Origin of the sequence: Collinsella sp. HCP28S3_E9, assembly GCF_052065455.1 — a bacterium.
Lineage (GTDB): Bacteria > Actinomycetota > Coriobacteriia > Coriobacteriales > Coriobacteriaceae > Collinsella.
The window spans coordinates 1-53,047 of sequence record NZ_JBQHTZ010000015.1 but is presented as its reverse complement, the minus strand read 5'-3'; the positions used below and the strand labels follow the sequence as shown (position 1 = coordinate 53,047).

At 59.1% G+C, this 53,047-nt stretch carries 41 protein-coding genes, 1 tRNA gene and 1 pseudogene; 18 read left to right on the top strand and 25 right to left on the bottom strand.

The genetic code is table 11. The annotated features are described in order from the left end of the window. The 3 genes from ACTNA2_RS07925 to ptcA form a co-directional block, all read right to left on the bottom strand. A partial coding sequence (locus tag ACTNA2_RS07925; RefSeq protein ID WP_441049121.1) for an agmatine deiminase family protein occupies nt 1-283 on the bottom strand: 283 nt, incomplete at its 3' end. A 306-nt stretch (nt 284-589) separates the two neighbouring features. Then, a complete protein-coding gene (locus ACTNA2_RS07920; protein WP_441049119.1) occupies nt 590-2,020 on the bottom strand; it encodes an APC family permease in 1,431 nt (476 codons plus the stop codon). A 266-nt stretch (nt 2,021-2,286) separates the two neighbouring features. Continuing rightward, nucleotides 2,287-3,357, bottom strand: a complete 1,071-nt coding sequence (gene ptcA / locus ACTNA2_RS07915; RefSeq protein WP_441049117.1) for a putrescine carbamoyltransferase — start codon at nt 3,355-3,357, stop codon at nt 2,287-2,289. 398 nt (nt 3,358-3,755) lie between these two features. Between ptcA and ACTNA2_RS07910 the strand changes: the two genes are divergently transcribed. After that, nucleotides 3,756-3,899 carry a LuxR C-terminal-related transcriptional regulator gene (locus ACTNA2_RS07910; protein WP_441049123.1) on the top strand — a complete coding sequence of 48 codons (144 nt, stop codon included), beginning with the start codon at nt 3,756-3,758 and terminating at the stop codon, nt 3,897-3,899. An 893-nt stretch (nt 3,900-4,792) separates the two neighbouring features. On the opposite strand, the pseudogene ACTNA2_RS07905 reads toward ACTNA2_RS07910, so the two are convergent. From ACTNA2_RS07905 to ACTNA2_RS07895, 3 genes and pseudogenes are all read right to left on the bottom strand, one after another. Next, nucleotides 4,793-5,028 (bottom strand): annotated as a pseudogene (locus ACTNA2_RS07905) (hypothetical protein); the annotation flags it as partial. Nucleotides 5,029-5,501: 473 nt separating this feature from the next. Further along, nucleotides 5,502-6,575, bottom strand: coding sequence for an SDR family NAD(P)-dependent oxidoreductase (locus ACTNA2_RS07900; protein WP_441049115.1), 1,074 nt, complete (start codon nt 6,573-6,575; stop codon nt 5,502-5,504). A gap of 103 nt (nt 6,576-6,678) precedes the next feature. After that, a complete protein-coding gene (locus ACTNA2_RS07895; protein WP_441049113.1) occupies nt 6,679-8,022 on the bottom strand; it encodes an LPXTG cell wall anchor domain-containing protein in 1,344 nt (447 codons plus the stop codon). Between the two features lie 337 nt (nt 8,023-8,359). Here ACTNA2_RS07895 and ACTNA2_RS07890 point away from each other — a divergent pair, with 337 nt between their 5' ends. Then, a complete protein-coding gene (locus tag ACTNA2_RS07890) occupies nt 8,360-9,577 on the top strand; it encodes an InlB B-repeat-containing protein (protein WP_441049111.1) in 1,218 nt (405 codons plus the stop codon). 436 nt (nt 9,578-10,013) lie between these two features. Here the strand turns inward: ACTNA2_RS07890 and ACTNA2_RS07885 are convergent, their stop codons facing one another. Further along, nucleotides 10,014-10,805 (bottom strand): MerR family transcriptional regulator, encoded by a 792-nt coding sequence (locus ACTNA2_RS07885; RefSeq protein WP_441049109.1) that lies wholly within the window; start codon nt 10,803-10,805, stop codon nt 10,014-10,016. 66 nt (nt 10,806-10,871) lie between these two features. Next, on the bottom strand, nt 10,872-11,177 hold the full coding sequence (locus ACTNA2_RS07880) for a TfoX/Sxy family protein (protein ID WP_441049107.1): 306 nt from the start codon (nt 11,175-11,177) through the stop codon (nt 10,872-10,874). Between the two features lie 771 nt (nt 11,178-11,948). Between ACTNA2_RS07880 and ACTNA2_RS07875 the strand changes: the two genes are divergently transcribed. Both ACTNA2_RS07875 and ACTNA2_RS07870 read left to right on the top strand, forming a co-directional pair. After that, nucleotides 11,949-12,512 carry a DUF6323 family protein gene (locus ACTNA2_RS07875; RefSeq protein ID WP_441049105.1) on the top strand — a complete coding sequence of 188 codons (564 nt, stop codon included), beginning with the start codon at nt 11,949-11,951 and terminating at the stop codon, nt 12,510-12,512. Next, nucleotides 12,496-13,143, top strand: a complete 648-nt coding sequence (locus ACTNA2_RS07870) for a DUF6179 domain-containing protein (RefSeq protein ID WP_441049103.1) — start codon at nt 12,496-12,498, stop codon at nt 13,141-13,143. The genes ACTNA2_RS07875 and ACTNA2_RS07870 overlap by 17 nt, the downstream gene beginning before the upstream one ends. Before the next feature lie 215 nt (nt 13,144-13,358). On the opposite strand, the gene guaA is transcribed toward ACTNA2_RS07870, so the two are convergent. After that, on the bottom strand, nt 13,359-14,957 hold the full coding sequence (gene guaA / locus ACTNA2_RS07865; protein WP_441049101.1) for a glutamine-hydrolyzing GMP synthase: 1,599 nt from the start codon (nt 14,955-14,957) through the stop codon (nt 13,359-13,361). Between the two features lie 268 nt (nt 14,958-15,225). On the opposite strand from guaA, the gene ACTNA2_RS07860 reads away from it, so the two are divergent. After that, on the top strand, nt 15,226-16,239 hold the full coding sequence (locus ACTNA2_RS07860; protein ID WP_441049100.1) for an asparaginase: 1,014 nt from the start codon (nt 15,226-15,228) through the stop codon (nt 16,237-16,239). 317 nt (nt 16,240-16,556) lie between these two features. Here the strand turns inward: ACTNA2_RS07860 and ACTNA2_RS07855 are convergent, their stop codons facing one another. Next, nucleotides 16,557-16,775, bottom strand: a complete 219-nt coding sequence (locus ACTNA2_RS07855) for a helix-turn-helix domain-containing protein (RefSeq protein ID WP_427719445.1) — start codon at nt 16,773-16,775, stop codon at nt 16,557-16,559. 76 nt (nt 16,776-16,851) lie between these two features. Between ACTNA2_RS07855 and ACTNA2_RS07850 the strand changes: the two genes are divergently transcribed. Continuing rightward, complete coding sequence (locus ACTNA2_RS07850; protein ID WP_441042349.1) at nt 16,852-17,241, top strand: hypothetical protein; 390 nt, start codon at nt 16,852-16,854, stop codon at nt 17,239-17,241. A gap of 9 nt (nt 17,242-17,250) precedes the next feature. Here ACTNA2_RS07850 and ACTNA2_RS07845 read toward each other — a convergent pair whose 3' ends face one another. The 4 genes from ACTNA2_RS07845 to ACTNA2_RS07830 all read right to left on the bottom strand — a co-directional run bounded on the left by ACTNA2_RS07845 (nt 17,251) and on the right by ACTNA2_RS07830 (nt 21,940). Continuing rightward, a complete protein-coding gene (locus ACTNA2_RS07845; protein WP_427719441.1) occupies nt 17,251-17,634 on the bottom strand; it encodes a DUF1648 domain-containing protein in 384 nt (127 codons plus the stop codon). A gap of 11 nt (nt 17,635-17,645) precedes the next feature. After that, nucleotides 17,646-18,722 carry a redox-regulated ATPase YchF gene (ychF, locus tag ACTNA2_RS07840; protein WP_089572784.1) on the bottom strand — a complete coding sequence of 359 codons (1,077 nt, stop codon included), beginning with the start codon at nt 18,720-18,722 and terminating at the stop codon, nt 17,646-17,648. A 127-nt stretch (nt 18,723-18,849) separates the two neighbouring features. Next, entirely contained in the window at nt 18,850-20,193 is a 1,344-nt protein-coding gene (locus ACTNA2_RS07835) for a 6-phospho-alpha-glucosidase (protein WP_441049098.1), read from the bottom strand. A gap of 154 nt (nt 20,194-20,347) precedes the next feature. Continuing rightward, a complete protein-coding gene (locus tag ACTNA2_RS07830) occupies nt 20,348-21,940 on the bottom strand; it encodes an alpha-glucoside-specific PTS transporter subunit IIBC (RefSeq protein ID WP_441049097.1) in 1,593 nt (530 codons plus the stop codon). A gap of 368 nt (nt 21,941-22,308) precedes the next feature. On the opposite strand from ACTNA2_RS07830, the gene ACTNA2_RS07825 reads away from it, so the two are divergent. Together ACTNA2_RS07825 and ACTNA2_RS07820 are read left to right on the top strand one after the other, a co-directional pair. Next, nucleotides 22,309-23,334 (top strand): zinc-dependent alcohol dehydrogenase family protein, encoded by a 1,026-nt coding sequence (locus ACTNA2_RS07825; RefSeq protein ID WP_441049095.1) that lies wholly within the window; start codon nt 22,309-22,311, stop codon nt 23,332-23,334. Between the two features lie 65 nt (nt 23,335-23,399). Further along, the gene (locus tag ACTNA2_RS07820; RefSeq protein ID WP_441049093.1) at nt 23,400-24,155 is read left to right on the top strand and encodes a GntR family transcriptional regulator; all 756 of its coding nucleotides are present in this window, start codon (nt 23,400-23,402) and stop codon (nt 24,153-24,155) included. A 131-nt stretch (nt 24,156-24,286) separates the two neighbouring features. On the opposite strand, the gene ACTNA2_RS07815 is transcribed toward ACTNA2_RS07820, so the two are convergent. The 3 genes from ACTNA2_RS07815 to ACTNA2_RS07805 all read right to left on the bottom strand — a co-directional run bounded on the left by ACTNA2_RS07815 (nt 24,287) and on the right by ACTNA2_RS07805 (nt 28,125). Further along, nucleotides 24,287-25,540 carry a 4Fe-4S binding protein gene (locus ACTNA2_RS07815; protein WP_154517950.1) on the bottom strand — a complete coding sequence of 418 codons (1,254 nt, stop codon included), beginning with the start codon at nt 25,538-25,540 and terminating at the stop codon, nt 24,287-24,289. Between the two features lie 151 nt (nt 25,541-25,691). Beyond that, on the bottom strand, nt 25,692-26,759 hold the full coding sequence (locus tag ACTNA2_RS07810) for a glycerol dehydrogenase (RefSeq protein ID WP_441049091.1): 1,068 nt from the start codon (nt 26,757-26,759) through the stop codon (nt 25,692-25,694). A 151-nt stretch (nt 26,760-26,910) separates the two neighbouring features. Then, nucleotides 26,911-28,125, bottom strand: a complete 1,215-nt coding sequence (locus tag ACTNA2_RS07805) for an iron-containing alcohol dehydrogenase (RefSeq protein ID WP_117794788.1) — start codon at nt 28,123-28,125, stop codon at nt 26,911-26,913. 499 nt (nt 28,126-28,624) lie between these two features. Between ACTNA2_RS07805 and ACTNA2_RS07800 the strand changes: the two genes are divergently transcribed. The 4 genes from ACTNA2_RS07800 to ACTNA2_RS07785 all read left to right on the top strand — a co-directional run bounded on the left by ACTNA2_RS07800 (nt 28,625) and on the right by ACTNA2_RS07785 (nt 33,343). Beyond that, nucleotides 28,625-29,701, top strand: coding sequence for a hypothetical protein (locus ACTNA2_RS07800; RefSeq protein ID WP_154517956.1), 1,077 nt, complete (start codon nt 28,625-28,627; stop codon nt 29,699-29,701). After that, on the top strand, nt 29,701-30,744 hold the full coding sequence (locus ACTNA2_RS07795) for a hypothetical protein (protein WP_441016443.1): 1,044 nt from the start codon (nt 29,701-29,703) through the stop codon (nt 30,742-30,744). Before ACTNA2_RS07800 ends, ACTNA2_RS07795 begins: the two co-directional genes overlap by 1 nt. Nucleotides 30,745-30,789: 45 nt before the next feature. Further along, nucleotides 30,790-32,967 (top strand): MurT ligase domain-containing protein, encoded by a 2,178-nt coding sequence (locus tag ACTNA2_RS07790; protein ID WP_441049089.1) that lies wholly within the window; start codon nt 30,790-30,792, stop codon nt 32,965-32,967. Between the two features lie 299 nt (nt 32,968-33,266). Continuing rightward, a tRNA-Glu gene (locus tag ACTNA2_RS07785) sits at nt 33,267-33,343 on the top strand. A 573-nt stretch (nt 33,344-33,916) separates the two neighbouring features. Here ACTNA2_RS07785 and ACTNA2_RS07780 read toward each other — a convergent pair. Then, nucleotides 33,917-36,004: a glutamine synthetase III family protein gene (locus tag ACTNA2_RS07780; protein ID WP_154517961.1), complete on the bottom strand. Its 2,088-nt coding sequence runs from the start codon at nt 36,002-36,004 to the stop codon at nt 33,917-33,919. Between the two features lie 494 nt (nt 36,005-36,498). On the opposite strand from ACTNA2_RS07780, the gene ACTNA2_RS07775 reads away from it, so the two are divergent. The 6 genes from ACTNA2_RS07775 (at nt 36,499) to ACTNA2_RS07750 (ending at nt 43,864) form a co-directional block, all read left to right on the top strand. Next, nucleotides 36,499-37,371, top strand: coding sequence for a methylenetetrahydrofolate reductase (locus ACTNA2_RS07775; RefSeq protein WP_441049087.1), 873 nt, complete (start codon nt 36,499-36,501; stop codon nt 37,369-37,371). After that, nucleotides 37,371-38,159, top strand: a complete 789-nt coding sequence (locus ACTNA2_RS07770) for a hypothetical protein (RefSeq protein WP_441049085.1) — start codon at nt 37,371-37,373, stop codon at nt 38,157-38,159. The genes ACTNA2_RS07775 and ACTNA2_RS07770 overlap by 1 nt, the downstream gene beginning before the upstream one ends. A gap of 9 nt (nt 38,160-38,168) precedes the next feature. Then, a complete protein-coding gene (locus ACTNA2_RS07765) occupies nt 38,169-40,727 on the top strand; it encodes a homocysteine S-methyltransferase family protein (protein ID WP_441049084.1) in 2,559 nt (852 codons plus the stop codon). 108 nt (nt 40,728-40,835) lie between these two features. Beyond that, a complete protein-coding gene (locus tag ACTNA2_RS07760; protein ID WP_441049082.1) occupies nt 40,836-42,200 on the top strand; it encodes a PFL family protein in 1,365 nt (454 codons plus the stop codon). A 481-nt stretch (nt 42,201-42,681) separates the two neighbouring features. Beyond that, nucleotides 42,682-43,407 (top strand): methyltransferase domain-containing protein, encoded by a 726-nt coding sequence (locus ACTNA2_RS07755; RefSeq protein WP_441049081.1) that lies wholly within the window; start codon nt 42,682-42,684, stop codon nt 43,405-43,407. A 157-nt stretch (nt 43,408-43,564) separates the two neighbouring features. Then, on the top strand, nt 43,565-43,864 hold the full coding sequence (locus tag ACTNA2_RS07750) for a YhbY family RNA-binding protein (protein WP_427795027.1): 300 nt from the start codon (nt 43,565-43,567) through the stop codon (nt 43,862-43,864). A 61-nt stretch (nt 43,865-43,925) separates the two neighbouring features. Here the strand turns inward: ACTNA2_RS07750 and ACTNA2_RS07745 are convergent, their stop codons facing one another. From ACTNA2_RS07745 to ACTNA2_RS07715, 7 genes are all read right to left on the bottom strand, one after another. Further along, on the bottom strand, nt 43,926-46,844 hold the full coding sequence (locus tag ACTNA2_RS07745; RefSeq protein WP_441049079.1) for an AfsR/SARP family transcriptional regulator: 2,919 nt from the start codon (nt 46,842-46,844) through the stop codon (nt 43,926-43,928). A gap of 617 nt (nt 46,845-47,461) precedes the next feature. Next, nucleotides 47,462-48,190 (bottom strand): glucosamine-6-phosphate deaminase, encoded by a 729-nt coding sequence (gene nagB, locus ACTNA2_RS07740; RefSeq protein WP_441016422.1) that lies wholly within the window; start codon nt 48,188-48,190, stop codon nt 47,462-47,464. A 272-nt stretch (nt 48,191-48,462) separates the two neighbouring features. Next, entirely contained in the window at nt 48,463-48,930 is a 468-nt protein-coding gene (locus ACTNA2_RS07735) for a PTS sugar transporter subunit IIA (protein WP_427719420.1), read from the bottom strand. Nucleotides 48,931-49,031: 101 nt separating this feature from the next. Then, nucleotides 49,032-50,369, bottom strand: a complete 1,338-nt coding sequence (gene glmM, locus ACTNA2_RS07730; RefSeq protein WP_441042375.1) for a phosphoglucosamine mutase — start codon at nt 50,367-50,369, stop codon at nt 49,032-49,034. Nucleotides 50,370-50,492: 123 nt separating this feature from the next. After that, nucleotides 50,493-50,888: a 30S ribosomal protein S9 gene (gene rpsI, locus ACTNA2_RS07725; RefSeq protein WP_022094634.1), complete on the bottom strand. Its 396-nt coding sequence runs from the start codon at nt 50,886-50,888 to the stop codon at nt 50,493-50,495. Between the two features lie 2 nt (nt 50,889-50,890). Further along, nucleotides 50,891-51,334: a 50S ribosomal protein L13 gene (rplM, locus tag ACTNA2_RS07720; protein WP_370450665.1), complete on the bottom strand. Its 444-nt coding sequence runs from the start codon at nt 51,332-51,334 to the stop codon at nt 50,891-50,893. Nucleotides 51,335-51,491: 157 nt separating this feature from the next. After that, nucleotides 51,492-52,370: a patatin-like phospholipase family protein gene (locus ACTNA2_RS07715; protein WP_441049077.1), complete on the bottom strand. Its 879-nt coding sequence runs from the start codon at nt 52,368-52,370 to the stop codon at nt 51,492-51,494. Nucleotides 52,371-53,047 lie beyond the last annotated feature (677 nt).

Here is a 53,047-nt window from a genome sequence, read left to right as displayed (position 1 = left end):
CGTCGTCGGTGGTCATCTCGACGACGGTGACGTTCTCGTCGTTCTCGAAGACGGCCTTGCAGTTGGCGTAGTCGACCTGGTTGGCGCACATGTAGACCGGGGTGAACTCGGAGATGGCGCGGGCGATGGCGGCATACTGCTTCTGGGCGGGCTTGGCGCCGTGGGCCCAGGTGTCGGTGCGGTGGGGCCAGCCTATCCAGACGCGGTCCTGGGGGGCGAACTCGGCGGGCATGAAGAAGCCGTCGGCCCTCGGGGTGGACTCGGACTCGGTGATCGTACGCATAAGATTTCCTCCAAACCGGACGATCGTCTGCCGCGGGCGGGCTGCCCGCGGCCTAGGACCAAGAGATGGCGGGCGCCCGTCCCCCGGCAGAGGTCGGGGCGCCCGGCGCCGGTTTTCACGGGGTCGCACCGGCGGGCGACGACGTAGCCAGGTGCGCGGAGACGGGACGCACGAGGGATACGGGAGAGGGGTCGGGGCGGTCGGCGGCTGCCGGAGCTATCGCCTGCACCCGCCCCGGGGAATGGTTGGCGGACCCGTCGCCCGGGCACGCCTCCGAGGAGGCCGGGGTGCCCGGAACCGGGTGCCCTAGTTCTCCTCGGCCTCCTCGGCGAGGCGCTGGGCGGCCAGCTCGGGGGTGAGGCCCTTGTACTCGGTCTCGCGGCCCTTGGCGCTGACGACGCGGACGACCTCGCCGATGAGCATGAGCACGATGAAGATGATGATCATCGGGACCTTCTCGCCGATCTCGGCGGCGGAGAACGGCGCCAGCGTCGCGACGATGGCCAGGATCAGCTCGATGCAGGGGATGGCCAGCATGACCTTCATCATCGCGCCCTTGAACGGGAACGTGAAGATGCGCTCGCGGTTGGGGTCGTTCTTGCGGAGGTTGAGGAACGCCGGGAACATCGGGATGTAGGTGAGCAGCAGGAAGACGACGGAGGTGCCGAAGAGCATCCAGAAGACGCCGTTGGAGATGGCGTCGACGGGAACGAGCTGCAGGCAGAGGACCAGGGAGGCGACGACGGCGTTGACCAGGTTGGCGCCGTTGGGCATGTCGTCCTCGGAGATCATCGAGGCGAAGACCTTGGGCATGTTGCCGTGCTCGGCGGCGTAGCGGGCGACGGAGTTGACGCCGAAGGACCAGGCGGCCATGTTGGCGAACAGGGTGATCAGGAAGGCGATGCAGATGACCTTGAAGAGCACGGAATCGCCCACCATGGTCTGGACTGCGACGATCATGCCGTAGTCGGGGTCGATGGAGTCGGCCGGGATGGCGGCGCCGATGCCGAAGCCAGCGAACAGGTAGATGGCGCCAATGGTCAGGCCGCCCAGGATGATGGACTTCGGAATATCGTGGGTCGGGTTCTCCATGTCCTTGGCGAAGGTGCAGATGACCTCGAAGCCCGTGAAGTTGAAGATGATGATGGACAGGTAGCCCAGGGCGTTGGTGTTGGTGAGCTCGGGCAGGAAGGTGGCGGCGGACATGTCGCTCGCGAAACCGTTCTCCATGGCATACCAGATGCCCAGGGCGCCGACGATGACGGCAACGGCGACCTTGATCAGGGCGCCACCGTTGAGGACCCACTCGGAGTCGGCCGCCTTGGAGCGGCCCATGAGGTAGACGATCCACACGAAGGCGAGCTCGATGCCCATCTTGGCGATCAGGTTGAACTCGACGCCAAAGACCATGCCCAGGATGTCGGGGAACATGGTCGCCAGCGAGGCGATCCACAGCGGGTAGTTGACCCAGTAGTAGTACGAAATGCGGGCGCCCCACTTGTCGCCCAGGCCATCGCGTACCCAGTCGTAAATGCCGCCCTCGCCGTCATAGGTGGTGCCGAGCTCGGCGACGACCATGCCGTAAGGGAGCAGGAAGGTCAGGATCAGGAAGATCCACCAGAAGAACTGCTGGTTGCCAATGGCAGCAGCAGGAGCGGCGGCCTCGCAAACGAAGACGACGCAGATGATGGTCGAAATGACCGTCAGGAAGGAAAGCTTTTTCTTTCCGTCACTCATATTTAATCCTTTGCTCAGTCGTTTTCAGACAGGGCGCCAGTGCTTACGCGCAGTGGCGCAGATGATGGGCAGCAAGAGACAAGCATCTGCTGCCGCCCATCAGAAAGCATCGTACAGGCCATACCACACGTCGGTGTAGATGAAGTCGGCGCCCTTGATGCACTCGGCTGTCGTCGGAGACTTTGCAGTTCTCCTCGCCGATGGCCATGAGGTCGCCCATCTCCTGCGAAGGCGGGCGAGCCGTAGCTCGCCCGACCTGGTACGTCTTACAGACCGTGCTTACCGAAAGCGGCCATGCGCTCATTGATGGTGGCGCGGTATGCCGCAGCCTTCTCCTCGTCGGGCTCGCTCTGGGGGCACAGAGTGGCCAGGATGGCGCGAATGGAGTGCTTGCGGTTCTCGGCCTCGACCCAGCACAGGGAGCGCTCGGGATCGTCCATGACCTCGTCGACGACTTCCTCGCCACGGTTGGCGGGCAGGCAGTGCATGAACATGCTGTTCGGACCGGCAACGTTCATCATATCCCAGGTCACCTGGTACTTCGGATAGAACACATCCATGTAGCTGGAGCTGGAGACTTCACTGTCGTAGAGGCCGTACCACACATCGGTGTACACGAAGTCGGCGCCCTCGATGCAGGAAATGTCGTCGGAAATGGTGATGGTGCCGCCGGAGACCTTGCAGTTCTCCTCGCCGATAGCCATGAGATGCTTGCCGAACTCGGCGCGCTCCTCATCGGTGCCAATATGCAGGCAGCCGTCGGGAATCTGATGCCCCTTCGGTCCGAACTGCACGAAGTCCATGCCCATCTTCGTGCAGATGAACATGAGCGACGCGCAGGTCTGGGTGGCATCGCCGATCCAGGCAAACTTGCAGTCCTCGATCTTCTTACCGGCGGGCAAGTTCTCGATCATGGTCATGAGGTCGCCGAGCTCCTGGGTGGGATGGTTGTACTCGCTCATGCCGTTGATGACGGGGGCCGCGGAGTACTTCGCCAAGCTCACTACATCCTTATGACGATCGACGCGTGCCATGAGGATGTCGACGAGGCTTCCCATAACGCGGCCGGAGTCCTCGATGGACTCATGGCCACCCAGCTGGATGGAGCCGGGGCCGAAGAACTGGGCGTGACCGCCGAGGTCGCTCATGGCCGTCTCGAAGGAGATGCGGGTACGGGTGGACACCTGCTGGAAGATCATGCCGAGGGTCTTGTCCTTCAGCAGGTGCGGGTACTCGCCGCCCTCCTTGATGAGCCCCTTCATGGCGATGGCCAGATCTACCATGCCGAGCAGCTCTTCTTTTGTGAAGTCGTTGGTGTCGATGTAATCCTTGACCATTGAAATCTCCTTCAAAATTCGTTGGCCGGACCGCCCCTTGCGGACCGCGCTCCCATGAAGCGCCCCGAAATGAGCGAGACGCTCCCTTGCGCCACACAGCATGGGACGCACCCGTAGTTTTGAGAAGAAATAACCAGGATTATTTTCAGATTACATTAGCTCACCGCACACCTTACCCTGGCTAATCCTAGCTAATCCTAACTAATCCTAACTAGTCCTAACGCCTAGACGGATTGATATTGAACTGGTTTCTTCGCCCTGTGCGCCGCTGTCAACACCTTGCGCCTCCGTTCTAAGGAACCGACGCGCCCGACGCCCAAGAATACGTAGACGAGCTGCTCCTCGCCCTCTGCGAGCACTGTCACCTGACCGCGCGCGAGCGCGTCATCTTGAAAGAGGTGCTGCAGGGCAAGGACAACCAGAACATCGCCAGTTCGCCGCAACTGGCCCTGGGCACCGTGCAGGCCCATGTGCACAACATTCTGAAGAAAACCGGCACCACCACCCGCCAAGAACTCAGCCAGCTGTTCTGGAAGGGATGAAGAACGGCCGAAGACGGCTGATCCCGTAGGGGGCGGCCGCAGCCGGTGTGAGGGAGATTGGATGCAGACTTATCGGAGTCGACCCCGACGATGGTCAGCTTGGCATCGTCGATGTTCACGGTGAACTGGTCGGTCACGTCGTTGCCGTCGGAATCGATGACGACGGCTTGGCCGGAAACCTTGACAGGGTACTCGCCTGTATCGGTGCCCGTTGCAGAAGCCTCAACGCCGGAAACGTAGAAGGTCTGACCATTGATCTGGAACTCCAGGGTCTCGAAACCGGATACGGACTTCTCGGTGCCGTCGTAGATCACGGACTTGGAATTGGGAGTGAGGGTGATCTGGTACTTCTCGCTACGGTCGGTAACGGTCAGGGTTCCGTACGTCTTGTTGATCTGATAGTTGTCCAGATTGGTTCCCTCGTTGGGGATGCATTCGAATGCATTCTCGGAGGAGCCGACGATCTTCTGCGAGCCGGTGAAAGAATAGGTGGCACCTTGGCCATCGACCCAACCAGTATCCCGGGCAGCCTCCCCAACGGTGACCTTGTGATTGGTCAGGGGCTTGCCGTCGTACTCCTTCGAACCACTCGCGGAGGTCAGGGTGACCGGACGCTTTTCGACCGTCAATTTACCTTCGTTCTTCACGATGTTGTAGTATTCGGCAATAGACGGGTCGAGCGTTACACGAATCGCATTTTTCGATGTGCCACAATCGGTCTGAGAACCTACAAACTCTATTTCCATATGGTGAATAATAACCGAGTCTTTGTTGGCTATGCGTCGTTTGAATGTAATTACCTCTCTAATAAATCAAATATGTTACTTTTCAGCACCATCAAACCAGATTCTGCCTCCTTCGAATTAGGCACCCACCCCATCAAGACCACGAAGCATCCCCGCCCTCAGCCTCGGCCTGTTAGTCGTGTGCCTGTTCACCTGGGAGAAAGCATGCCAAAGGCAGCGCTGGACCATGGTTTGCGGCCACACCTCCGCAACCGCGCGATGAGGACGACGAGGTCCCTGGCGAGGTATATGCCGTCGACGAAGACGACCCTGTGGACCTCGTCGACGCACTCGGGCATGGGCCAGACCTCCCGGAACTCGGCCGTCCTGCGCCTGAAGGCCCGACCGCCGCAGTAGGGGCAATAGACGGCCTTCATGGGCACCTCTTCCGAAAGGGTTTTTGACGGTTCCGGAAAAGGGTTATCTACCTGCGGGAACGATAGGCAACCGGACACACATTCTGTCCGAGCGGTTAAAAGCGGGCACGGAATTTAAACGGCTGAAAAAGGGGCATCGACCTGCGCCGATGCCCCGAACGTGGACACACATTTTGTCCTATAAGCCCCCAACGTGGACACACATTTTGTCCTATAAGTCTTAGCCAACAGATTGCCTGCACAAAAAACATGGCCACCCGCAAAGGGTGGCCATGTAGATTCTATCTGCAAGAAATCTTTTGCGTGCGTGGTGTGCTTTCGCGCATTCAGTCATGCGCACCTTCGCGCTTTCACACTCTAGCACGTTCATGCGTTCATGCGTTCACGCTTTCCGCATTCTCGCGTTCGCGCTTTCGTACTGGTCTATTCGCCTGTGCGAATTACCACGTGCGGGAATTCATCTGGCGGAACTGAGCAACGGTTGGAGCGTGCGAATTCATGCCGCCGTCAACGTTGATGATCTGTCCCGTGGTGTAGGTGCTTTCATCGGAGCCAAAATATACGGCTGCATGAGCAATGTCTTCTGGGCAACCGTAGCGGTTAACCATGATGCTACCCAAGAAGATATCTTTGAGCATCTGAGGAACCTTCGCCTCGTTTTCTGGCGTAACAATCAAGCCTGGACGGATGCAATTGCAGCGGATGTTGTCTTTGCCGTATTGCAAGGCAACGTATTGCGTGAAGATGTCTACGCCCGCCTTGGCGCATGCATAAGCGGTAGAACCTAAGTCGCCTGCACATGATGCCATAGAGCCAATGTTTACGATTGCGCCGCCACCAATTTCTTTCATGTAGGGGATAGCGCACTTCGTTGCATAGAAGGTGCCGCGCAGGTCGCTTTCCAAAATAGCGTCCCACATTTCAAGGGTGAGCTCGTCAACACGACCGTCCTTGAGGGCAACGTTTGCTGCATTGTTTACCAAAATATCGAGCTTGCCGTATTGCTCTACAGTGTCTGCAATAAGCGCTTCGATGCTTGCTGGTTCGGTAATGTCGAAATAGTGGAAGCTTGCCTTGCCGCCTGCTTCAACAATTTGATCAACTACAACTTGGCCTTTTTCGGCACGACGACCACTAATAACAACCGTTGCGCCCTCGGCTGCGTATACCTTTGCGATACCGATGCCAATGCCGCTGGTGGAACCCGTTACGATAGCAACTTTGCCTTCGAGTCTACCCATTGTGTTCCCTTTCTCGTTCAAATAATCGATAAGGTATTTGTATTCCTTTTTTGCGTGTTTGTGAATATTTGCATAGAAAAAGCGGATGGCAGGCGTGTGGATTTCGGCAGGAAGGGAAGGGGCCGGCCGCGTAGCGTGCACTGCCGTATTCTTTTCTGCAGGAAAATATGTTGAGCTGCTCGTTTTTCTGTTTGAATAGTAGACAGATTTAGCATGGTCAGAGGCTGCTAGCAAACAATTTACCCCCTCAACAAATCGCTTGCTCTCTGACATGCCATGCTCGCGCACAAAGTTGGGGCCTTCCCAGACGGGAAGGCCCCTTTGCTGATTATCTTAGCGCTTCATTTCAATGGAGCTGCACCAATGGTATCCGTGCTTATTTATAGTTGTTGCGCTTTCTGAACGTGAAGAGCGCCCCAGCACCGGCAGCGATCGCCACGCCGCAGATGCCCATTGCATAGAGGGCGGCGCTATCGCCGGTGTGAGGGAGATTGGATGCAGACTTATCGGAGTCGACCCCGACGATGGTCAGCTTGGCATCGTCGATGTTCACGGTGAACTGGTCGGTCACATTGTTGCCGTCGGAATCGATGACGACAGCTTGGCCGGAAACCTTGACAGGGTACTCGCCTGCGTCGGTGCCTCTGGCCTCGGCGGTCAGACCCTCGACGGTGTAGGTGGAGCCGTTGACTTCGAACTCCAGGGTCTCGAAACCGGATACGGACTTCTCGGTGCCGTCGTAGGTCACGGACTTGGAATTGGGAGTGAGGGTGATCCGGTACTTCTCGCTACGGTCGGCAACGGTCAGGGTTCCGTACGTCTTGTTGATCTGATAGTTGTCCAGATTGGTTCCCTCGTTGGGGATGCATTCGAACGCATTCTCGGAGGAGCCGACGATCTTCTGCGAGCCGGTGAAAGAATAGGTGGCACCTTGGCCATCGACCCAACCAGTATCCCGGGCAGCCTCCCCAACGGTGACCTTGTGATTGGTCAGGGGCTTGCCGTCGTACTCCTTGCTCAAATCGGCGGACTTCAGGGTCACCACACGTGGTGTGACCTTCAATTTGCCATATCTATAGGTAATATTGTAGTTGGCGGCAGTACCTGAAGTGAAAGTTACATAAAACTCATTATCCACCTCGCCAACATCCGTCAGAGACTTGGTCCACGTGACATCTAATTCGTCAGTACCAACAAGATCTCCGCCATCGATGCTTACTGATCCGCCCTTATGTTCCTCGCCGTCGTACATCTTCTCGAGGCTACCGGAAGTCAATGTTATATCACGCCGTGAAATCAGGATCTTCCTTTTACATATAGGCTGACCATCTTCCGAAACCCTCAAAATCACGTAGCCGACTTGAGTTCCCGTTACAGAAACGATCTGCCCATTAGGCGATTTGTCAACACTCGAGATTTTGATAGCTCCACCGTTTTCTTGGGTAGGATCATAGCTCCATTCATATACAGACGTTGGTTTTCCATTGTTATAGGTATATTGTGCAGTCATGCCGTACTGAATCTGATTTGGGCCACTGATTGCATTGCCAACGGGATCGCTTACCGCCCCGCCCTCATCAGCGAAAGCTACAACGGGCAGAAAAGATGTTGCCAGCACTGCCGCCAGCATCACCCTCGCAAATCTTTTCGCAAGCGATTGGGAGAGAACTGCAGTTGCGACCTCTCCCCATTTGGAGAATGTGGCATCCATGAAGCTCATGTCTGCTCCAATCGTATCGAATTGAACCAACGTAAAACGCAACACGACGTACAGTGTGTTGCTGCGTATTTTCCATCCGGTAAAGAATAACCGAATCTTTGTTGGCTATGCGTCGTTTGAATGTAATTACCCCTCTAATAAATCATATTTGTTACTTTTCTGCACCACCAAACCAGATTCTGTCTCCTTCGAATTAGGCACCCACCCCATCAAGACCACGAAGCATCCCCGTCCAGAGCAAGCCCGAGCCGAGCAAGGGACATGCCCGAAAATAATTCTCTGTTAACTTGAAATGCAATGTTGCAATAGGGAACGCACGCTTGAATTGGAGGATACGATGAAGATACAGGTTAAAGAGACCTTGGCCAGGCGCCTGCCGGTTTTCGTCCTCACGCTCGCAGCCATAGTCGGCGTTTGCGCTTTCACCTTCTCCGGCACCCAGAATTACGCCTGGGCTGAAGACGAAGGGCCCATTGCCACCTGGAATAGCGTCCCAGAGCCGGGAGTTGGCGGCGTTCCAGCAACAGCTGGAAAGAACCTTACGCTTGAAATAAAACGAGCTAGCTCGAGCGATGACCTGGAAGCCCATTTCATGAATAAGGACGGAGATACAATTCCCCCATCTGTCCTTGAGTTGATAACGGAAGAGGGATCGGTATTAACCGCCCGTTTTGATTCACCTATTTCTCCTACCCATCAAGCAGGATCTTCCATTGAAGGCTCGGATGCCAATACCCGATTCACTAAAGCAGCGCTTTACAAAACCGTCACCGTGACCTTCGATATGAAAGGCCACGGAACCCAGATCGACCCCATTACGGTCAAGAAGGGGACGTCCGTCACCCTGCCCGAGCCCACCGATACCGACTATGACTTCGGCGGCTGGTTCACCGATGAGAGCCTCACCACCTCGTTCAACGGCACCGCCGCTACAAGCATGACCGTCTACGCCAAATGGACCAAAAAGGAAAAGGTCACCGTTTCCTTCGAATCCGAATTCGGGACCGCACCTGAGGCCAAAACCGTGAACAAGGGTGAGATCGTCGAACTCCCCAATCTAGGCACTGACGGCGACTACACATTCGTTGGCTGGATCATGAAGGGCTCCGAAGGCACCGATCCCTTTATCGGCGAATACACCGCTAAAGAAAACATCACCTTCACGGCTGTCTGGGAAGCTCCCTCCACTCCCATCATCGAAATGGTCGATGTCACCTTCGACATGAACGGCCACGGCGACAGTGTGACCAAGCAGACCGAGAAGGGCAAGCCCATCACCCTTATCGATGACCCCACCGCCGAAGGCTATACCTTCAAGGGCTGGACCTACGACAAGGAAGGCAAGCAGGCCTTCGACGCCAAGAAGAACGCAGACCAGGACACCACCCTGTACGCCCAGTGGAAGAAGAATGCCGACTCCGCTCCCACCAACTCAACAATCCCCCGGACCGGTGACAACCAGATGGCACTCCTGGCATCCCTCTGCTTCAGTGCAGCAGCCCTGATCGCAGTCGGCATCGCGTTAACCGCGTATCGCAAATGCAAGCACGTATAAAGCATACGTGACGTTACCGTTTTAATTCTCGATCTAAACAGAGGGGAGTCCCGCGGGACTCCCCTTCCCATTCGCGTACCTAATTACGCTGTTCCTACTAAAATTGGGAATTCTATTCCCAGTTTTCTCCTATTCCCACTCAATAATCAAATCGTGCCGTATTTTCTTCAGTTTTTGTCGTAGTGCGGCATTTTGAAGAGTTTTACGCTGGATTAAACAAAATTCGCGAAAATCCATGTTGTCAAAATGTTGTCACGGGCTGTTTTTCGCGTGACAAACGCCTTCGTTTTGGACCAATGGCTTAGAGGTCTGAAAATAAAGTTAATTACCATAGGCAGTTCTCGATTCTGCCTTACGTTTAGTGGCTCGGCTGATGTTCGGCCGAGCCACTTTTGCTTTTGCGATTAGCTGCAACCCTTCAGATGGGGAATCCGCCTTACTCGACGGGCAGTTGGATCTCGGTGAGCCATTCGTCAACGGACTCCTTGTTCCAGATGCCGTCGATGTAGCTTTCGCGCGAAAGGCCAGCTACCGTGTAGCCGTTGTCCTCGGCGTATTTCATGATGAACGAATAAGCCTCCCCGATGTTGTCGTAGGCGTCCTGGTGGTAGATGCTTAGCACCTTGGTTTCGGGAATGGTGCGGAACTTGATGTTGTCGCTTTCCAAGCCGAACGCTTCTACGGCCTCGGAGTGGCGCACGCGCACATAGGATTCGCGGTACTCGCAATCCAGGTACTCGACGAACTCGTAGGGCGGCTCGGCGCACTTCAGGCCGGGGTTCAGGGCCCTCGCCTCGGCGCCCTGGGCGGGAATCCAGCTCATGGCGTCGGAGCATCGAGAAAGCGTGGCCTCGGAGTAGTAGACGATGCAGGCGGGGAGGGTCTTTTCGGTTACTTGGTACTTCATGCCGTTTCCTTCCAGTAGGTGGTGGATGACGGAAAGGCTTCTGGCAATCTCTGCTTCTTGCTGGTGGAGCGTGCGCTCCTGCTCCAGGAGAATCTCCTGCTCGTTTGCGCCGGCCACTATTGCCTTGATCTGGGCAACCGGAATGCCCAGCTGGCGAAGGGCCTTGACGTGCGCCGCGTCCTTGAGCTGCGATGTCTCATACAGGCGATAGCCCGTCCACGGGTCTACCTGGGCGGGCTGCAGAAGGCCCTCCTTCTCGTAGAAGCGCAGGGTCTTCACCGTGAGCATGGACAATTTGGAGAACTCTCCGATTTTCAGCATCTGAATGCCTCCTTTCCTCTGACGACGCCTACTTTGGGGCCTCCCCTTTGGGGAGGGTCAAGAAGATCATTTCCTCTTTCTCGGAAGGGGGAGCTGAGGGGTCATGGCATCGACCACTGCCGCGATTAGCGTTGGATTATCGCCATCAACGAGAAGCATCGGCTTCGCCCCGTCATAGGGGACTTGCTCCGTTGGAAAGGCTTCCAGTGCGGCAGGGACGTCTTTCAGAAGGAATCTGTCGTCGTAGACGCCGCCGAACAGGACACCGTCGCTGTACAGCATGTATTCGCCCATCATCTTGCGATGGGTCAGGGCGGGAACCTCATGCAACAGGTCGAGTATGTAATTCAGATACTCCGCGCTCGACGACATCAGTCTTCTCCTTGGTCGAATGGAATCCGAAAGTGGTTGAGCTGCATTTTGCCTTCGGTTTCCGCAGGAGGCCATGGGATGCAGCATTGCGCCTTGCTGAATCTTGTAGGGATTGCTTGGATTGAGGTTGGTGCTTGGACGCACGATGCTGCACCCGTTCGGGCATGGCCGCCAGCATGAAAGTCTGGTTACGGGTGTTGTGTATGGGCATCGCTAGTTCCTCATGCACCTGAGCCTTTCTCTCGCCGGTGCTTGCCGAAGGCTTCGGCTGGTTCTCAACACGCCTATTGTAGATTGCTGCGAGGGGCGGGACCGCCGCGAATCCTTGAAAAAAATCGAACAATGTGCGCTAGCCGCTTCCCTGTCGATTCCCATCGTTGACCTACGGGAGCGGGAATCAGCATGTAAACATTGGCGTTATTGACTCGGCGCCAACAACGCGAACAAAGCCGACAGTGTCGCTGACATCCCATTTTACTTTTCATTTCAGCATAAGATAAAAGGATGGTAAAACGATGAAAATGCCGATGAGGGCGACCCTCTGAAGAGCTGTTTTCTCTTCCCTCGATAGCAGAGTTAGATCCGATCGCCAGCACCCTGCAGAAGGTGCGGCAAGTGCGCCAGGGCGCATCGCTGTGGCGTAAGCTTTCGTGGAGAAGCGCCGTCTGACAGTGGCCACATTACCATACTCTGGTCAAGATTTTCAGTCTTGAACTTGGCGCCCCCACGCGATATTAGACATTGACCGCGATTTTGGAAGGGGTGTTGTCCATGGGATTTGACATGTGGCTTGCGTTTTCAACGAGCGTCGCGGGGTCGACGTTGGCCGAGGTGAACGGGCGGCTTGCTTCAGGTGGCCTCTCGATCACGCGGGAGGACTATCGGATGCTGGCCGAGCGCCGGGTTGAGGCGCTGGCTGACACCGAGCGGGTGGAGTTCGGGCTGCCGGCTATCGTCGAGGTAGCCGGAGCTGTGTCAGGCTCGCCGTATCTTTCGCAAACCAGCGTGGCGAAGGTGCTTGCAGAGCTGCAGGACGCCTTCTATGCCATCCGCGACGAGCTGTCCGTCGACGTGCCTGACGCGGAGATCGCCGACGCCCTGCGAAACTGCCTGGACGCGTGGGGAGACGCTGCCGAGGTCGCATCGATGCCGGCGAAGGAGGTCATGCGCTTCTCCGCCGAATACATGCGCGCGGCCGAGGCGGGGGACGACGGCGAGTACCGCATCGTCGACGACGAGGGGCGCGCGTACACATTCGATTCCGCCGAGTGGGACTTCGACGAGTATGTGGATGGCTGGGACGGAGAGGGGTGGTCCGATGGCTGGGGCGATTAGCGGAGGAGCTGGCGTCCCCAACGCAGGTAGGGCGTCGGATAATTTTACGCGCCTTCTGGCGCACGTTGCCGACCTGTACTGTGCTGCCGGATCGTCGAGCGTGTCGGCCTGCGAGATACATGAACTCGCCATGTCGGTCGCCTATGCGCTGGGCGTCGCAGACGCCACGCCCGAGGAGGCCGCCATCGTGCTCGACGTTGACGATCCCATCGTGCTCTGGCATGAGGGCGTTCGCGCACTCCAGAAGCGGACGGACGCGGCCCTCGCTCTCTGGTGGGACGTGGTTGCGACCATGCCGCCCATCCGCAACGTGGCGCTGCGCGACACGTTGGCGAGCCTGGGAGAGTTAAAGAGGCGCTACGACGTCCACTTCGCCGCGCACGAGGTCCCCTGCGACATCGACTACCAGCTGAGCGAGCCGGTGGGCCCGGGTCTTTTGGGGATCGACTACGTGGAGGCGTACCTAGCGCAGCTCCTCGTCGAGGCGCGCTGGATCGCGCGGTTCGACGTCGAGAGCTGTGTCACCGTGCTCGAGCGCATATGCCCGGACTACCGGGGCCTGCACGTAAACCTCTGCGATCTGCTGCTGCCGCACGAGAGCGAGCTGGAACCCTCCCGGGCTCGAGCCTGAACGGCCTTTGATTCAGACCCATGTTGCAATTGTGCCGATATAGGGGCATTTGCAACGTTGCTCACTTGGCGTTCATTGAATGCGGTCAGGCACCCGATTCTCGATTCGTGCACGAAAAAAGCCCGACTCGCTAAGCGAGTCGGGCTCAAGTTCTGCAGTTAAGGCACTAATTAACGACAGACTGCAAAAAAATGTGCCTTAAGTAGGATTTTAACTTACTCCCACTCAATGGTCGCGGGCGGCTTGGACGTAATGTCGTAGCACACGCGGTTGGCGCCGGGGACCTCGGCAACGATGCGGCCGGAAATGCGGGCCAGCACATCGTAGGGCAGCTTGGCCCAGTCGGCGGTCATGGCATCACTGGATTCGACGGCACGCAGGATGATCGGGCGCTGATAGGTGCGCTCGTCGCCCATAACGCCAACGGACTTGATGTCGGGCAGGACCGCGAAATACTGCCAGCAGCTGTGCTCGGAGTTGCGCTCGCCGGTCTGCTCAAACAGGCGCTGGTTGTAGGCATCCAGCTCCTCGCGCACGATGGCATCGGCGTTTTTGAGGATCTCGAGCTTCTCCTTGTCGACCGCACCGATGATGCGGATGGCCAGACCCGGGCCCGGGAAAGGCTGACGGAACACGATATGACCCGGCAGGCCCAGTGCCAGACCAAGAGCGCGGACCTCGTCCTTAAAGAAGTGATCAAGCGGCTCAATGAGGTCGAAGTGTACGCCCTCGGGGAACGGGATCAGGTTGTGATGGCTCTTGATGGTGGCCGTCTTGCCGCCCGTCTTGCGAGCGCCGGACTCGATGATGTCGGGGTAGATGGTGCCCTGAGCCAGGTACTTGACCGGCTTGCCATCGGTCTCGAGCTGCTGCGCCACGGCGAAGAACTCTTTCCAGAACTGAGTACCGATGATGCGGCGCTTCTCCTCGGGCTCGGTCACGCCGGCCAGAAGCTCGGCATAACGGTCCTCGGCGTGAACGTGGATAAAGTCGACATCGAACTGCTTGGTGAAGACCTCCTCCACCTGCTCGGGCTCGCCCTTGCGCAGCAGGCCGTGGTTGATGAACACACAGGTCATCTGCTTGCCCACGGCGCGAGCGCCCAGCGCAGCCACGACGGAGGAGTCGACGCCACCGGACAGGGCCAGAATCACGCGGTCGTTACCGACCTTCTCGCGGAACTCGGCCGTCATGGTCTCGACCAGGTTGTCCATGCTCCAGTTGGGCTCCAGACCGCAGATCTCAAACAGGAAGTTGCTCAGCAGCTGCTGACCGTACTCGGAGTGCTTGACCTCGGGGTGGAACTGCGTGGTGAAAATCTTGCGCTCGGGGCACTCCATGGCAGCAACCGGGCACACGTCGGTGCTGGCGGTAACGGTAAAGCCCTCGGGCACCTCGGACACGGCGTCGCGGTGGCTCATCCACACGGTTTGCTGCATGGGCGTGGAGTTAAAGAGCTTGGCGCCGGCAGTGCGCGTAATAGTGGCGCGGCCGTACTCGCCCACCTCGGAGTGACCGACCTTGCCGCCGAGCGTCACGGCCGTGATCTGATGGCCGTAGCAGAAGCCCAGGACGGGAAGGCCCAGGTCAAAGATGGCAGGATCGATGGACGGAGCGTCCTCGGCGTACACAGAGGCCGGGCCGCCGGAAAGGATGAGCGCAGAGGCGTTCATCTCGCGAATCTCATCGGCCGAGATGTCGCAGGGAACAATCTCGGAATACACGTTGAGGTCGCGGACGCGACGGGCAATGAGCTGACCGTACTGCGCACCAAAGTCGAGTACGAGGACCTTTGCGGAAGCCCTTTGATCCATGGTTTCCCCCTCTTGTTGGCGGGGAGCCGATGCCCACCCGCGCGAATAAACGAGAATAACTTTCATAGTGTACACGTTATATGGGGTTTCTCGTCCCTCGCAGCCATCAGCGCACGGCAAACGCACGACCTGGGCCCCTATTTGACGGCAATTGAAGTGTTACCAAACGTTACAGATGATGTAATACGTTTGAACATTGGACGCCCTGTGCCACAATACTGCCGAACGACTCCGCCTCTGGGGCGGCAAATACGATAGGAACACCAACATGAAGCGCATCCTTCTCATCGCCACGGGCGGCACCATCGCATCGACCGAGGACGGCAACGGCCTCTCCCCCGCCCTGACCGGTGAGGAGCTCGCCCAGAGCGTCCCCGAGATCTCGGGCCTCTGCGAGCTCGACGTGGTGCAGCCCATGAACATCGACAGCACCAATATGCGTCCCAGTGACTGGATGCGTATCCGCGACGTCATCGTCGAGGGCTATACCGACCACGACGGCTTCGTGATTCTGCACGGCACCGACACCATGAGCTACACCGCGGCGGCGCTTTCTTACCTGATTCAGGACAGCCCCAAGCCCATCGTGCTCACCGGCTCGCAAAAGCCCATGGGCAACCCCTTTACCGATGCCAAGCTCAATCTGTACCAGAGCCTGCTCTATGCGCTTGACGAGCATTCGCACGACGTCTCAATCGTGTTTGGCGGCGTGGCCATCGCCGGCACGCGCGCCCGCAAGCAGCGCACCATGAGCTTTAACGCGTTCATTAGCGTCAACTATCCGCCCATTGCCTACATCCGCAACGACCGCATCGTGCGCAACGGGCTCCACGGCACCCACCAGAATGAGAGCCCGGTTCGTTTCTACGACCGTATCGACCCGCGCGTGTTTGTCCTTAAGCTCACACCCGGCGTGAATCCAGGCATATTGGACGCCCTGACCGATAGCTACGACGCCGTAATTCTGGAGACCTTTGGCATTGGCGGTATTCCCGAGTTTGGCGAGTCCGGCGAGTCATTCCAGGAGGCGATTTTCCGCTGGGTCGATTCGGGTCGAACCGTCGTTATGACCACACAGGTCCCCGAAGAGGGCCTCGATCTGGGTGTTTATGAGGTCGGCCGTGCCTACGCCGACCATCCGGGTATTTTACGCGGCGACGATATGACCACCGAAACGCTCGTGGCCAAGACCATGTGGGCGCTCGGCCAGTCACGTGATGCGGCCGAGATTCAGCGCCTGTTCTACAGCCAGGTCAACCATGACCGCATCCCGATGGTGTAGCTAAAACAAAATCTGCCTCTTTGGGCCTTGTAGGGCACGTGGTACCTCTCGGAACGTGCAAAAAGCGGAGTTTTCAGCACCCGCCCCTTCCGGAAACGTTAAAACCGCTAGCTGTAAATCGCTTTTCGGTTCGATAGGCTCGTCCCATGCGTCTAATATTCCTCATAATAATGAATTTTGTGGATAATCAAAAACAGCAAGCATCGTATTTGCGCCTTCGGTTGCTGTCAATTTATTGAGGGATGCTGAATACTCGGGTTTTTGCACGCCGCCATCGGGGGGACCCGTTCAGCAAACGACAAATCTAGCAAAAACGCCTACTCAATGCCCTCGAGAAGCTCTGACACCGTCATGCCAAGCGCGGGCGCAAGTTTAAATAAAATCTCGAGCGTGCTGTTTGCCGTTCCGCTTTCGATTTGATCGAGATAAGGTCGGCTGATTCCAACCGCCACGCAAAAATCGACCTTGGAGATACCAAGGGCCTTGCGCGTCCGCTCGACTCGCTCGCCAAGAATCTGTTTCGCATGTTCGTTCATGCAGACGAGTTTGAAATGGAGCAAAACAAAAACGTAAACTATAGTTTACGTTTTGCCCAATATACAGGAGTTTTCTATGTCGGGTTCTTCGGTCCGCATGTACCGAGCCACGCTTCGCACAAACAGCGCACCGCCCAAGCTCGTCGTCGTTGAAGCAGAATGCCTTTCGCCCGATGAGCGCACAGCATTTGCATTGCTATCAAGTCGCGTCGCCGCCGTTTTGGTCCCTTGCCCGGCGCAAGGTGAACTTGCCATCCAATGCCAAGCGCACGGCTGCTCACTCAATCAGGCTGCCGTAATCACAACCAGCCAGTGTGGCCTGCCCCTTCTCTTGGAAGCCGGTATCGCGCTCTGCCTTCGCGGTGCCGGATACGAAAACGAGGCCGCCGCCGATGTGGTCTTTCAACCACGATCGAGCGGCGGCCTCGCAGCAGCCATCGAATATGCTTGCAGGCTCGTTGCCTAAAGGCGCAAGCTAAAAGCCCAGGCCAAAGCCTGTGCCGGTAATCGCCGAATACATAAAGTAGACGTTAATTACGTTGAGGAATACGCCCGTGATGCAGCCGTTTCGCAGGTAGCGCTCGCACACGATGCGCGCCATGGCGGCGGAGTCCTCATTGTTCTTTGCCTGGCGTCCCGCCGTAAAGTACGTCGCCACGCTCAGCAGCAGGTTGAGCACCGGCAATGCCAGCAGCTCGTAGCTCTTGCCCCAGCGCGTCACCTCACCGGCAGCATTAAACTTTGTTGCCACCTCGGGACCAATGTTGGGGATTACAAACGCTGCGACCACCAGCGGAAGCACTGCAAGCACCAGCAGCGCGATGCCCATGTAGCCAGCTTTTTTTCCATATTTAAACATGCTCGCCGTCCTTACACGTTAAAGCGGAAGTGCACGACGTCGCCATCGGCCATGACATACTCTTTGCCCTCGATGCGCAGCTTGCCTGCAGCCTTGGCGCCTTGCTCGCCACCGAGCTCGATGTAGTCGTCATAGCCAATGACCTCGGCCTTAATAAAGCCGCGCTCAAAGTCGGTATGGATGACACCGGCGGCCTGCGGGGCGGTCGCGCCCTGACGCACCGTCCAGGCCTTGACCTCCATCTCGCCAGCCGTAAAGAACGACTGCAGACCGAGCAGCTTGTAGGCTGCCTGCGCGAGCACGTCCAGGCCGGGCTGCTCCAGGCCCAGGCTCTCCAGGTAGTCGGCCGCATCCTCGGGATCGAGCTCGGAAAGCTCGGCCTCGATCTTGGCGCAGATCGGCAGCGGCTTGACGCCATCGATGGGCGCCAGGTCCTCGTTGAGCATGTCCTCGTCCACGTTGGCCACATACAAGATGGGCTTCATGGTGAGTAGGAACAGGCCCTTGGCAGCGGCGCGCTCCTCGTCGGTCATCTCCATGGACGCGGCGCGCTTGCCCTCGTTGAGCCAGGCGAGCAGGCGCTTGGCGACCTCAAACTTGGGCATGAGCTCCTTGTCGCGCTTGGCCTCCTTCTCGAGCTTAGGCAGCTGCTTCTCGAGCGTGCCCATGTCGGCCAGGATAAGCTCGGTCATGATGGTGTCGGCATCGCCGGCGGGATCGACGAACTCGCCCGTACGACCCACCTCACGCATGACGTTGGGATCCTTAAAATAGCGCACGACCTCGCAGATAGCGTCGGTCTCGCGAATGTTTGCCAAGAACTGGTTGCCCAGGCCCTCGCCCTCGTTGGCACCCTTCACCAGGCCCGCGATGTCGACAAACTCGACCGTAGCCGGCACAATGCGGCCAGGGTTGACAATGTCGGCGAGCTTTTGCAGGCGGCTATCGGGCACATCGACGATACCCACGTTGGGGTCGATCGTGGCGAACGGGTAGTTGGCGGCAAGGCCGGTCTTTTTGGTAAGCGCGGTGAACAGCGTCGACTTGCCCACGTTGGGCAGGCCCACGATACCGATGGAAAGGGACACGACAGCTCCTTTTGGTACAGGTACTTCAAACTGCATAAGTATAGCGCCGCCGCAGCATCCGGGCGAATCCGGACACCGCGGCGGCGCAAATGAAGCAGAGATGCGTGAGAGTTCGAGACAGCAGTCCTTACTTAAGCTCGGGCCAGTAATCCTTGTTGGCCTCGATGAGCTCGTCCAGGATCTGCTTAGCAACGCTCGCCGAAGGAATGGTCTTGGAGAGCGTGAGCGCCTGCCAGAGCTTCTGGTAGCTGCCCTCGACCCAAGCCTGGACAACGAGCTTCTCGACGGAAACCTGCTGCTCCATGAGGCCCTTCTGGAACTGCGGGATCGGGCCCTGGCAAATCTTCTCAAAGCCGTTGGAACCGACGATGCAAGGCACCTCGACCATGGCCGTCGGGTCGAAGTTGGGCACAGCGCCATCGTTGGGGACGATCAGCAGGAAGCGCTCGAGCGTGTTCTCGGCCAGCGCGCAGGCAAGGTCGACGATGTAGTTGGCATGTACATCTGGCTCAAAGCCGCCGTCTTTAGCCGTACCCTTGGCGATGATGTCGCGGCAAGCGCCAAAGACCTTCTTCTCGCGGCCGTCCATAACCTCATTGGCACGAGTGTAGTTGGGGTCAGACGTCTCGACGACATAGTCCGGGTACAGGTAATACTTGAGGTAGGTATTGGGAATCGTCTCGGGATCGACAGCATAGACATCCTTGGCCTTGCCGAAGGTGTGAATCCAGCTCTCCTCGACATGCTGCTCCTTACCGGCCTCGTGCTCGATGCCGTCCAGGTAGCCGTTCTTAGCCATGTGCTCCTTAATCTGCGGCATGAGGTCGTTGCCGTCCTTGTCGTAGATCTTGCTCCACCAACCAAAGTGGTTGAGGCCGTAGTAGCTATACTGCAGCTCGCGGCGATCCTTGATGCCGCACATACGGCTCATCTTATCCATGAGGTCGATCGGCATGTCACAGATGTTGATGATGCGGCTGTTGGGGCGCAGCACGCGGCAGGCCTCGGCGACGATAGCTGCGGGGTTGGAGTAGTTGAGCATCCAAGCGTTGGGGCTGTACTTCTCCATGTAGTCGAGGATCTCGATGACACCACCGATGGAGCGCATGCCATAGGCGATACCGCCGGCACCGCAGGTCTCTTGGCCAACGCAACCGTACTTGAGAGGAATCTTCTCGTCGAGCTCACGCATGGCGTACAGGCCGACGCGGATGTGAGCAAGCACGAAGTCGGTCCCGGTGAATGCGGTCTCGGGGTCGGTGGTGTAGTTGAACTCAACCTCGGGGGCGTTCTCGTGGAAGTAGATCTCGCAGGCCTTTGCCACGATCTCCTGGCGCTCGGCGTTGTTATCGTAGAAGGTCACCTTGTTGACCGGGAAGCGGTCGCGCTCCTCAAGCAGCATCAGAGCGATGCCCGGGGTGAAGGTAGAGCCACCGCCGGCAATGGTCACGGCATAGTTTTTCTTGGACATGATGTCCTCCTCATTCTGGCCGCTTGCTCAATCCATCCCCGTACGCGGCCTGCACGGTTTGGAATTGTTACCTAGAAGTGGATTTTTTATCTCTAGAATCGGCCTTGTGGTGCATACCGGCTCTGCAAGGCCGATTGTTTCGATGGACGATGGTTTACAGAAGACTCTCGAACTTCTCGCGAACCTGCGGGACGGTAAGGCCGATGATGACCTGGATCGACTGGCCTTGGACCACCAAGCCATGCGTACCGATTGCCTTGAAGGAAGCCTCAGGTGCAACGACGCCCTTGTCCTTGACGTTAACGCGCAGACGGGTAACGCAGTTAGTTACATCGATGACGTTATCCGTGCCACCGAGTAGATCGAGGATGTTCTCGGCAAGCACCAAGCGCTCATCATCTTTACTCTGGGCGACCGATTTGCTAGCAGCAGCACCGCCCTGCTTTTGCTTGTAGTCGGCCTTGGACTTGAGCTCGACCTCAACATCGTCATCCTCGCGACCGGGGGTCTTAAAGTCGAACTTGACGATCAGGAAACGGAAGACCACGACCCAAAGAGCGGTAAAGCACAGACCGACAAGGATGGAGATGGCGTACTGCAGACCGTGTGCGGCCCAAAGGGGCAGCCAGTCCCACGAGAGCATCGAGATGATGCCTCCGTCAAAGATGCCTACGACGCCAAGGAGGTTTTGAGCCATACAGCCGAGCGCTCCGAGCACGCAGTGGACGACGAACAGGCCGGGCGCGACGAACAGGAAGGTGAAGTCAAGCGGCTCGGTGATACCGCAGAGCATGGCGGTAAGGGTGACGGGAATGAGCAGAGTCTTGACGCGCTGTTTGCGCTCGGGTTTGGCGGTCATATAAAACGCAATGGCGACGCCAAGCGAGCCGAAGACTTTAGTCCATCCGGGGCAGGTATAGGCAGCCCAGGGTGCGGCATCCTTAAGAGCAATGCTCGGATCGGCAGCCAGTTGGGGCAGGATGTTGGCCCAAGCGGCAAAGATGCCGCCGTTGACCGCCGCATTGTCGTAATAGAATGGCGTATAGATAAAGTGGTGCAGGCCTGTAGGGATCAGCAGGCGCTCGAAGAAAGCAAAGACGCCCACGCCAAACGTACCGGCGGAAAGGATGAATCCCTGGAAGGCGGCGATAGCAGCCTGAACATGCGGCCACACCAGGCAGGCGATAATAGCGACCGGAACCATAACGAAGAAACCGATCATATAGATGAACACGGAGCCCGAGAACACGCCCAACCACTCGGGGAGCTCGGTATCGAAGAACTTGTTATGCAGCATCGTGGCGATACCAGAGATAATGAGCGCGCCCATGATGCCCATATCAAGCGTTTTGATGCTTGCGATAGTGGCAAGACCAGTACCGCTGCCCGCCTCGACAGAGTAGTCGACCCCAAAGACAGGGCCCCACTGCCCCAAGATTGTGCTTACAAAGTAGTTGAAGGTAAGGTAGATGGCCAAAGTCTCCATGCAGCAGCGAGCGTTCTGCTTGTTCGCAAGCGAGATTGGCAACGCTACGCAAAACAGCAAAGGCATCTGGTTAAAGAGCGTCCAACCGCCCTGGAGCAGCACATTCCAGCAATCAAACCAAAGATGGCCCGCTGTGGCCATCTCGCCAAAGATCGCCTCGGTGGTAAACAACGTACCCAGGCCGACGATGATTCCGGAAAATGCGAAAAGAATTGCAGGCGCGTACATTGCACCGCCGAAACGTTGTATCTTTTGCATCATGACGGGGAATCCCCCTCTCTTCATTCGGAGCGACTGCGGTTTTGGCTTCACTCGAGACCGCAGGCGCGCCGTTTGCGTGTACCTCGTGCAATAGGACGGGTGGGCCCGTGTCCCCGACTTCTTGCGCTTCTGTTTTTATCATATCACTTATCTAGACAAGTTAATACTGTTTCTGTGTTCGGTCAGCGGTCAATAATTGACGGCGAACGGTTTATTTCTAGTATTTTGCCTGTTATTACATGTTATTGCCTGTTTGTCTTAATTATTCAAAACCAAAATATTTATCAACTTGTCTAGATATGCTTGTATAAGAATGTTTACATACCTATACTTCAATACAACATTCACCGCCATGTAAAGGAGTCACCATGAAAAGCGCGGTCTTCTATGGAAAGCACGATCTCAGGGTCGAGGATTCGGCAAAACCGGCCGTGGGCAAGCGCGACGTGCTGATCAACGTCAAAGCTTGCGGCGTCTGCGGCACCGACGTGCATATCTATGAAGGCGACAAGGGTGCAGCGGATGTTACCCCGCCAACGATCCTTGGCCATGAGTTCGCTGGCGTTATCGAGGCCGTGGACTGCGATGTCACCGGCTTTAAGCCGGGCGATCGCGTGTGCATAGACCCCAACCACCCTTGCGGTTGCTGCGAACCCTGCCGCGACGGTATCAACCACTACTGCGAGCATATGACCGGCTACGGCACCACCGTCAACGGCGGCTTTGCGGAGTACTGCTCCGTCGATATGCAGCAAGTCTACAAGTTGGGCGAACACACCAGCTTCGAGCAGGGTGCCATGACCGAGCCCGTGGCGTGCTGTCTGCACGGCATCGATATGTGCAACATCAAGCCCGGCAGCACAGTTGTCGTTATCGGCGGTGGCATGATCGGTCTGCTCATGATGCAGCTTGCCAAAAACGCTGGTGCCACCAAAGTCGTTTTGCTCGAACCCGTCGAAGGCAAGCGCGAAGTTGCGCTCAAACTCGGCGCCGATCTGGCGATTGACTCCATCCATGAGGACGTCCCGGCCCGCCTGAAGCAGGAGGGCGTCGGCAACGTCGACGTTGTAATCGAATGTGTCGGTAAGCCCGTCACCATTGAGCAGGCCATTAGAATCGCCGGCCATAAGGCCACGGTTATGATGTTCGGACTTACCAAGCCCGATGAGACAATCACCGTCAAGCCCTTCGAGGTCTTCCAGAAGGAGCTCGTGCTCACCTCATCCTTCATCAATCCTTATACGCAGCGTCGCGCGCTCGAGCTCATCGACTCGGGCAGGATCGACGTTTCTTCGATGGTCGCAAAGGTGGCTTCCCTCGAAGAACTCGGCGCCATCCTGTCAGACCCAGCTCTGCGTGCCATGGGTAAATATATAATCGACCCCAGCAAGTAAATCGATCGACACTTGCACGAGCAGTCCTCGTCCACCGCTCGCGCACTCAGCTCTAGGAGACCGTCATGGCGCGAGCCATCTTCCAAACCATTTATGACAACGTGAAGCAGTCGATTGACGACGGCACATACGCCTATCTAAGCTATCTGCCTTCGGAGACTGAACTCACGCAGCTGTTTGGCTGTTCGCGTATGACGGTCCGTCGCGCCATCTCGATGCTTGCGGCAGATGGCTACGTGCTCCCCCAGCAAGGCAAAGGCATGCGCGTCATTCGCAACATCAGTGACGAGACGAGTCGTGGCGGCGGCGGACTCGAGACCTTTAAGGAAATCGCAGCCAGCCGAGGCTTTGAGCTCAAAACGGTTACCACTGTCTTTGAGCTCCTCGTCTGTAACAAGGCGCTCTCCAAGATTACCGGGTTTCCTGAAGGCTGTGAGCTCACGCGTGCCAAACGCATCCGTTATGCAGACGGACGAGCCGTATGCTCCGACGACTCCTATTACCTAAGCTCACAGGTACCGGGGCTGACACCCGAGATTGTCAACGACTCGATCTATCGTTACCTCGAAGAAGGCCTTGGCATTAAGATTGCCACGGGCAAACGCGATGTAACGATTGAGCATCCCACGCCCGAGGATGCACGCGTGCTCGATCTCGACGACTTTAACGCACTCGCCGTTGTACGCGGGCAGACCTACAACGCCGACGGCATCCTTATGGAATACACCGAGACCAAACAGGTCCCCGGGTTCTTTTTGCTCCATGAAACCGTGACGCGCAACGGTACCGGTCGAACCGGCCACCAAAGCAGCATGAACTAACCATCTATTAGTTGCGGTGGGATAGTTCCTAGAATGGCCCGCTTAAGGGCAAAACGGGAACTATTCCACCGCAACTTTTTTTGCCGGCGGGGCAGTACCTGTCCCACCGGCCATCATTTACGCTCTTTTAGCTAGTCCGCGAGCTTCTCCACCTGGTCGAGCATCTTGTCGAGCTTGGCCTTCGCCTCGGCTTTTACCTTTTGGGCCTCTTCGTGGGCTTTGGCCTTCTGAGCGGCCTTTTCCTCGGCTTCGGGGTCGACGACAACCAAGTTGGACGCATCGTGTTCGACCAGCTTGAGCGCATGTTCGGGACAAACCTTGACACAGGCGCCGCAGCCCAAGCAATACGTGGACTCCAACGCGAAGCGGCCGCTTCCCACCAAATCGCAGGCGAACGTGGGGCATACATTGACGCACTCGCCACACGACGTGCACTTGTCAAAATCGCACTCCGGCGTGCTCACCTGCATGTTCTGGGCAAGCTCGGGATGGTTCTGCAGCGTCGAAAGCACCAGCTGCCGCCCGTGCGTGAGCGAACGGCGACGCTTTGCCGTCGTGGTGCCGCACATGGTGTTGAGCGTGCGCTCCAGCTGGGTAATCTGATGGCGATGGGCCTTCAACTTCTGCGTCACCGAGGCCAGCGCCGCCGTCGCCGGGTTGAGCTTGGTCACCGTCAGACCCGTCGTGCGGGCAATCTTTTCCATGTATTCCTTGCGCTCGTACTCGCGGAGCTTATGGCACTTGAGGCTCTTGGGGTCGACCTCCAGGCCCATACCCGTGCCAGACCACTCCTCAGCCTTCGCAATCGCCTCGCCCAGGATATCCTCGCCACCGGTGTTGCGGCATTTATCGCACACGCCCAGCGGAAGGTACACGCTCACGTTGGGATAGTCCGCCAGTACCGAGAACCAGGTCTCGGCCGTAATATCGCCCACGCAGGCAACGACGACCTCGTTCTCGCGCGGCATGCGCTTGAGGGCGCGCGTGCAGGTGACGTAGGCGGTCTCGTGGCTCGTTGCCGCCGAGACAATGTCGTCATACAGGTTTTTGGGCGCCAGGCGCGGCGAGATGATTGCCTCGGTCGGACAGGCAGCGGCGCACAGGCCGCACTTGCGGCAGGAGTCGAGAATCTCGATGGAGTCTTCCTCGACCTCGATAGCGTTGACCGGGCACACATCCATGCACGCGGAGCAGCCACTCTTTTCGTTTTTGCAGGTCAGGCACGGAATGGTGTTGCCGCGCGGACGCTCCTTGTAGTCGGCGGGATTCCACTGCGGCGCCGACGGATCGAGCGCATCGGTCACACCGCCAAGCGGGTTTTTAAGAAAGTCGAAACCCTTGCTGATCTCGATAATGTCATCAAACAGATCGTGTTCCTGCGCCATGCGCGGCCCCTCCCTGAGCAGTGCAAACAAGCAAGAGATAATGATACGCTATCGGCCCACGCCTCGGGCAAATTACATGCGGCGCATCATTGAGACAAATAGCCTATGGCCTATCGCCGCCTCGATTGCACAAGGTCAATCAAGCGCCAAGCTATGCCTCGCACATGAGCTGCACGAGCTTTTGTTTGGTCACCTTGGCCTGTTCGTTAGCCATATTGCGCTCGTTCTTAAAAGTTGCGTCCGCAACGCTCAGCAGGTCGGCATCGGAAATCTCGCCAAGGCCCAGCTCCTCGAGTGTCGTCGGCAGACCAACGCGCTGGCAAAACTCGAGCACCTGATCAAGCTCGGGCGCGCGCTCCAAACGAAGCTGCACCACCAGGCCAAATGCCACGGCCTCACCATGCATGGCCTTGCACTCGGGCAGAATCGTCAGGCCGTTGGCGATGGCATGCGCCAACGCCAAGCCACCGCTCTCAAAGCCGACGCCCGAGAGTAGGATATTGCACTCGATCAGGCGCTCAACCGCCGGCGATATACGACCCTTTTTAAGATCGCGCTTGGCAGCGACGCCGCACTCCATGAGTGTGTCATAGCAGGCACGAGCCGCAACCAAGGCCAAGTGTCCCGGCGCGCCACCGTGCTCGTTGGCGCCGTACGCCGCGGCGCACGAACGCGCCTCGAAGTACGTTGCCAGTGCGTCGCCCATGCCAGCGACCGTCATACGCAGCGGGGCTGCCGCGACCACGCCGGTATCGACCACAACCAAATCTGGATTCTTTTCGAGCATCAGATAGCGGTCGAACGACCCATCCTCGTGATACAGCACCGAAATCGCGCTGCACGGGCCGTCCATCGAAGCCGCCGTGGGGCATACGCACAACGGCAGTTCAGCATAAAACGCAACGGCCTTGGCGATGTCGAGCATCTTGCCACCACCGATGCCGACCACCATGTCGCAACACTCAGCCTGGGCTTCCTTGGCCATTTCGACAACGGCCTCTTCCGTACACGGACCGTCATAAATCTTAAAGAACGGCTCGCTTAGATCTTCGTCCAGAAATCCATCGACGATCTGCCTGCACAGCCGATCCTCGGTGCCCTGGTCAAACAAGACATAGGCAGCGCAGCCCAACCATGACAAATATCTGCCCTGACGCGAAAGTTCGCCCGACCCCTGAACATACCGGCCGGGACCGCCATAAACCATAGGAAGCGCCATACGAGAATCCGCCCTTCATCAAACAACGATTGGTGCAAAGCCACCTGTCCCCTTGTGGCAACTTGGCGCATTGAGGACAGGTTAGATTGCACCATAGAAAAAGGGTCCCGCGCACAGAGCGCGAGACCCTTATCAGAACAATGTGTGCCGATTAGAACGTGACCGGGGTGTCGGTGTAGACGCACTCGAGCAGCTGCTCCATCTCCTCCTGAGACGGCTGGCGCGGGTTGGAGCCCGTGCAGGCGTCGAGGATGGCGTTGGCGGCAACGTCGTGCTTCTTAGCCTCGAACTCATCGTAATCGATGATGGACTCGTCGGCCTTCACGCCCTTGGCACCGTAGTTCTTGATGCCCTGCGGGATGTCGAGCTTGTCGTTGAGGTCGCGAATCTCCTGGACCAGAGCCTCGACCAGCTCGTCCTCGGTCTCGCCGGCGAGGTGCAGGATCTCCTTGGCGATGAAGGCGTAGCGGCTCTTGGCGCGAGCGTCCTTGGCGTTGAACTGGATGACCTTGCCCAGGTACATGGCGTTGGCGCAACCGTGGATGATGTGGTCGCCCTCAAAGGCGGCACCGGTCTTGTGAGCCATGGAGTGGACAATGCCCAGCAGACCCGAGGAGAAGGCGATGCCGGCGATGCACTGGGCGTCGTGCATGTGCTGGCGGGCCTCATGATCGCCCTGATAGGACTTGGGCAGCCACTCGACGATCTCGCGGATAGCATGCAGGGCGTTGGCGTCGGTGTACATGGAGCCAGCGGTGGAGACGTAGGCCTCGATGGCGTGAGTCAGAGCGTCCATACCGGTGTGAGCGCACAGCTTGGCGGGCATGGTGTAGGTGAGCTCGGGGTCGACGATGGCGACATCAGGGGTGATGTTGAAGTCGGCCAGCGGGTACTTGATGCCCTTGGCGTAGTCGGTGATGACGGAGAACGCGGTGACCTCGGTAGCGGTGCCGGAGGTAGAGGAGATGGCGCAGAAGTGAGCCTTCTGACGGAGCTCCGGGAAGGAGAACGGGACGACCGCCTCCTCGAAGGTCTCCTCGGGATACTCGTAGAACAGCCACATAGCCTTAGCGGCATCGATGGGCGAGCCACCGCCAATGGCGATAATCCAGTCGGGCTGGAACTCGGTCATGGCCTCGGCGCCCTTCATGACCGTCTCGACGGACGGATCGGACTCGACGCCCTCGAACAGCTTGACCTCGAAACCGGCCTCCTTGAGGTCGGCCTCGACGTCCTGCAAAAAACCGCCGCGGCGCATGGAGCCGCCGCCGGTCACGATGATGGCCTTGCTGCCCTTGAGGTTCTTCACCTCGTGGCGAGCGCCCTCACCAAAGTACAGATCACGAGGATTGGTAAAACGTCCCATACTGTGCCTCCTAAACAAGCCCCTCTTAGACTTGCGTATATAACGGAGCACCCGATTGGCTCCGTTAGGACCGTTTTGCGCGTTGCCGGCGATGACAATGCGCGATGTCTAAACGTCTCAACGCTCAGACAAATAGTATTTTACCGTTCTGGTTGGTCAGTTATTTACCGAAAGTCGACAATGATGAAACGTTTTTTCTATCCCTGAAGACCCTTATGCGGCATTCATACTCCCAAGCTGGGCAAACGTTTTATCAAGGTTGACCACATATCCAGGGCAGGACTGTGCCCCTCCAAAAGACACACCGTTCGCCGCCAAAAATCGACCGTTTGCGGCACCGTGATACCACTCGGTCGTCCAAGGTGCCGACATTTGTGCGACATCCGTCTTCGTGGTGCAAAGGTGATGTCCAAGTGCGGCACTCCCAATGTGCCTCATGCGGGTAAACTAGAACCTTATATAGAGACATTTGAACCCTAACCGCAGCAAAGGAGGCCCCATGGCATTCGATCCCATTCAAGAAGATTGCCATCGCCTCGTTCTTGAGGCCTTGCGCCGCGACAATATCCCGCTCACCGACGGCCCTGCCGTAGAGCGTCTGATGGAACAATTTACCCGCAACCCCGCGCCGCTCATCGTGCACGACCGCGACCGCGCCGGACATCTGATTGCCAAGGTAGTCGAGGCTGTCGACTACCGCATTCCCTTTATCCCTGACGATACCCAGGCAGAGCAAGAAGAGACCGCTGCCGAAAACATGCTTCGCGAGGCAGCCGCACTCGACCCGACCAACTGGGACGCTCAGCGCATGTTGACCGCCCTCACCGCTAACTCCAACGAGGAGTACGTACAGTACTTGGTATCCAAGCGCGATGAAGTCGAGCACGACCTGGCACTCAAGATCGCCTCGGCGCAGGACCCCTACGAGCGCGAGGCCGCAGGCGACCTTACACGCCGCCCCTACCTGCGCTGGCTTGCCGCCCTTGCGTCGCGCGCCCTCATTAGCGGCCGTTACCGCCTGTCGCTCGAAACCGCAAACCGCAGCCTGGACTTTGCCCCCAACGATCCGGCCGGTGTCCGCCACACTGCGATGCTCGCCATGGCAAAACTCGAATACCCCGCCGAGGAGCTCAAACGCTTTCGCTCTGCCCACTCCGTCCCCTATCTCGCCAACACGCCGCTGCGCCGTCGTCCCAAGGACGCGGAGCGCGACTTAGACCCGTGGACGCTCATCGCGCTGATGAGCGCTGCCTGGCGCGAGCTGGACTACGAGGGCGCCGAACACTACTTGCGCATCCTTGCGCGCTCGTGCCCGCACGCAGCCGAGGCGCTTTACTTTCAAACCGAGTTTCCCGATGGCGTCTATGCCCGCGTCAACGTGGGCGTGGGCTCCACCGATGAGCTTGTCCTTGCGCTGTCCGAAGCGACGCCGGTACTGCAGGAGGGCTTGGGCGCCCCCGACAACGCCAGCTTTGCCGCCTGGGTCGCCACCAACGATATCGTGCGTTCCCAGATTGACGAGCGCATCCTGCGGGCGGCCGAGCAGGGCTTGCCGTTTAAGGGAGGAGACCTCTAATGGATCCGAGCGTCTACATCCCCGCCTACCTGGAGCGCGCCTACGTTGCGTCGCACCCCGAACTCACCGATGCAGCACGCGATCTTGTCCATAACGACGTAAGCGTCAACCCTCATAAGTATGCGCAGACCGAGCATGCCCAGGCACTGCTTTCCTATGCCGGTGTTCACCGCCACCTGCTCGACGAGCTCCATCGTATCGAGGATATGGGCAGCGATGAGGAGTTTGAGCAGACGCGCAACCGCCTGTTCGACGATATGCGCGATGAGCTGCTCAAGATCGTCCGCGTCGATGCGTATGTCTTCGATGCCCAGCTGCTTGCCATCATTTTGGCGGACACGCCCGTCGACGCCTGCCTGGGCGACCTGATGAAGCTCGAGGCGACCACAGCCGATTACTTACGGCAAAGCGTGCCCGGATTCGATATGGAGGCCCCGCACTACTGGACCAACAAGGTGCTGGCAGACGGCGTGACGGCGGCCGATCTCACCGTGAGCGAGCCGGCGCTTATCGGGTGGCTCCACACGCTCGAGGCCATCTCGCAGCTGTGCATGGCGAGCGCTCGCTACCGTGCTGCCGTCAACTATTCTCGCCGTGTTCTTAAGGCGGAAGGCTATCCCACCCGAGCTGCCGGCACCGTGCTACTCGCCCTCGCTCGTCTGGAAGACGAGGACGGCTTTTTTGCCCTGGCCCACCAGCTCGAGGAGCAGATGGGGGCCGATGCCCTCGAGAACTCCCCCTGGTACCTACTCGCCCGCACGATCCTGCTATTCAAAACAAACAAGATGCGCCCGGCGACACGCGCCCTGCGTGAGTTTGCCAACCGCTGCGAGGGCGGCGCGTTCTTTTTGCTGAACCCCATGTATCAGACGCCGTACCTTCCCTGCCGGCCCGAGCCGCACGACCCCTGGGACCTTTCGCACCAGGCAGTTTGGGAGGCCGACGGTATCATCTCGGATACTCCCGACTTTGCCCCCTGGGCCAACGCTTGCGAAGACGTATCACAGCTTGCCCAGGAATTTGCGCGCCGTTATGGCTTTTAACGGCACGATCGCCACGACCATGTCATTCACGTTAGGAACGGCTCCATGAACTTCCGCTCATCTCTCGCCTGCACCTCGAGCGATATCGCCCGCTGGGGGCTGCGCTCCATCCTTAAGCGCCAGGGCGGCGTACTCCCCGGCCGCATCGCCATGAAGATCGACCCCGAGCTGCTAAGCGACCTCGCGAGCCTTGTCGACCGCAGCGTGGTGGTCACCGGCACCAACGGTAAGACCACCACCTCCAACCTCATCGCCGACGCCGTTGCCGCCAGCGGCGCCACCGTGGTATGCAACCGCGCCGGCAACAACATGGAGCCAGGCGTGGTGGGTGCCCTGCTCGAGGGCCGCAGCGATCTTAAGCGTGCCGGCAGCGGCAAGCGCGTGGGCGTCTTTGAGTGCGACGAGCTCTACACGGTGCGCGTCTTGCCCAAGCTCAAGCCAACGTACTTTGTGCTGCTCAACCTGTTCCGCGACCAGCTGGACCGCTACGGCGAGATCGACCACACCCAGGACGTCATCGCCCACGCGTTGGAGCTTTCGCCGGCAACGACGCTCATCTATAACGCCGACGACCCGCTCTGCGCCTCGATCGCCGCACGCGTCCCCAATATGAGCATCGCCTTTGGCATCGACGGCGCCACGGGCACCGAGTCCGATCGCATTAGCGACTCGCGTTTTTGCTCGCAATGCAACGCGCCGCTGGAGTACGACTATGTGCAGTACGGCCAGCTCGGCGCCTATCATTGTCCTTCGTGCGGTTGGAGTCGCCCCGCGCTGGTCCGTCGCGTGACAGGCGTTGAGCTCGGCTGCGACGGCTACGGCTTTGACCTGGCCTTTGGACCCGAGGCAAAAGCGCCCGCCACGCACATCGCCACACGCTACAACGGCCTGTACATGGTCTACAACGTTGCCGCCGCCTTCTTTGCGGCGCGCGAGTTGGGCGTGGACGCAGCGCATCTGCAGCCCACGCTCGATGCCTACGTCCCCGCCGGCGGACGCATGGGCCGCTGGGAGATTGCCGGCCGTACCGTCGAGGCAAACCTGGCCAAAAATCCCGTAGGCTTCGATCGCCAGATCCAGTCCATTAAAACGGCAGGCGGCAGGCTCTGCGCCTTCTTCCTGAACGACAACGACGCCGACGGCCACGATGTCTCGTGGATCTACGACGTCGACTTCGAGCGCATCGCCGATACCCCAGGGCTTGTCGCCTTTGCCGGGGGTACGCGCGCGCACGACATGCAGGTGCGCCTGAAGTATGCCGGCATCGACGCCGCCATCATCTCGAATATCGAGCAGGCGATCGGCGCCGTGGCAGATGAGGCCGCCGATGACACCTTCTACGCCGTCGCCAATTACACGGCATTCCCGCCGCTGGTCAAAGAGCTCGACGGACTTAAAGACGCCGATGCGAGCTCGGTTGCCTCCTGCGCCGTAACACGCACCGATGGCAGCGCCGTCCCCACCGATATTGCGCCGGTCGAGCTTCCGCGCCCGCTGCGCATCGTCTATCTGTATCCCGATGCCCTCAACCTCTATGGCGACGGCGGCAACGTCATCGCCCTCGAGCGCCGCTGCGCCTGGCGCGGCATTCCCGCGCGCGTGGACGAGGTCCGCATGGGCGAGACGCTCGATCTTACCGACGCCGACATCGTCATGATGGGCGGCGGTGCCGACCGCGATCAGTTGGCTGTGGCACACGAGCTGCTCGCTCAAAAGGACAAGGTTGCGACATATGTTGAGGACGGCGGCTCGTTGCTCGCTATCTGCGGCAGCTATCAGCTGCTCGGTCGTTCGTACTATATGGGCGAGAATCGCATCGAGGGTCTAGGTGTCATCGCCGCCGAGACCGTGCGCGGCTCCGACCGCCTGATAGGCAACGTCGCCGTCAAGACCGACCTGGCACCCGAGCCCTTTGTGGGGTTCGAGAACCACGGCGGCCGCACCCTGCTCGATGCAGAGGCCACGCCGCTCGGAACATCTGTCGTCACGGGCACCGGCAACAACGGCGACGACGGCTTTGAGGGCCTCATCTACAAGGGCGTCATCGGCACGTACCTACACGGACCGGCACTGCCCAAGAACCCCGAGCTCGCCGACTGGCTCATCGCCCATGCCCTTGAGCGCCGTGGCGATGCACAGGCCGCCGCCCTGCTGCCGCTCAAGCCCCTCGACGACACCTACGAGCACGCCGCCCACGACGCCGCGATGAAGCTCCTCCCCTAACGCCCCGCCACCACAAAGGGACAGGCATCTTTGTGGTGGTTTTGACCCGTCCCAGCGGTTTGTCTCAATCTGTAACATCTAGACCACCAAAGGTCGTCTTACTGTTACAGATTGAGACGTTCGTCCCGACGCCTGCATTTTGTCTCAATCTGTAACAGATAAGGCCGATTTACCCGCCCAGATGTTATAGATTGAGATTTTTGAAGATCGGGGGGAGAGGGCCAGCTCCTGTGTGGTGGTTTTCCAGTTTGCCAACGATATACGCGCCGACAAAAAAGTCTGCTATACTCTTTCCCGCTGTCCCCATCGTCTAGCGGCCAAGGACGCCACCCTTTCAAGGTGGATATCGCGGGTTCGAATCCCGCTGGGGGCACCATTTGAAACGAGAAGCCCGTTACCCTCGCGGTGGCGGGCTTTTTTCTACCCCAACGCCGGGATTCGAACCCGGCAGGGTGCGGAGCTGAGGAAACGCGTGAGCGTTTTCCAGCGCAGCACGCAAGGAGCGAAGCGACGCAGCGAAGGCGGGCGGCGCCAGCCGCACGCGGATATCCCGCTGGGGGCACCATTTGAAACGAGAAGCCCGTTACCCCCGCGGTGACGGGCTTTTTTCTACCCCAACGCCGGGATTCGAACCCGACAGGGTACGGAGCTGAGGAAACGCGTGAGCGTTTTCCAGCGCAGCACGCAAGGAGCGAAGCAACGCAGCGAAGGCGGGCGGCGCCAGCCGCCCGCGGACATCCCGCTGGGGGCACCACAGCATCTAAAAAGCCCGTCACCCCCATGGTGACGGGCTTTTTGCTACCCACGTGCCGGAATTCGAGCCCAACAGGGTGCGGACCCCGGCAAATCGGCGGCAAAACGGGCTCCAAAGCGTCCTTCGCAATCAAAAAGCCGGGGCCCGCGCGATGCGGACCCCGGCTTAATACCGTGACGATATGCTGGCTATGCCCTACACGTAGAACAGGATGTCATCGTAGGTCGGGACCGGCCAGTAGTCGGCGGCCACGATCTCCTCCATGGCATCCACGGAGGCACGCAGCGTATCCATAGCGGGAACGACCTCGTGTGCATACACATTGGCCTGCTCCTGGCCATCGAGAGCCTCGGCCTTCTGATGCACGGCATCGAGCGCCTTGATGGAGTCGTTGATGGCGGTGATACCGTTGCAGAGCTTGTTGAGCGTGTTCTGCTCGCACTGCATGGCGGCCTCAGCACCGGCGGCACGAATTGTCTCAAGGCCCTTAGCGACCTTGGTGGCATAGGCGGTAATGACCGGACGATAGGTACGACGTGCCTCGCGAATCATCGTGGTAGCCTCGATGTTCATGAGCTTGTTGTACTTCTCGAGCTTGCAGTCGTAGCGGCACTGGGCCTCGGCCTTGGTCAGAACGCCCGTCTCCTCAAAGAGCGCGATAGCCTTATCGGAAACAAAGGCGGGAAGAGCGTCGGCCGTGGTCTTGTTGTTGGCAAGGCCGCGCTTCTCGGCCTCGATGGGCCACTCGTCGGAGTAACCGTCGCCGGAGAACAGGATGCGCTGGTGATCGGTCAGCACCTTCTTACAGTACTCGAGCGCGGCGTCCTGGAACTTATCCTCGGGCGTACCCTCGAGTGCGTCGGCGAAGGACTTGAGCGACTTGGCCACGGCGGCATCGAGCACCAGGTTGGAGTCGGAGACGTTCTGCTCGGAGCCGCAGGCACGGAACTCGAACTTGTTGCCGGTGAAGGCGAACGGAGAGGTGCGGTTGCGGTCGGTGTTGTCCTGCATCAGCTTGGGCAGGGTATCGGCGCCCAGGTCGAGCACGCCGCGCGTGGCATGGACGGAAGCCTTGCCATCGATGATCTTCTCGACGACCTCGGTAAGCTGGTCGCCCAGGAAGATGGACATAATCGCCGGAGGAGCCTCGTTGGCGCCCAGACGATGGTCGTTGCCGGCCGAGGCAACGGAGGCACGCAGGAGCTCCTGGTAGTTATCGACGGCCTCGATCACCGCGGTGAGGAAGACGATGAACTGCAGGTTGTCGAGCGGGGTGTCGCCCGGATCGAGCAGATTCTCGGACTCGGTGCCAAGCGACCAGTTATTGTGCTTGCCCGAACCGTTGATGCCCTCGAAGGGCTTCTCGTGCAGCAGGCAGACCAAATCGTGGCGGGAGGCGATGAGCTTCATCTTCTCCATCATGACCAGATTCTGGTCGATGGCCTCGTTGACCTCGCCATAGACGGGGGCGAGCTCATGCTGGCAGGGAGCGACCTCGTTGTGTTTGGTCTTGGCGGGAATGCCAAGCGCCCACAGCTCATCGTCCAGGTCCTTCATATAGGCCGAGACGGTGGGGCGGATAGCGCCAAAGTAGTGCTCCTCGAGCTCCTGGCCCTTGCAGGGAGCAGCACCAAAGAGGGTGCGGCCGGTGATGACCAGGTCCCTGCGCTTGCGGTAAGCGTCCTTCTTGATCAGGAAGTATTCCTGCTCATCGCCCACGGAAGGAACGACCTTCTTGGGGGTCTTACCAAACAGCGCCAATACGCGCTTGGACTCACGCGAGAGCGCGGTCATGGAGCGCAGCAGCGGGGTCTTCTTGTCCAGGGCCTCGCCCGTGTAGGAGCAGAAAGCCGTGGGGATGCACAGGACATCGTCCTTGATAAAGGCGGGGCTGGTGGGATCCCAAGCGGTATAGCCGCGGGCCTCGAAGGTGGCACGCAGGCCGCCGTTGGGGAAGCTGGAGGCGTCCGGCTCGCCCTGGATGAGGTTCTTTCCCGTAAACTTGGTAATAGCGGTGCCGTCGTGGTTGGGTTCGAGGAAGCTGTCGTGCTTCTCGGAAGTAATGCCCGAAAGCGGCTGGAACCAGTGCGCGTAGTGCGTCGCGCCCTTGGAGATGGCCCAAACCTTCATGGCATGGGCAACGGCGTTGGCCACATCCAGGTCGAGCGGCTCACCGTCCTCGAGGGTTGCAGCAAGGCGCTTCCAAATGTCCTTGGGGAGGTAGTCCTTCATGACTTCCTCAGAGAACACCATGGTCCCGAAGCGGTCAGTAAGTTCGGCCATACGGAACTCCCTTCGTATCGGCACCGCGTGAGAAGCGGTGTTGATTACTAACGAACGAGTCATAGCTTAGACTCGCCGTGTTTCCGCGACATTACCGTTATGTTGCCGTCGCGAAACTAATCAATGAGGTTACCGCATCGCGGCGATGTTGCCACCCTCAACAGTCAATCAACTGTATAAATTGCAGACCTCTCCGCATGGTTTACGGGTAGTCTTTTTGGGACGGGGCTTTTTTAGCTGCCCTATTTAAATATGGTCTCAAGCTTTGGAGGCGCCGGATTGGGTAGCTAAAAAAGCCCCGTCCCAAAAAGACTACCCTGCGTACCTGGTTGATGGGGTAAAAAGCTCCAAATTAGCTACGCTGTTATAGGGAATGCCGATAGCGAAACATCTTCGATTGATATTTCCAAATAGCGAGTAAAACTCCACCGTAGCGCAGCGGTACTGTAGAATCCTTACAACACATCACGCTAATGTATCTAAAGGAGCACGATATGCGCGTCGACGAGGTTTTTAAGCAGGCAGCATCCCAGGGCACCACGCCCATTTCGTTTGAGATGTTCCCGCCCAAGGGCGAGCTTACCCTCGACACGGCTCGCGAGGTGGCTGGCAATCTGTGCAAGCTTTCGCCGAGCTTTGTCTCGGTCACCTGCTCGGCCGGCGGCTCGGGCAACGGCGCCACCACCGCCCCCATCGCGCATATGATTACGAGCGAATTCGATACGCCCTCGGTGGCGCACCTCACCTGCGTTGGCCGCACGCATGCCGATATCGCCGCCAAGATCGACGAATACCGCTCCGCCGGCGTAGAAAATGTGCTGGCCCTGCGTGGCGATCTCCCCGCCGGCGCGAGCGAGGATGACAAGCCCGCCTCGGACTACGCCTACGCCCGCGACCTCATCCCCGAGCTCGTCGACGCCGGCTTTTGCGTGGGCGCCGCAGCCTACCCCGAAGGCCACATTGCCTGTGAGAATCTCAACCTCTCGGTCGAATATCTCAAGCAAAAGCAGGACGCCGGCGCGAGCTTCTTTGTGACGCAGCTCTTTTTTGATAACGAGTGCTTCTACCGTTTTCGCGAGCTTGCCGACAAGGCCGGTATCACTGTGCCCATTACCGCAGGCATCATGCCGTTTATGGGCAAGTCACAGATCAGCCGCATGGTCTTTATGTGCGGCGCGTCGCTGCCCTCCCCCGTCATCAAGATTCTCGCCAAATACGAGAACGACCCCGAGAGCCTGCAGGCAGCCGGTGTAGATTATGCCGCCCGCCAGCTTTGCGACCTTAAGGAGCACGGCGCCGACGGCCTGCACCTGTACACTATGAATCGTCCTGCGATCGCCGCAACCATTATGGAGCGCCTGGGGTAATGGAAAAACCGCACATCGATACAGCTTTTGGTGAAGTGCCGGCCGACCTTGCGTCGCCGGCGCTCTACCGTATCGATGATACCCACCATCCCCGCGCCGATCGTGCCGAGATGCTGCGGTATCTGGGTTACGGCGGCCAGCAGATTGAGCCCGAGCTGTCGCAGCGTATTGAGCTTGTCGTTGAACGTTTGGAACTGGACATTGAGCCCCGTGGCGTGCGCCGCGTATTTGCCGTCGATGCCATGGGCGTGGACGAGCAGGGAGAGCCCAGCATCCGTCTGGTTGGAACCAGCGTTGAGCTGCGCGGTCGCGATATCTATCGACATCTCAAAGACGCCCGCTTTGCCGCGCTCATGGCATGCACCCTCGGCATGGACGCCGAGCGTCGTCTGCGCACCACGGGAGCCCAGCAGCCCCTAGAGGGAGCCGTGCTCGATGCCGCGTGCTCCGCCTATGTGGAAGCTGCCGTCGAGCAGATGGACCAGCAGGTCAAGGCTGCGGCCGCCGCACACGGACTCGCCGGTAACTGGCGCTTCAGTCCCGGCTACGGCGACTGCCCGCTTACGGCTCAGCGTTCAATCGTGGCTGCACTCAACTCCACGCGGCTCATCGGGCTTACCGTCACACCTACCAGCCTGCTCATGCCCACCAAGAGCGTGACCGCGGTGATCGGTCTGTTTGACGGCGAGGTCCACGACGCCCAGAGTCGCCCCACCTGCAATATCTGCCGCATGCGCGAGCACTGCCGCTTCCGCGCCGCCCACACCACCTGCTATTCCAGCCATTAGGAGCCCCCGATGTTTACTCCGCTTATCACTCATGATCTGGACGGCGCCGCGCTGGCGGCGCCCGTTGATGCTGCGCGCCGCAAGGGCGCCACGTACAAGACGCGCACGATCGACGACCTTTACATTAAGGACGATCGCCTGCGCGCCGCCATCGAGGGCACGGGGCACCTGCTGTTCGACGGCGGCATGGGCACCATGCTGCAGGCGGCCGGCATGAAGGCCGGCGCCCTGCCCGAGCTGCTCAACTTTGAGGAGCCCCAGGTCATTACCGATATTCAGCGTCAGTATGTCGAGGCCGGCTGCGATGTGATCACCGCCAACACCTTTGGCGCCAACGCCCACAAGCTCGACGGTGCCGCCACCGTGGCAGATGTCTTTGCCGCCGCTGTCGCCTGCGCCCGCGCGGCCGGTGCCCACTACGTCGCCGGCGACATCGGCCCCATCGGTGCGCTGCTTCGCCCCTTGGGTACCCTCAGCTTCGACGAGGCCTATGACCTCTTTGCCGAGGAAGTGCGCGCTGGCGTCGACGCGGGTGTGGACCTCTTTATTATCGAGACCATGACCGACCTTGCCGAGATCAAGGCGGCGGTCCTTGCCTGCCGCGAGAACTCCGAGCTGCCCGTCTTTGCCACCATGACCTTTGAGGAGGACGGCCGTACCTTCCTGGGCACGAGTCCCGAGGTTGCCGCTATCACGCTCGACGCCATCGGCGCCGACGTCCTGGGCATCAACTGCAGCCAGGGACCGGCCGAGCTCCGAGGGCTCGCCGCACGCATGCTCACCGTTACCGACAAGCCCGTTATGGTGCAGGCCAACGCAGGACTCCCCCACGTGGACGACGACGGTAACACCGTCTTTGACATCCAGGCCCCCGAATACGCCAAGGCCGTCGCCGGCATGATCGCCGACGGCGTGAGCGTCGTGGGCGGTTGCTGCGGCACCACGCCGGCGCACATGGCAGCGCTGCGCACGCTTATCGACAACCACACGCCCAGTCCGCGCCGCCGCAAGCCCAGCATGTCGGTCACAAGCGCCCAGACCGTGGTTGACCTTCCCTGTGACGGCCACAAGATCGCCGTCATCGGCGAGCGCATCAATCCCACCGGAAAAAAGCGCCTGCAGCAGGCCCTGCGCGACGGCGACCTGGACTACGTCGTAAGCCAGGGCATCAGCCAGCAGGAGCAAGGCGCCGACATCCTGGACGTCAACGTGGGCCTGCCCGAGATCGACGAGGTCAAGATCATCCAACAGGCCACCGAGCAGCTCCAGGGTTCCACGCTGCTGCCGTTGCAGATCGACTCCACCGACCCCGCAGCCGTCGAGGCCGCCGTGCGCCGCTACGCCGGCAAGCCCATCATCAACTCGGTCAATGGCAAGCAGCAGATCATGGATGAGATCTTTCCGCTGGTCGCCCACTACGGTGCCAACGTCGTCGGCCTCACGCTCGACGAAGGCGGCATTCCCGATACCGCCGAGGCTCGCTTCGCCATCGCCGAGCGCATCGTGGCCGAGGCCGCCCGCTACGGCATCGGACCGGACCGCATCCTCATCGACTGTCTGGTCATGACCGCCTCGACCAATCAACGCCAAGCCGAACAGATTCTGCGCGCCATGTCCCTGTGTAAGGAGCGTCTGGGCGTCAAATGCGCGCTCGGCGTGTCGAACATCAGCTTTGGTCTGCCCGCCCGCCCGCTGCTGGGCTCGGTCTTTTTGGCCGCCGCCTTCGGCGCGGGTCTGGACGCCCCCATCATGAACCCGGGCTCCAAGCGCTTTATGGATACCGTCTACAGCTATCGCGTCTTGAGCGTTGAGGACGAGGGCTCGACCGGATACATCGAGCGCTACGCCGGCTGGACCGATCCGTACAAGATCGCCGCGAACCCGGCGGCGGCTCAGACAGTATCGACCGACACTGTGCCCGCCGCTGGCACCGCCGGCACCGACGGCAACGACGACCCGATTCGTCGCATGGTCGTCTCGGGCCGCAAAGGCGAGATTGCGGCCGAGACCGAGCGTCTGCTGGCAGACCACGACGCCATGGACCTCATCAACAACCACTTTATCCCCGCCCTCGACGAGGTTGGTGTCCTCTTTGACCAGGGAAAGTTCTTCTTGCCGCAGCTCATGGCCTCGGCCGAGGCCGCGCGCGTGGGTTTTGACACCATCAAGCGCCTAATGCCCGCCGGCGAGATTGCCGACAAGGGCAAAATCTGCGTGGCCACCGTCAAAGGCGACATCCACGACATCGGTAAGAACATCGTCAAGATGCTGCTCGATAACTACGGCTATACCGTCTTTGACCTAGGCCGCGACGTCGACCCGCAGGAGGTGCTCAAGACCGTACGGGAGCGCGACATCAAGCTCGTCGGCCTCTCGGCGCTTATGACCACCACGGTCGTCGCTATGGAGGAGACCATCAAACTGCTTCATGCCGAGATGCCGGGCGTCAAGATCATCGTAGGCGGCGCCGTACTCACCCCCGAATACGCCAAGCAGATCGGCGCGGACTACTACGCCAAGGACGCCGCCGAAAGCGCTCGTATCGCCGAAGAGGTCTTTGGGCAGTAACACAACGGAAACAACCGAGCACCAAAACGTGCCGCATGCGCCACTTGGCACGTGCGGCACGTTAGAATAGACAAGACTATGCTCGTTTTGGCAGATAGGAGTGCAAGGATGGCGATCACGCCCGCAGAAATCGCGGAAACCCGCGGCATGGTTGAGGAGCAGAACCTCGACATCAGGACCATCACCATGGGTGTTTCGCTCATGGGTTGCGGCGACGAGAACCTCGACCGCATGTGCACGAAGATCTACGACCACGTGACGCACACGGCTGAGCATCTGGTCGAGACCGCCGAGAACCTCGAGCGCGAGTACGGTATCCCCATTGTCAACAAGCGCGTTTCCGTCACCCCGGTGGCGCAGATCGCCGCGTGCTGCAAGGATGAGGACCTCACCCCCATCGCGCATGCCCTCGACCGCGCGGCCGAGACGCTCGGCATCGATTACCTGGGCGGCTTCTCCGCACTCGTCCAGAAGGGCATCGGCGACGCCGACCGCCGCGTCATCCAGTCCATCCCCCAGGCGCTCGCTACCACCAGCCGCGTCTGCTCCAGCGTCAACGTCGCCAGCCTGCGCGCCGGCATCAACATGGACGCCGTGCTCATGGCGGCTCAGACCATCATCGATGCCGCCAAGCTTACGGCAGATGAGGATTCCGTCGGTTCTTCCAAGTTTGTCTGCTTTGCCAACATGGTCGAGGACTCCCCGTTTATGGCGGGCGCCGTTCACGGCGGTGGCGAGGCCGACGCCGTCATCAACGTAGGCGTCTCGGGCCCCGGCGTTATGGCCGCAGCCCTGGAGAAGCTGCCCGATTCCGCATCGATGATGGAAGTCGCCGAAAAGATTAAGCAGACCGCCTTTAAGATCACCCGTGCCGGCGAGCTCATGAGTCGCGAGGCCGCCCGTCGCCTAGGTGTCGAGAAGGGCATTGTCGACCTGTCGCTAGCGCCTACGCCTGCCGTCGGCGACTCCGTCGCGCGCATCCTCGAGATCATCGGCGTGGGCACCTGCGGTGGCCCCGGCACGACCTGCGCGCTCGCCATGCTCAACGATGCCGTCAAGAAAGGCGGCGTCATGGCCAGCTCCAGCGTGGGCGGCCTCTCGGGCGCCTTTATCCCCGTGTCCGAGGACGCCGGCATGATCGCCGCCGTCGAGGCCGGCGCGCTTTCGCTCGAGAAGCTCGAGGCCATGACCTGCGTGTGCTCCGTTGGCCTGGACATGATCGCCATTCCCGGCGACACCCCGGTCGAGACTATCGCCGGCATTATCGCCGACGAGATGGCCATCGGCGTCATCAACAATAAGACCACGGCCGTGCGCGTGATCCCCGCCATCGGCAAGGGCGTGGGCGACTGCGTCGAGTATGGCGGCCTGTTTGGCCGTGCGCCCATCATGCCGGTGAACCCCAACGCCGGCACCGTGCTTGCCCACCGCGGTGGACGCTTCCCGGCGCCGCTGAACTCGCTCAAGAACTAGCTGAGGGGGACTGGCGAGGAGCCCCGGTGAGGACAAATATATAAGGTCGCCTGCTCGGACAGTCCTGACTCGCACGGAGAGCACATTACGTGCTCTCCGGCTCGTGCGGAACTCGCGATCGACCTTATATATTTGCCCTCACCGGGGCTCCCGCACAACGGGACCTCAGTTGGGTTCTATCCCGGTTGCAGTTGCTTCGCTCCTGCACCACTTGGCTGGTGCGGCGGTTTGGCGTTGGAACGGTTCTTTTTCTGATATATGCTGGTTGCGGCTCTTCTTTTGGGAGGAGTCGCTTTTTTGTTGTGAGGAGGGATGGCCCGTGGTTGATGGGGATGCTCGTTCTGAGCTTCTTTCTGCGGATTGGAATGGCGAATGGATGCGCTTGCAGGCTGGTCGGCGGCGGGCTGATGATTCTTTTGAATGGGATAAGCGGGCTCGGCATTTTCGGCCGCTTGAGACTGCTCCGTATGCCCGGGACTTTATGAAGCTGTTGGCGTTAAAGCCTGGTGAATCCGTGCTGGATATGGGGTGTGGGGCTGGGTCGATTGCTATTCCGCTTGCTCAGGCTGGACATCCCGTGATTGCCGCTGATTTTTCCCCTGCTATGTTGGGCACCCTTGATGCTGGCATTGAGTACTATGGGCTCGAGGATCGCATTACACCGCTTGAGCTTGCTTGGGATGATGACTGGGATTTGGTTGGACCGGTCGCGAAAGCGGTAGATGTTGCCTTTGCGAGTCGCTCGGTTACTACGAACGACCTAAAAGGCGCGCTTGTCAAGCTCGACCGTACGGCTCGGCGGCGTTGTGCTGTCACGATGGTCGCCAACTCCAGCCCGCGCTATGACCTGCACGTGATGAATGCCATCGGCGCCTCGGTTACCCGTAGCAATGGTTTTGTGTACGCCTTTAACATCCTTATTCAGATGGGTGCACTACCGCAGGTCACGTATTTTGAATCGCCCCGTCGTGACACCTTCGATAGTCTCGAGGCCGGCGTGGCGGACTTCTCCCGTATGCTCGAGCATGGCAACGAGGATAAGATCGATCGTCTGCGCGACTATATCGCCCAACATATGATTGAGAACCCCCATGCCGGCGAGCCGGGATCCAAGGGCGTGCCGCAGGGACGTTACATGCTCGACCACATCCGCAAGGTCCGATGGGCGTTCATCGCCTGGGAGCCGGTCTCTGCGCCCCGACCGTAGCCCATCTAAAGTATGCATCGTCTACCCGCCCGGCATCCGCATTCTTTGCGAACTGGCAAACGCGCTCCACACCGCGCCGTTCCTGCGCTATCGTGGGACAGCTCACGTAGATTAAGGCCCCATCGCGGGGCGCCCCATACATAGAAAGCGAGATCCCATGGCACTGACAGGAGCCCAGGTCAAGCAGCTTCGCAGCATGGCCCATCACCTCAACCCCGCCATCATCATCGGTAAGTCCGATGTCAACGAGGGTACCGTCGAGCAGACGGCCGCCTACCTGGAAAAGCACGAGCTCGTTAAGTGCTCCGTGCTGGACGGCTCCAGCCTTTCTGCCCGCGAGGCCGCCGAGGAACTCGCCGAGCGCTGCCACGCCGACGTCGTTCAGGTTATCGGTCGCAAGTTCTCGCTGTATCGAGAGTCCTCGCGCAAGGATATCGAGAAGATCAAGCTCGTCTAAGGGCCGATCGGTTCACACAGAGCAAGCCTGCGGGCGTCCGAATGATGCGGGCGCCCGTTTTTTATCGCTCAATGAACGGTCGGTTGACCCTGCTTTCGACCAGACGCTCGTAGAGACGCTTGGTCTCGGGCTCGGGAACGCCTGCGACCTGTTCCTTAAGATGATGGATATGCCCGCTATAGAGCTCGACGATATCGCGGCGTCTCCCCGCCGCACCGTACACGCGCATGGCGCATCGCACCATGTCCTCGCGTGCGGTCTCCTGACGTAGCCCCGCTTCTACCAGCCAGATTGCCGACTGCAGGTCGTTTTCTTCCAAGGCAGCGCTTGCTCCCACAATCATGCAGTCGATAAACTTCGACTGCATGATGCGGCGCATGCGCAAAAAGTACGTCGGATTGCAACCGTTGGGGATATACAGCGGTCCGGTATAGAGCTGTTCGATCTTAAGACACAGCTCGACCAGGTGAGGCCCACGCACTCTTGTGCGATTACCCAAAATCTCGCGGCTTATCTGCTCAAATAGCTTCACATCGGTCTTAACGTAATCCCTGTTGAGGCCAAGGCAGTCGTTTTGAATCAGGACGCACGACTTGCCATCTGGCGTGGGTCCCAAAGCGGATCGTAAGCGTGACACAGTCGAATACAAGTTGTTACGGGCGCTACTGTACTCGGCATGTGGCCACAGTTCCATAGCCAAGGTCTCGCGATCGACAAACGAATCGATACCCAACGCTAGCCGCTCGGCAAGCGTTGCCGCTTTCTTACGACGCCACATCTTGTCTGTGATGGGAAATCCGTCGCGCTCGGCACGAAACGCGCCAAACATGCGAATCTCGATATGATCGATAGCGTCGACGGGTTCGACCTCGCCGACCTGGAACAGCCGCTCGCTCTCTCCCTCCAAATCGTCGCGCAGCGAATATCGCGATAGCTCATGCACCGGGAGCTTCTTTCGAATCTTGGCAGCAGGCTCGCCCAGGCGATGCATCGCAAGGCGTGCAAACAGCCGATACGCTGGCTCCAGAATCCCAGAACGATTCATAGACATCCAGGCGGCAAGATCGCTGTCACGGCCCGCAGACGCCAAATGCAGCGCTACGACCCAAGCCTCCGCGCCGCCGACTTGTGTCCGACTTAGGTCGAGCAGCTCTGCCTCTTCTCGTACCGACACCATCGACGTATTGCGAAGGCTTGATGCACGCTCCAACAGCAACGCGTTGTCGCGCATGTATGCGATCGACTCGTCAGCAAGCTTGAGTACCTGGACCGCGCGGAACTTCGCGTTGACCGGGCGCCCCTCGGCGAGCGCCTGCCAGCCTTCAAGTAGCAGGCCAAACAGCTGGATTTGATTGTCACGCACGCGCACGGCAAAGCGATCGAGCTCATTAAACGCCGTATCGTCAGTCATTGGCAGGCCTGCAAGCAGACGCCGTGCCGCCAGCACCATACGCACCCAGACAGCCGGCGCCTTAAGCCCACGAGCATCGAGTGCCTCCCGTGTCCGAGACATCTCGTCGTCACGCTCATCGATTCCCATAAAGGACCCATCAAAGAGCTCCGCCAACATCCGATCTGCCCGTATGAGAATCTCTGCAATATCGAGTTCGCAATCATATACCTTGTTCGCCTTGAGTCCCGAAAGTGCTGCGCCGTCTTTCGCCTGTTCGGTCAGCCGGCTCTTAACCTCGATATGCGCCGACAGCATATCGAGCGCAGCACAAGATGCCTCATTTTTTGGAAGAGCAGGATTGGCTGGAAGCCCAAGCTCGCAATCTCCATAACAGACGACCGTAAGCACCTGGGCGACTTTCCAAGAAACCAAATCAATCTCGCGGACCGACTGTGCGCTCGCATGTTCGACAATCGAGGCCATATACCGGGCCAGTTTAGTATTCGAAACGCTTACCGCCGCCAAATAGACACCAAGTGCCTCGGTGGGCGTCGGCTCCAACGCGGGCTTGTCGGCATCCGTCGTCCTCAGTACCGCGCGACAGACATCCCCTCCATGCCCAGTCAGAGCCAAATCGACACCATACTGTCCAGCAAGCTCAAGGACGGCGTCGCGATCCAAAAAGGCATCTGCCAAATCCATCGCAGCATCGCATCGGCCCGCCTTGAGCAGAATGCGTGCCGCGCGCATAACGAGCTCTGGACGAATTTCCGCAACCATTTTTCGTAATCTCAGGCGCGCGTTATCCTCGGTGCCCATACACGTAAAGCTTCGGTCGACCGGATCGACACCAAAAATCGGATAATCACGAACAAGATAGGACTGATCGATCATGGAGAGCCTGACACCGCATGCCTCAAGTTCCGCAATCTTGCCCTCGCCCATCAGGGCCATCACGCACGCCACGTTAAATAGGGCGCCGTTATCGATTGATGCCATATCGGCAAGTGCCGCACCGTATACGTTGACAATCTCGTTTTCGAGCAAGCTGGCAACGTCGCCCTCTCCGTACAGCCCCGTCTGCATAGCCGAAACCAACTCGGGAACACCCTGTGTGAGCTGGTAAAAATCGAGCGACGTGCTAATCGAGAACGCCGATGCCCAAGCCGAATACTCATAGGCATGCACCTTGAGCATCTGCGCATTGATCTTGACCGAGTCACCCAGCCCGCGAATCAACTGGCGATTTGAGGGGCGGCAGGTGACAAAGACCCCGATCCCCATAGTGCGCAGGCCTCGAATTCGATCGATAAGCTCCTCGGTATCTTGCTGATCGAGGTTGGGGACGTTATCAATCGCAATCAACGATCGCGGTTTGTCCTCAAGTTCATCTGTGACCACTTCGAGCTGCATAAACACCTCGCGGGCAATCGCGCGGTCAGCCTCGATGATTCGCACCAGACCGCGCGTCGGGTCGCTTTTGACTTCCTGAGTGTACTGAAGCAATATCGATGTTTTTCCAAACCCATCTGGTGCATAGAGCAACACAATGCCCGCCTTGCGGCCCTTGACAATCAACTCGCTCATCAGGCGATCACGTCGGACCATATAACCTGTGCCCAATGGCGCCAATTCGAGATCATCCGTATCGTTCAGCCCGTTCATCATGCTCGCTCCTTACCTCGGCCACATGGACACCGTAATCGCAAGACAGCCCAAGCCATCCCGTAAATCGAACGACGCAGAGTTTTAGGTTGTCTTTCGGTTCGCATTTGGCAAGTTTTTGTTCAGCGAGCGCCGATTGAAACTTTTCCCCCAACCAACCGGTCTTTGCGCAGGTCAATGCGCTTGCCAGCATGTCCCACTCATTTGGCAGTGTAACGCAATGGGGCTTGTAATATTTTGTTGCGCAACTCGCCTACGCGCTGCTACCGTTTGCGACTCATTAGTAGCATATTTGAATAGAATATGCTAGAGAATGCATCACACTATACGAGGCACCACCGTCAAGCTTTTGGCAAGCTAATGTTATGCACACCATAAAGCCCGCGCTCATTCTGATTCCGCTGGCAGATATTGCGGACGGACGCAGCATAGGGGCCCATGAGTCTATAAGCTAGCCGCCATCCCGCATATGCATAATAAAAAAGGCCCCCGCAGAACGGGAGCCTGTAACAAAGTAATAACAAATCGCTCGGATTGTACTACTCGCAGAGCGAAAGGGCAGCCTCGTCGGCAACGACGACGCAGTTGGTGTGCAGCTGCAGGATCGAAGCCGGGCACTCGGGCGTAACCGGGCCATAGCACATATCGTGCACAGCCTGAGCCTTGGCCTCGCCGTTGGCGACGACCAGGATCATGCGGGCATACATGATGGTCTGGGTACCCATGGTGTAAGCCTGGCGGGGAACGTCGTCGATGCTATCGAACAGGCGGCTGTTGGCCTGAATGGTGCTCTCGGTGAGGTCGACGCAGTGCGTACCCTTGGAGAAGTGGTCATCGGGCTCGTTGAAGCCAATATGACCGTTATTACCAATGCCGAGCAGCTGCAGATCCGGGTAACCGGCGGCAGCGACGAGCTTATCGTACTCGGAGCAGGCAGCGGCGGCATCGGGGTTGGAGCCATCGGGCACGTGCGTGTTATTCAGATCGACGTTGATGTGATCGAAGAAGTTCTCGCGCATGAAGTAGTGATAGCTCTGGGGATCATCGTGCGAAAGGCCGCGATACTCGTCCAGGTTATAGGTGCTGACCTCGGAGAAGTCAATATCGCCCTTCTTGTACCAATCGGCGAGCTGCTTGTAGGCGCCAATCGGAGTGGAGCCGGTGGCAAGACCGAGCACGCAATCGGGCTTAAGGATAACCTGCGCCGAGATGATATTGGCGGCCTTGCGGCTCATATCCTCGTAGTCTTTAGCTTTAATGATCTTCATTACGCATCCTTTCTCGTAGAAGAGAGGCAAGGCTCCCCTTACAAGCACTTGCCCGCGGCCTGCGTCGGCCGCAACCAACGTGTGCGGCCACCAGGGCGAGGTCGCGTAATGTATGTATCTCGTGTCTAGCCGCGTCGAGGCCCCTGCCCGTCCACGGTGACCCGAAGCCTTTTAGCCTCGGACATTTTTCATCTTGCCACGAAGGGCGCCCTCTTTCAAGGGCGCCCTCCGTAAACGTGTTTGAATTGTAGGCCAAAGGGCAAGCGAACGAGTTAGCGCTCGCGAGCGACGATGAGCTGATCCATCTCCTCGACATGCTCGCCGACGGAGCCCTTGATGCTCGAGAACTCAACAGAGTTGCACACCAAGATGGGAACCGTCACATCGTAGCCCTCGGCCTCGATTGCCTCGCGTTCAAACTCGATAAGCACATCGCCCTTATGGACGATATCGCCCACCTGTGCATGCACGGTAAAGTGTTTGCCCTCGAGCTGAACGGTATCGAGTCCAACGTGGATTAAAACATCCAAGCCATCGACCGTGTTGAGCGCAACGGCGTGTCCCGTTGGAAAAATCGCCTCGATCTTGGCATCCGCTGGTGCAATCACGCGCGTGCCCGTAGGCCGAATGGCAACGCCTTGGCCCAAAAGGCCAGTGGCAAACGTCTGGTCGTTAACCTCGGAAAGCGGAATGACATCGCCCGAGATGGGAGCATCCAGCGTAAGGACTCGACCACGCATACCAAAAGACCTTAGGACTTTAGTGAACATGCTCCCCCTTGGACATACCAATAATCAAAACCAGTTTTAGTAGTTTACCACTTGGCATTGGTTTTTGACCATTAGGGAAGTTCGCGCTTGACAACCTCGACGATGTCGTCAACGACGCGCTGAGTCAGCTCGTGCGTCTCGGCCTCGGCCATCACGCGAACCAGCGGCTCGGTACCGCTCGGGCGCACCAGAATGCGGCCGCGACCGTTAAGCTCCTTCTCGGCGGCAGCGACAGCGTCCCAAATGGGCTGGCAATCGTCCAGACCGGCCTTGTTGTCGGAATGCACGTTGACGAGCACCTGCGGGTACTTCTTCATGATGCCGGCAAGGTCGGTGAGGGTGCGGCCAGTGCGCTTGAGCACGGCCAGCAGCTGCAGCGCCGTCACCAGGCCATCGCCGGTGGTGTTGTGCTCCAGGAAGATGATGTGGCCGGACTGCTCTCCGCCGATAACGGCGCCGTCCGCGAGCATGCGCTCCAGCACGTAGCGGTCGCCCACGGCGGTCTGCACCATCTCAAAGCCCTGTTCCTTCATAGCGATGGAAAAGCCCAAGTTGCACATAACGGTCGAGACGATCTCGGAGTTGGCGAGCTTGCCGCGAGCGGCGAGGTCAGAGCCGCAGATGGCCAGGATGTAATCACCATCGATCTCGTTGCCCTCGCTGTCCACGAACAGCACGCGATCGGCGTCACCGTCGTGGGCCAGGCCGATGTCGGCGTGGGTGCGCAGCACGAGCTCGCGCAGGGGCTCAAGATGAGTGGAGCCGCACTCAACATTGATGTCGGTGCCACAGTAGTCGGTATTGATGGCGTGTACCGTGGCGCCCAGACGCTGAAGCGCGGCAGGCGTGGTCTGGCAGGAAGCACCGTGACCGCAGTCAACGGCAACGACCAGGCCGTCGAGCTTAAGGCCGCCGAGGGTGCTGATAGCGTGGTCGACGTATGCCTTGCGAGCGTCCTTCATCTTGATGATGTGGCCCACACCGGCGCCGGTCGGCAGCGTGTCGGCAGCCATGGCCTCCTCGGACATGACCCAGGCGCTGATCTCTTCTTCAACGGCATCGGGAAGCTTCATGCCCTTGCGACTAAAGAACTTGATGCCGTTAAACTCCGGCGGATTGTGCGAAGCGGAGATGACGATGCCGCCGTCGAGGTCGTTTTGGACGGTGAGCAGCGCCACGGCCGGCGTAGGGATAACGCCGCAGCAGTGCGGGCGACCGCCCTCGGCCATAATGCCAGCGGTCAGAGCGCTCTCGAGCATGGTGCCCGAAAGACGCGTGTCGCGGCCAACGCAAATGTCCGGACCAAGGAACTTGGTCGCCGCACGGCCAAGGCGAAACGCGAGGTCGCACGAGAGGTCGGCGTTGGCGACGCCACGGACGCCGTCGGTACCGAAGATGTTCTGGGGCATAGGATCGCTCCTTCCCAAGTGGGCAAAACGCACTCGCCCACCCTAGTCGAAAAAGAAAAGCGGGACCCGCCGAGCAATCGGCAGGCCCCGCTTGTACATTGTATCTCGTAAGGAGATAAAACCTTAGCGCTTGGAGAACTGGGGAGCGCGGCGGGCCTTCTTGAGGCCGTACTTCTTGCGCTCGACCACGCGAGCATCGCGCGTAAGGAAACCGGCCTTCTTGAGGTCAGCACGGTAGTCGCCAGCGTTCAGAAGAGCGCGAGCGATGCCCAGGCGCAGAGCGCCGGACTGACCGGAGATGCCGCCGCCATCGCACAGAGCGATAACGTCGAACTGACCGGCGGTATCGGTCACCTTGAAGGGAGCAAGGGCGTTCTCAACGAGCTGATGACGGCCGAAATACTGCTCGGCGTCACGCTTGTTGATGGTCACCTTGCCGGTGCCGGGGACGAGACGGACGCGGGCGACGGCGTTCTTACGACGGCCGGTACCCTGGTAGACAACGGTGTTCTCAGCCATCTTTAAGCCTCCAGCTCAATCTTCGTGGGGTTCTGGGCAGCATGCGGATGCTCGGCACCAGCGTAGACCTTAAGCTTGGTCATCTGGGCACGGCCGAGGGTGGTCTTGGGCAGCATGCCGCGAACGGCGCGCTCGATGACCTTCTCCGGGTGCTTCTCCATAGCCTGGTGGAAGCTCTCAGCCTTGAGGCCGCCGTTGTAGCCGCTGTGGCGATAATAGGTCTTCGTGTCGGCCTTGTTACCGGTAAGCTGGACCTTATCGGCGTTGATGACGACAACGAAGTCGCCGCAGTCGCTGTTGGGCGTGAACTGGGGCTTGTTCTTACCGCGCAGGATCATTGCGATCTGGGTGGCAAGACGGCCCAGGACAGCACCATCGGCGTCGACGAGAACCCAGTTGCGCTGGACCTCGCCCTGCTTGGCGTAGTGAGTCGATTTCGAAATCACTTAGACTCCTCCATGTACAGTACGTGTTGTTACAGAGATTCACGGGGCTCTGCAAGTAACCCGTCCATATTACCCCGCCCGTCGCCCGAGTCAACAGGTATTTTGGCTCTGACCAGACTTTCTGCACATGTCGTCCATCGGTAATGATGTCGCGACGCTAGCGCTCGACAAATGCCTTGATATCACTCAGCAGACGCTTTGCCTCCTGACGACCCTGAATATACAGGTCGAGAAGCTTTGCCGGATCGTGCTCGACGTGACCGACCTCGACAGGCTTTTGCGGGGCAACGACCAGCGCGCGGCCCTCGCGCTCATACTTCCACAGATGCATGCGCTGGATGTTATAGCGGTCGTGGCGCGTCTCGATAGCCTCGAGCAGATAGGGGTAGTCGGCATAGCGGGCGCGTGCGGCAGGCATAAACTCGTAGGGCTTTTTCTCGTACGAGCGGTCCTGCGTGACAATGACAACCGCGCGATCGAAGCCGGCCTCCTTCAGCACGTGCTCGATGGGGACCGAATCGGCTACGCCGCCGTCGACGTATTTGTGCCCGTCGATCTCGACCGACGGCGTCACCAGCGGCAGCGACGTCGAGGCGCGCACGGCATCGAGGTCGAGCACGGCGCTTTTGACCGGCAGGTATGCAGCGGTTCCAAAGAGCATGTCCGTCGCGACGGCGTACATCTCGATGGGGCTCGCGTCGAATGCCTCGTTATCAAAGGGATCCAAGCGGTCCTGGACATCGTTGAAGATGAAGTCGTAACCCACGATGGAGCCCGTGGACGCAAACGATGCGGCACCCATGAAGCGGTTGTCGTTGCAGAAAGCCAGGTTGATGCGGTTGGCACGGCCGATCTGGTGCGACTTGTAGTTCACGCCGTTGAGGGCGCCGGCCGATACGCCATATACTGCCGGAATCTCGACGCCAGCCTCCATGAGGACGTCGAGCACGCCCGCGGTAAATTGCCCGCGGAAGCTGCCGCCCTCCAAAACGAGCGCGACCTTGCCGGCGTTCTTTGCCTTATCTTCTGCCGTCATGTTGACCTCCTACTGTTTCGTTTTGGCCTTCTTCTACCCAGTTTTGAGATGGAGAGCGCATGGGTTTTGGAGTTGAGTAGGACGGGGCGGCTGGCGGAAAGCACGTCCCGCTCTGGGGGGCGATTCCGGGATGGACTTTCCGCCAACAACCCATCCGGAAAATGCATCCCATTCTGAGCGTAGATTCTGGGATGCAACTTCCGCTTGAGGCGTCAACGTGAGTAGTCAATTTGGGACGGGGCTATTTTAGCTGCCCTTTGACTGTCGACGAATTATTGGGGGTCGGAACTAATATCGACTGGCTTATAGGGGTAGCTAAAATAGCCCCGTCCCAAATTGACTACTCCACCTTGTAGAGGCTTTGCGCGGAGAATCCGCGTATTTGCTTCGCAAATCCGCACCGGCTTCGGCCGCCTGCCGGCGTCCTCGCCCGCGGGCTAAAAACGCTTACGCGTTTTCTTTACGCCCGCGCCCTGCATAGAGTTCGATTCTCCGCGGTGCGGGGATGACGCTGGTGCAGGGCGTTGCCGGCTGTCATCCGATCGGCATCGCATCTATATAGGGTCGAGGCTTTGCGCGGAGAATCCGCGTATTTGCTTCGCAAATCCGCACCGGCTTCGGCCGCCTGCCGGCGTCCTCGCCCGCGGGCTAAAAACGCTTACGCGTTTTCTTTACGC

Excerpts from the sequence above, each read along its gene's own strand:
- ACTNA2_RS07920 (WP_441049119.1), bottom strand. The coding sequence starts at position 2,020 with ATGAGTGACGGAAAGAAAAAGCTTTCCTTCCTGACGGTCATTTCGACC.
- ptcA (WP_441049117.1), bottom strand. The coding sequence starts at position 3,357 with ATGGTCAAGGATTACATCGACACCAACGACTTCACAAAAGAAGAGCTG.
- ACTNA2_RS07900 (WP_441049115.1), bottom strand. The coding sequence starts at position 6,575 with ATGTCAGAGAGCAAGCGATTTGTTGAGGGGGTAAATTGTTTGCTAGCA.
- ACTNA2_RS07895 (WP_441049113.1), bottom strand. The coding sequence starts at position 8,022 with ATGAGCTTCATGGATGCCACATTCTCCAAATGGGGAGAGGTCGCAACT.
- ACTNA2_RS07890 (WP_441049111.1), top strand. The coding sequence starts at position 8,360 with ATGAAGATACAGGTTAAAGAGACCTTGGCCAGGCGCCTGCCGGTTTTC.
- ACTNA2_RS07885 (WP_441049109.1), bottom strand. The coding sequence starts at position 10,805 with ATGCTGAAAATCGGAGAGTTCTCCAAATTGTCCATGCTCACGGTGAAG.
- ACTNA2_RS07880 (WP_441049107.1), bottom strand. The coding sequence starts at position 11,177 with ATGTCGTCGAGCGCGGAGTATCTGAATTACATACTCGACCTGTTGCAT.
- ACTNA2_RS07875 (WP_441049105.1), top strand. The coding sequence starts at position 11,949 with ATGGGATTTGACATGTGGCTTGCGTTTTCAACGAGCGTCGCGGGGTCG.
- ACTNA2_RS07870 (WP_441049103.1), top strand. The coding sequence starts at position 12,496 with ATGGCTGGGGCGATTAGCGGAGGAGCTGGCGTCCCCAACGCAGGTAGG.
- guaA (WP_441049101.1), bottom strand. The coding sequence starts at position 14,957 with ATGGATCAAAGGGCTTCCGCAAAGGTCCTCGTACTCGACTTTGGTGCG.
- ACTNA2_RS07860 (WP_441049100.1), top strand. The coding sequence starts at position 15,226 with ATGAAGCGCATCCTTCTCATCGCCACGGGCGGCACCATCGCATCGACC.
- ACTNA2_RS07855 (WP_427719445.1), bottom strand. The coding sequence starts at position 16,775 with ATGAACGAACATGCGAAACAGATTCTTGGCGAGCGAGTCGAGCGGACG.
- ACTNA2_RS07850 (WP_441042349.1), top strand. The coding sequence starts at position 16,852 with ATGTCGGGTTCTTCGGTCCGCATGTACCGAGCCACGCTTCGCACAAAC.
- ACTNA2_RS07845 (WP_427719441.1), bottom strand. The coding sequence starts at position 17,634 with ATGTTTAAATATGGAAAAAAAGCTGGCTACATGGGCATCGCGCTGCTG.
- ACTNA2_RS07835 (WP_441049098.1), bottom strand. The coding sequence starts at position 20,193 with ATGTCCAAGAAAAACTATGCCGTGACCATTGCCGGCGGTGGCTCTACC.
- ACTNA2_RS07830 (WP_441049097.1), bottom strand. The coding sequence starts at position 21,940 with ATGATGCAAAAGATACAACGTTTCGGCGGTGCAATGTACGCGCCTGCA.
- ACTNA2_RS07825 (WP_441049095.1), top strand. The coding sequence starts at position 22,309 with ATGAAAAGCGCGGTCTTCTATGGAAAGCACGATCTCAGGGTCGAGGAT.
- ACTNA2_RS07820 (WP_441049093.1), top strand. The coding sequence starts at position 23,400 with ATGGCGCGAGCCATCTTCCAAACCATTTATGACAACGTGAAGCAGTCG.
- ACTNA2_RS07815 (WP_154517950.1), bottom strand. The coding sequence starts at position 25,540 with ATGGCGCAGGAACACGATCTGTTTGATGACATTATCGAGATCAGCAAG.
- ACTNA2_RS07810 (WP_441049091.1), bottom strand. The coding sequence starts at position 26,759 with ATGGCGCTTCCTATGGTTTATGGCGGTCCCGGCCGGTATGTTCAGGGG.
- ACTNA2_RS07805 (WP_117794788.1), bottom strand. The coding sequence starts at position 28,125 with ATGGGACGTTTTACCAATCCTCGTGATCTGTACTTTGGTGAGGGCGCT.
- ACTNA2_RS07800 (WP_154517956.1), top strand. The coding sequence starts at position 28,625 with ATGGCATTCGATCCCATTCAAGAAGATTGCCATCGCCTCGTTCTTGAG.
- ACTNA2_RS07795 (WP_441016443.1), top strand. The coding sequence starts at position 29,701 with ATGGATCCGAGCGTCTACATCCCCGCCTACCTGGAGCGCGCCTACGTT.
- ACTNA2_RS07790 (WP_441049089.1), top strand. The coding sequence starts at position 30,790 with ATGAACTTCCGCTCATCTCTCGCCTGCACCTCGAGCGATATCGCCCGC.
- ACTNA2_RS07780 (WP_154517961.1), bottom strand. The coding sequence starts at position 36,004 with ATGGCCGAACTTACTGACCGCTTCGGGACCATGGTGTTCTCTGAGGAA.
- ACTNA2_RS07775 (WP_441049087.1), top strand. The coding sequence starts at position 36,499 with ATGCGCGTCGACGAGGTTTTTAAGCAGGCAGCATCCCAGGGCACCACG.
- ACTNA2_RS07770 (WP_441049085.1), top strand. The coding sequence starts at position 37,371 with ATGGAAAAACCGCACATCGATACAGCTTTTGGTGAAGTGCCGGCCGAC.
- ACTNA2_RS07765 (WP_441049084.1), top strand. The coding sequence starts at position 38,169 with ATGTTTACTCCGCTTATCACTCATGATCTGGACGGCGCCGCGCTGGCG.
- ACTNA2_RS07760 (WP_441049082.1), top strand. The coding sequence starts at position 40,836 with ATGGCGATCACGCCCGCAGAAATCGCGGAAACCCGCGGCATGGTTGAG.
- ACTNA2_RS07755 (WP_441049081.1), top strand. The coding sequence starts at position 42,682 with ATGAAGCTGTTGGCGTTAAAGCCTGGTGAATCCGTGCTGGATATGGGG.
- ACTNA2_RS07750 (WP_427795027.1), top strand. The coding sequence starts at position 43,565 with ATGGCACTGACAGGAGCCCAGGTCAAGCAGCTTCGCAGCATGGCCCAT.
- ACTNA2_RS07745 (WP_441049079.1), bottom strand. The coding sequence starts at position 46,844 with ATGAGCGAGTTGATTGTCAAGGGCCGCAAGGCGGGCATTGTGTTGCTC.
- nagB (WP_441016422.1), bottom strand. The coding sequence starts at position 48,190 with ATGAAGATCATTAAAGCTAAAGACTACGAGGATATGAGCCGCAAGGCC.
- ACTNA2_RS07735 (WP_427719420.1), bottom strand. The coding sequence starts at position 48,930 with ATGCGTGGTCGAGTCCTTACGCTGGATGCTCCCATCTCGGGCGATGTC.
- glmM (WP_441042375.1), bottom strand. The coding sequence starts at position 50,369 with ATGCCCCAGAACATCTTCGGTACCGACGGCGTCCGTGGCGTCGCCAAC.
- rpsI (WP_022094634.1), bottom strand. The coding sequence starts at position 50,888 with ATGGCTGAGAACACCGTTGTCTACCAGGGTACCGGCCGTCGTAAGAAC.
- ACTNA2_RS07715 (WP_441049077.1), bottom strand. The coding sequence starts at position 52,370 with ATGACGGCAGAAGATAAGGCAAAGAACGCCGGCAAGGTCGCGCTCGTT.